The organism is Ktedonobacter sp. SOSP1-85 (assembly GCF_016587415.1).
In the GTDB taxonomy this organism is placed as follows: domain Bacteria; phylum Chloroflexota; class Ktedonobacteria; order Ktedonobacterales; family Ktedonobacteraceae; genus Ktedonobacter.
Genome location: NZ_BNJI01000001.1, coordinates 4194773 through 4252443, shown reverse-complemented (window position 1 = coordinate 4252443; position 57671 = coordinate 4194773). Strand labels below are relative to the sequence as shown.

Here is a 57671-nt window from a genome sequence, read left to right as displayed (position 1 = left end):
GCATCAATCTGCAAGCGCACCCTCGCCTTCCCAGCTTCATCGAGTTGCACATAGTTATCGGATTGATTGTGAGGGAGCGCTGGTGTCTGAAGCAGGCGCACCGCGACCTGTACATCACGCGTGATACGCACATGGGCGCGAGGCGTAAAGCTGCTCAGGCGCAACTCGATTACCTCTCCATGCGCGACCACGCTCTTCTCCAGAGCCAATGCAGGCTGGGCACTTCCTCCCTGGCCCAGCCGAAAATAGAAAAAGGCCAGTGCCCCATCAGCAAGTGCCAGCAGCAGCAAGACGACTGCAATGATTTTCCAATGTCTGCGCAACCATGTGCGCCGATATGCGGGACGAGGCGTTGTCGGAACCAGGCTAGAAGGGAACATATGCTCCGCGGAGATCGGCGACAGCTCTGGCAACACAGGTGTCACTGGTAGCCTCGGCAGTGCAGATACTGGCGGCTTCGCGGGCGAAAGAACATGCCCTTGTGTACCAGCCGAGAAGAATGTAGATGAACGCTCCTGCCCTGGAGAACTCTCCAGGAGAGCGGTCTGGCATTTTTGACAGAACGCGACATCATTCGCACATGGATTGTTACATCGGAGACATTGATGCATCAAAACACTCCTGAAAAGGCACTATAACCACCAACCCCAATCAAGGTCTCACCTGGAAGCGCTCCGTTTTCTTGAGAGCGCGAGCAGCTTATTTTTTAATATGCAAGATAATTGCTCTTCCCTATTCTACATTGGTTAAGTGTAATTCTCGAATTTTTACCCCATTGGTCATGTTCTTGCATATGCAGTTCTACAAGATCCCTATACGCAAATATACAACATTACCTGTTACACAATGTATACTTAGAACAGTCTATTTTGTCTGTATCGCCAGCGAAGGAGCTATATATGACAGAGAAGGTCTATCGCACAGAGTTGACACCTGTCAGTTTCCTGGAGCGTAGCGCGCTCATTTTCCCTGAAAAAGTAGCCGTTATTCATGGTCAGCGTCACTACTCCTACCTGCAATTTGCGCAGCGTGTTCACCGCCTGGCCGCGCAATTACGGGCGCATGGCCTCCATAAGCACGACCGCGTTGCCTTCTTATGTCCAAATATTCCACCCCTACTGGAAGCACATTATGCCGTACCAGCCGCAGGCGGTATTCTTGTCGCGATCAATACGCGCCTGAGTTCCAATGAGATCAATTTTATCCTGCAACATTCTGGCGCCAGCTTTCTCTTTGTGGATGATGAGCTCTATCATCTCGTGAAGCAGCTCAACCTCGACGCGCTCCAGGTGATACGTATCGCCGACGATGGCACTGACGACGATCCATACGAGCAATTTCTGGCCCAGGGCGATCCATACCCCCTGCATAGCTGGCTGGTTGATGAAGAGGAGACTATCTCCATCAACTATACCTCCGGGACAACCGGCAATCCCAAAGGGGTGATGTACACCTACCGGGGCGCCTATCTCAACGCGCTTGGCGAAGTCATCGAAACAGGCTTGAATAGTGAGAGCGTCTACCTCTGGACACTGCCTATGTTTCACTGCAATGGCTGGTGCTTTACCTGGGCGGTGACGGCTGTGGGGGCCACCCATGTCTGCCTACGCAAGGTAGAGCCAGAACAGGTGTGGGACCTCTTGGAGAGCCAGGGCATCACTCACTATAATGGCGCGCCTACCGTCCAGATCTTTCTGGCCAACCATCCCAAAGCCCATCCGCTCTCGCGCCCTGTAACGGCGACTATCGCGGGCGCACCTCCCTCGCCTACCTTACTGGGGCAGCTCAAAAGCCTGAATATTCGCCCACTTCATGTCTATGGCCTGACCGAAACCTATGGCCCCTACACCGTCTGTGAATGGCACGAAGAATGGAATACGCGCTCAGAAGAGGAACAGGCAGCCCTCCTGGCGCGACAGGGACAGGGCTATGTGACCGCGGAGCAAGCGCGTATCGTCAATCCAGATCTGGAGGACCTGCCCAAAGATGGGAGTACCATGGGTGAGGTCGTCATGCGTGGCAATAACGTTGCCAAGGGCTACTATGGCAACGAACTGGCCACAGAGAAGGCCTTTGCTGGTGGTTGGTTCCACTCGGGAGATATCGGAGTCTGGCATGAAGATAACTATATTGAATTGCGTGATCGCGCCAAGGATGTGATTATCTCAGGCGGCGAGAATATCTCCACCATCGAGGTCGAGCAACTCATCGCCCGTCATCCAGCGGTACTTGAATGTGCAGTGGTTGCGATCCCCGACGCCACCTGGGGCGAGCGTCCCAAGGCCTTTGTAACGCTTAAACCTGAAAGAGAGGCCACAGAGGAGGAGATCATTGCCTTTTGCCGGGAACGCCTGGCTCATTTCAAATGCCCTACAGCCGTAGAATTTGGCCTCCTCCCCAAAACCTCAACTGGCAAGGTGCAGAAATATGTGCTACGCGAGAAAGAATGGCAGGGGCATGAGAAGCGCATCAATTGATTAGCATATCCATGTTTTTTTGGCTTGCCCCCTCGCGCCTGCGGCGCTCACGTTGGGGAGTAGTGTGAAGAGTGCTGGTAGCCTGCGGCTACCAGCACTCTTCACACTACTCCCCAAAAATGATTTGCTCCACGCTATTCAACCTGGAGAGGATGATATTCCTCTTGCGTCATATTGAGATCTACCGCCAAATCCAAGAGTTCTTGCTCAAGTTGGCTCCAGACGAGTGCCTCCGCTTTCCGTATATCCAGGTTCTCACCGCTACGCATGCTGGTCAGCATCACCTCTGCGACCCGCTGGCGGAAATTGAAGAGCATCTTCTCCTGATAGCTTGAGTGCGGCATAATTTGCAGGCTAATCTGCTCTAGTGGATAAAACTCTTCATAGTCGAAGACCAGCGAGAGCAGTTCGGCATACTGCTCTATCAGCTTAAGTCGGGAAGGCAGAAAATAGTTGGGGACAGCGCTTGAGACCAGGAGGCATCCAGCCACCTTTGACTCGCGGTAGATGGGATAGGCAGCCGCGCTCTTCTCCAGTTGGTCCCAATGCACAGGGCGCACCCCCTGCTGCTCCTTCGAACGATTCTGCAACACACTGGATTGGCAGGTTCCTACTACATAGCCTGAAAGCGATTCCATACCCAGAAAAATAGCATGCGGCTCCAGATTTGCGGGCCAGGGCGAATTTCCAAACCCTATACGTTCACGCAGGCTACACACCTTGCCATTTTGAGACGGTGGCATACACTGAATAAGGATCACGGCCATGCCTTGCTTTTGTGAATCCAGTTGGTCAAGGGCGTGCCGTAGAATCAAGTTTGTGATACTCCAGGAGCGCTGTATGTGCGGCATAATAGTATATGTATTGAAAACCTGTGCATACAATGCTGAAGAAATAAGGTCCTGTTCCTCTCCTTGCTTACTCAATTCTAAGCCCAAAGAAAAATCGGGAAATTCGACTACAATGAGTTCTTGCAATTCGGCGCGATATTGCGGCAATACAGAAAGCAGGCGACGCAGGTGCTGGTAACGTGGATTCGAGGCATTGCCTGCCCAGCGCCCCAGGGTCACAACATTGACACCCAACAAACCCGCAATCCGCTGTCGCTCCTGCATATCTTGAATGATACTGCCAAGTAGTTCACGCCAAGAGGTATATTTCTCCACGTTCCTACCTTAATCAGAGCTTTTGTAGCTACATTTTTATCATTATATCTTTCAAAATAATAACAGTCTTCGCACTATTACGTCAATTGCTTGTGTTGCTTTTGCCGTTTTTTTAACAAAATTCTAATATGCGCTTGCTCGCATGAAGAAGAGAAAGATGTTGCATTTGCACTTTTGCATAAATGCAACATCTTTCGCTGAAAAAGTTGGCGTGTGTGTGCTTATGCAGTCTCGATAGAGGCGGCGCCCTGTAAACCTAGTTCAGCGATGGCCTGCTGGCGCATTAAGTACTTCTGAATTTTACCAGAGATGGTCATAGGGTAGGCATCGACAAACTTAATATAGCGCGGGATCTTGTAGTGCGCGATCTTTCCCAGGCAGAAGGCACGCAGATCTTCTTGACTGACGGACTCGCCCGGCTTTAGCTTAATCCAGGCCGCGATCTCTTCGCCATAGCGCTCATCGGGAACCCCAATGACCTGCACATCGCTGACCTGGGGATGGGTATACAAGAATTCCTCGATCTCACGGGGATAGATGTTCTCCCCTCCCCGAATGATCATATCTTTGATGCGCCCGACGATATTAATATAGCCCTCTTCATCCATCGTTGCCAGGTCACCTGTATGCATCCAGCGCGCCTGGTCAATGGCAGCCTGCGTCGCCTCGGGATTATCCCAGTAGCCCAGCATAACGCTATAGCCGCGCGTACACAATTCTCCTGGTATGCCCTGAGGCACGATCTGACCGCTTTCAGGATTGACAATCTTAATTTCGAGATGCGGATGAATCTGGCCCACTGTGGCGACGCGCTTCTCAAATGGCGAATCGAGCCTGCTCTGCACCGAAACGGGTGCCGTTTCTGTCATGCCGTAGCAGATCTCTACTTGTGACATATGCATGCGGTTAATCACGTTGCGCATGACTTCAATGGGGCAGGGAGAGCCAGCCATGACTCCGGTCCGCAGGCTAGCCAGGTCAAAGGTATGAAAATCTGGATGCTCCAATTCGGCGATAAACATGGTCGGCACACCATAAAGCGCAGTGCACTGCTCCTCTTGCACGGCCTGTAACACGGCCAGGGGATCAAAGCTTTCGGAGGGGTAGACCATAGTTGCGCCATGCGTCACGCAGCCCAGGTTGCCCATAACCATACCAAAGCAATGATAGAGCGGCACAGGAATACATAGTTTGTCTTCATGGGTAAAACTTTGCAGACGAGCTACAAAATAGCCATTATTGAGAATGTTGTGATGGCTCAGCGTCGCCCCCTTGGGGAATCCGGTCGTACCACTGGTATATTGCACATTGATCGGATCATCAAATTCAAGCGTGCGCTGACGAGCGTACAGCTGATCAATACCAACCTGCTCAGCTCGCTTGAGCAGCATCTCCCAACTGAACATTCCCTCAGTCGCGTCTTTTCCCATACAGATAACTACATGTAGCGCTGGTAACCGGGCTGATTGCAACGCTCCTGGCTCACAGCTCGCAAGCTCAGGGGCAAGCGCTGTAACCATTTCAGGATAGTTTGAACTCTTGAACGCGGGAGAAATAACCAGCGCGCTACAACCGGATTGCTTGAGCGCATACTCCAGTTCATGCAGGCGATAGGCTGGATTAATATTGACGAGGATAGCACCAATTTTGGCGGTTGCGAACTGGGTCACACACCATTCGGCACGGTTGAGCGACCAGATGCCGACGCGGTCTCCCTTTTCAATTCCCAGGCTCATCAGACCCTTGGCACAGCGCTCCACCTGCTCATGCAATTCGCGATATGTCCAGCGTATCTGCTGAGCACGCGCAATCAGCGCCAGGTGATCCGGATAGCTGGCAACTGTCTGGTCAAACATATCGCCAATGGTGAGCCCCAGGAGGGGAATATCACTGATGCCACTGGTATAACTCCACTTTTGCACTGCCTCCTCAGACGTTGCCTGGGGGGCTGCTGTCTTACTCTCCGTCATGGCTTGCTTGCTCCTCTTAATACAACCGTTACAGATCAGGATCTCACCTTCATGAGATAACTGCCAATGCTATATCTTCATCATATGTACAGAGAATTAGTAAAAAATCCTGAAAATTGCCATCTCTGTCCCTACAAGCCTTCTTGTCGCGATATTAGCTAAAGATTAACTCATGACGCATAAAAATACAACTCTACACAAAAGAGGGATGGGCAACGTTGCCCACCCCTCTTTTGTGTATCTCTTCCTAATGCGTGAGCGTCCAGGTGGCCAGGGTGTGTCGTGCTAAATTCTCTGAATTTTGACCGGTCGCTTCCTGATCAATAGAGATCGGCAGGATCACGGTAAAGGTGCTTCCCTGTCCGAGCGCGCTCTCTACATCCAGGCGCCCACTGTGTCGCTCTACAATTTTGCGCGCGATGTACAGGCCCAGACCCAGGCCAGTTTGCTCACCTGACTGCACCTCGATCCCTGGCGCGCGATAGAATTGCTCAAAGATATGCTGTTGCTCCTCCTGAGGAATGCCCACGCCCTGGTCCTCCACCTGGATCCACGCCTCATAGCCAACCTGCTGTAAACGTATTGTGATAGTGCTGGGGCTGACCGAATATTTGCGTGCGTTGGAGAGTAGGTTGATGAGGACCTGGCAGATACGCTCAGCATCAACCTCTGCTTCAACCGTTTCAGCAACGATCTCACTTGTGACGTCAGGTCCTGCGCCAGCTGTATATTCGCTCAGCACACGCTGGCAGAGTTGCACCAGGTTACAGTGTTTGCGATGAAGCACAAACATATTGGTATCCATCATGGAAGTATCCAGCAAGTCCTGTACCAGCACCTCGGTGCGGTCGATTGCGTGTGACATATCCTCCAACCCCTGCTTAAAGACCTGCTTGTTGACCTCTTCATCCAGTTGTTTGTAGAGGAACTGTGTCATCCCCTTCAAGCCTGAGAGAGGAGCCTTCAGCTCATGGGAGACGATACGGAGAAACTTATCTTTGAGTTCGTTGGCGTTCACCAGTTCACTGGTGCGTTTCTGCACCTGCCATTCAAGCGAGCGTGCATGGTGTGAGAGGGCAATATGCTGTTCAAGCACCTGGCGGCGCAATTGATAGGCTTGAATGGCACGTTGGAGTGCCGCGACAAAGGAGTCTCGATCAATTGGCTTGAGGATATAGTCATAGGCCCCACCACGCAGGGCGCGTATGGCCAGGTCATACTCGCCATGGCCTGTGATAAGCAGTGTGGGGGTCTCAGGGCGCAGCTCCTGAATACGCGCCAGGAGCTCCAGGCCATCCATCCCCGGCATCTTAATATCGCTTATAATAGCATCGTAATCATGCTCTCGAATCATAGCAAGGCCACGTTCGGCGGAATCGCATGTATCAACGTGAATATCGTCCATGCGCAGATACAGGGTTTGTGGCAAAGCGCGCAAGAGGGCGGTATCATCGTCAACGATGAGAATAGAAGGCGTTGTCATGTCTTTTGGCTCCTCCCAACCCCAGATTTTAAGGAAATTCGATAGAAGTTGCTTCTGGTACGACAGCACCAACCAGGATGGATTCAAGGCGAGAGTTTTCTCCCATACACCATAGTGAGTGATCTATTCTCATTCATCTGGCACTCCTCTTTCCCTTCCACACACAAAATACGACGAAAGTAGAGAGAAAAAGCAACTGCTAATAACTTTCTTAAAAACACTATTTAATCCGATTGGCACAATGGAAAGAGGGAGGAGAGAAACGCTACCACCAGGTGGGATCGCGAGCGTCCCATAGTACTTCCCTAGTACTCCTGGTATGTGCTGGTATCTCTGGAGAGAGCGGACAGAAGGGCAGAAGAAGCTCAACTGAGCGAGCGCTAGCTCATATTCCTTGCTCTTCAGGCAAAAACCTTAAATTCTACCCTCACGTATAGACATAACCATGCATATCTTTTGTATAATAATCCTTGGACTGTCATCGGATAGATACGTTACAACCAGTTAGCACGGAGGCGTACAATCAGTTGAACGTTGAGCATACTTTCTAGGAATTTTCCAGATAGCACACCGCCATGTTTTCCACATGTAGCCTTTTCTTGTGCTACCTATCTGGCTGTTTGAAACATAGCGCCTCCCACGTTACAATCATGTAAAAAAAAGAAACCAGGAGCCGTCATGAACACGGAACAGAAAAAGCGGTCGAAGGCCTCTGAGCTTGCTGACAGTAGCAGACCAGACGCCGCGATCATCGCGAACGAAGACAAGGACACCTTACTCAAGTATTACTATGAGATGGTGCTCATCCGCCGCTTCGAAGAGAAATCGGGCGAAATGTACAACAAAGCCCGTATTGGCGGTTATTGTCACCTGAATCTGGGCGAGGAAGCCACCGTCGTCGGCTTCTGCCACGGTCTTAGTCCAGAAGACTATATCTATGCCAACTATCGAGAGCATGGATATGCCCTCAGCCGTGGCATCTCCGCGAAGGCGGTTATGGCCGAGCTATTTGGAAAGTCTACAGGCATCACCAAGGGTCGTGGCGGTTCAATGCACCTTTTCGATATCAATAGTCGCTTTATGGGTGGCTATGGCATCGTGGGTGGGCAGGTGCCCCTGGCGGTGGGTGCCGCTTATGCCATCAAATATCGCGAGGGCAAGGAGGTCGTCGCGTGTCAGATGGGCGATGGCGCGACCAATGGTGGTCCCTTCTATGAGTCACTCAACCTGGCTAAGATTTACCAGTTGCCCGTTATCTTCTTCGTCGTCAATAACCAGTATGGCATGGGTACACGTGTGGAGGCTGGTTCAGCCGTCGCTGAACTGCATCGCAAAGGCAACGCCTTCGATATGAACAATATCCGCGTCGATGGCAACGATGTCCTCGCGGTACGCGACGCCATGCGTTCGGCCGTTAAGCTGGCGCGTGAGAAGAGCGAGCCTACCCTGATCGAGGCGGTCAGCTTCCGCTTCCGTGGGCACTCGGTTGTTGACCCTGACCGCTATCGCGACAGAGACGAGGTTCAGCGCTTGCGCGGTATCAATGATCCTATCGCCAAATATACTGCACGACTCAAGGATGCGGGTCTGCTAGATGACACCAGGATCAACGAGATTGCCGAGCAGGTTGAGCGGGAGGTTGAAGAGGCTGTTAACTTTGCGGAAGAGAGTCCCTTCCCCTCGCTGGATACGCTCTATGACTATATCTACGCTGATGACACAGCCGCTCACTAAGGTTCAGGGAAGGGATTGTATTCCATGGCAGAGATGACATTTAGACAGACTCTTCATGACACCTTGCGCGACGAAATGCTGCGCGACAAGGATGTCTTCTTACTTGGAGAAGAGATTGGAATCTTCGAAGGCTCCTACAAGATTACCGCGGGCCTGCTCAAAGAGTTTGGCTCCAAGCGCGTGCTCGATACACCTATCGCCGAGAATGGCTTCGTAGGTATGGCCGTTGGCGCCGCTATGCTTGGCCTGCGCCCGGTCGTCGAGATCATGACCATCAACTTTATCTTGCTCGCCATTGACGAGATCGTCAACCACGCAGCCAAGATTCACTATATGTTTGGCGGCCAGACGGCTGTGCCAATGGTCATTCGTACCCCCGGTGGTGGTGGTCAGCAGCTCTCGGCAACCCACTCCCAGAACCTGGAAGTCTGGTTCGCACATGTACCAGGCCTCAAAGTCGTCGCGCCTTCAACGCCTGAAGATGCGCGTGGCTTGCTACGCACCTCCATCCGCGACAACAACCCGGTCCTCTTCCTGGAGAACCTGGCGCTGTACAATACCAAAGGCAATGTTCCTGAGGGCGACTATACTGTCCCCTTCGGTAAGGCTCGCATCGCTAAAGAGGGGCATGATCTGACCGTCATCAGCTACTCACGCATGGCCTCCATCGCGCTTGAAGTCGCCACCCGCATGGAGCAGGAGAGCGGCCTGAGCATCGAGGTCATCGACCTGCGCTCACTGCGCCCCCTGGATACCGAAACCATTGTCAAATCGGTGCAGAAGACCAATCGCGCCGTTATCTTTGAGGAGGACTGGCGCACCTATGGCGTTGGAGCCGAAATCGCCGCCACGCTTCAGGAAGAGGCGTTCGACTACCTGGATGCTCCTGTCAAGCGTGTCGCCAGCATTGAGGTTCCCCTCCCCTATTCCAAACCACTCGAACTGGCCGCGCTCACAGGAGCGAAACAGTTGATCGAGGCCATCAACGAACTCGCACCTCGCCGCAAAAGGAGATAAGATACCATGCCCGACGTAAGCATGCCCCGACTCAGCGATACCATGCAGGAAGGTACCATTACCCGCTGGCTCAAAAAGCCCGGTGATGAGATCAAACGGGGCGATATCATCGCCGAAGTCGAGACCGACAAGGCCAATATGGAGATCGAGGCCTACGACAACGGCATTCTCGAACAAATTCTCACCAAGGAGGGCGAGGTTGCCCCCATCGGTCAAACTATCGCCGTCATCGGCACAGGCGCGGGTGCAAGCAAAGGCGCAACAACCAGCGTAGCCGCGAGTGCTGAGAGCAAAGTGGCTGCGAGCGCCAATGGGGCCAGCGCGCCTCAACAGGAAAGCAAACCTGAAGTCGTCGTGGCTTCAACTGTGTCTACCAGCGAGGTGTCTACTACGGCCGAGGGTCGCGTCAAAGCCTCTCCCCTGGCACGCCGCATCGCTGAAGAGCATGGTATTGACCTGGGTCAGATCAAGGGCACAGGTCCCAGCGGGCGCATCGTGCGTGATGACCTGGAGGATTACCTCTCCCAGCAGCGCGCGACGACCCCAGTGGCCTCGGCAGCGGCTCCTGCTCAGCCAACTCAGGCGGCTCCGCAATTCCAGGCGCCAGCCTTTGCCCAGGCAGCAATTCCTGAGGATTCTGAGGTCGTAACCATCTCGTCTGTACAGAAGAGGATCGCCAATCGCCTGCTTGAATCCAAGCAGTTTGTGCCCCACTTCTATGTCAGCAACGAGATTGATATGACCGATGCCCTGGCACTACGTCAGGTGCTCAATAGTGCGGCTGGCGAAGAGGGCACCAAGGTCAGCGTCAATGACCTGATCATTAAGGCCTGTGCCCTGGCGCTGGAGAAATTCCCTGATGTCAATGGCTCATATCGCGATGGACAGTTCATTCGCCATAAGCACATCAATATCGGCGTAGCTGTCGATGTGCCCAATGCCCTCGTCGTCCCCGTGATCAAGGATGCCAATATTAAGGGGGTACGCACAATCGCCCGCGAGGTGCGCGAGCTGATCCAGAAGGCACGCAACAATAAGCTCTCAGTCGCGGACCTGAGCGGTGGCACCTTCTCAATCTCGAACCTGGGTATGATGGATGTCAGCGGTTTCTCGGCGATTATCAATCCACCTGAAGCCGCGATCCTGGCTGTGGCCTCCACGCGCAAGACGTTTGTTCCCGTCGATGGGCAACCCGTCATTCGCGATATCATGCCACTCACACTCTCAGCCGATCATCGTATTCTCTACGGCGCAATGGTCGCACGCTTCCTCCAGGAAGTCAAACGGCTCTTGCAAAATCCCTATGCCCTGCTTGGCTAAGATCTTATTCCGAAACCCAACGTCACTTATGTGACTAGCGCTTCCCCCATTCGGGGACAAGCGCGCTCAGGGTGTTCGGAGAAAAAGTAATCTACAAAAAAAGAAGGTGCTGGCGCGTTGCCAGCGCCTTCTTTTTTTACTCTAACTCTATCACCAAAAATACTGCATAATGAGCGTTTCTATAGTGGAACGATGTTTTTAGTTGACAGGAGGTTTCACCTATGAAAGATGCAAATTTGTATCAACTTTTAATCGTCCTCTTGCCCATCGTTTTACCACCGCTCATCTCGGTGTCCAGCGTGCTCTACAAAAAGCTTATACAAAATCTGCCTGAGCAGCGTCGCTCGATGGTCGAGCAGGTCGTCAACTCCGTAGTTTCAGCTATCGAGCAGACCGCCAACGATGTGACGACCAGCGCGGATAAAAAGCAAGCGGCGGTGACCCTGGTGCAGCAAGTGCTTAAAGAGTTAGGTATACCGGCCTCGCCCACAACCATCTCGGTCATGATCGAGGCGGCAGTTTACACGTTAAACCAGGTGTCTACAACATCCACCCCGAGTAACAATGGCTCCGCACAGACATATAATGGACAGTTCTATGGTCAGAATACGTCCACCCCTCAATACGCGCAGGGGAGCTATGCTCCAGGATATCAACAGGTGCCCTAGCCCTCCATGATATTCATTGGCGCTCATGGTCAAGCGTGTAGGTTGGTTCTTGTCGGGCGAATGCCCGACAAGAACCAACCTACACGCTTGACCATGCATACAAAAGCGTCTAACCTTTTTTTGCCTGTAGCGTACTATATGGTATAAGCATCCTTGCATAATGAATAAAGAGGAAGACTTCATGGGCACACCATCAAATCAAGATCCTAATTCCTATGGGGGCTATAGTGGCTCTACGCCGCCTTCACAACCACCATATAACCCTGACGATCCCTATGGAGCAACATTACAATCATCGCCCTCTGGTGGCTATGAGCAAAGCTATGGAGGTCAGCAGCAGCAGCAACAACAACAGCAGCAGCAGCAGCAATATCAGAGTTCGACCTCCTACCAGCCACCCCGTAGCGCGGTTGAACGCCAGCAGGCTTATGGTCAAACATCGACAGGTATGAGCGCCCGCAAGGCCGCCATCTGGAGCTATGCATTGGGGCCCCTGAGCGGCATCTACTTTCTCTTTCGCGAGCGCCAGAATCGTTTTGTGCGCTTCTCAGCGGCTCAGTCCACGCTCTTCTCGCTGGCAGTCCTTGCATTCATTGTAATCCTCGGCCTGCTTAAGTCTCTCCCCGTTCTCGGCTTTATTATTGGACTTTTTGGGTGCGTGTTCAACATTGTCGTTGTGGCGCTGGTCCTCGTCTGGGTCTTTCTGATGCTTCAGGCATGGCGTGGAGTCAAATTCAAGATTCCCTATATTGGGGATTTTGCCGAGCGCCTCTCAGGCACACGCGGACAACCCTAACGCGCGACGACGCAACTAAAGTACGCGTCTACATATCATGGTTCGACATGATATGTAGACGCGTACTTTAGTTGCGTCGTGCCCGTCCTCTTGTCGCTCTCTACACTCAGACACAATAGTTGCGAAATGCCTCGGCGAAATGTAATACCGATGCAAAACGCTCTTCAGGCCGTTTGGCTAGCGCCTTGAGCAAGACCATATTTACTGATGTCGATAAAGCGGCGTTGTACGAGCTTGGGGGCTGAGGCGGCATGTTGAGATGCATATGCTTCATCGTCTGCTCAGCAGCTTTCTGGAAGGGGGGACGGCCCGTCAATAACTCATACATCATGGCGGCCAATCCATACTGATCCGAGGCAGGCAGGACCCGGCCCGACCAGCGCTCAGGAGCCACATAGAGATAGGCATCCTGAGAATGTGAGAAGAACGAGCCATCCTGTGTCACGGCAAAATCTCCGAGCAAGAGATGGAGGTCGCTCAGCGTCTTCCCTTTCTTTTGTATCAATAAATTGGAGAACTTAAAGTTCTGATAGATCACGTTATTCTCGTGTGCAAACTGTAAGGCCTCCGCCAGTTGCATAAGGACTGGGGCCACGTCGCGTGGTGTAAAGAGCTTATTCTTCCGCTCTCGTATCCACTCATTCAGCGGGCCTTCAGAACACAATGGCATGGTTTTGAAGATAAAAGGAACGCCACTGATATAAGACTTTCCCGTATTCAAAACCGGCAGGATGTGCGCGTGCTTCACCGATTCCAGCAAGCGAAATTCTAGTTGAAAGATATTATCCTCTTCCAATGTCCTGTCCATAAGCGCGTAGGGAATGGCATCGGTTGGATAGGCTTTCAGGGCAATATCGCTCTCACGCATACGATCATAAGTACGATACACATGTTTACTAAGCGGAATACTCACACGATAGCGCCCCAGTTCCTGACCTTCTAATGAGGGCAGTTGAAGTTCAGGAGCCCGTTTAGCAGGAGAGGGCGTTTGCTCACGTGGCCAGCCCGTATTCCCGGTTTTCAAGGCGGCATCGGTATTGGTTGGCAAGGCTGGATAGGATTGGGAAGGGAAATCACGCTGAGGAATCTGAGTTATTGGCGCTTCCCTGCCAGGTCCAGGTAGAGTAGAGGGTGACTGGTAGGGAGGCACTTGCCTCTCAGCGGGAGTCTGTGTCTTACGCTCATTGCCTTCCAACCAGGAGGTGCTAAAAGGCGAGAAAGGCCGAGAAATTGGTGCCTGCGGCGCAGGGGTCGTGGGTGTAGAGGCGGGAGCGTCTGGGTAGTTCAGAGGCGGTAATGTATAGGAAGGCGGGTTTGTTGTAGGCCGTGTATTCCTCTGCATACCCGTCTCCGGCCAGTTTAAAGAAGGCTTGTTAGTGGTAACATCACGTGCTTGAGAGAGCAAACGAATAATCACGACATGCTGCTGCTTCGTCTGGGTCAGAAGGCGTTGCAGAAAGAAGCGGTCATTTGTTTCTGCATGGCCAAGCACAACAGCAAATGGCAGGATGGTCCCCTGTAAAATAAGCGTAAAAGCATCTAAGGCACTGGTCGTCACCATTGACGGATACCCACTCGTTGCAAGAAGATGCTTGATGTAGCGTGAACGATTCTCATTCGGGTCAATAATGAGAACATGTTGTGGACGCATTGACATCCCGGTCGCGGTCTGTCCCTGCTTCTCAGCTTGCTGCAAAATATTCAAAAGCGGGACGCGAATGTACTCAGGTTGCTCAAACGAAAATGGTAGTTCATACCTGTCAACGTTCACCATAACACCAGCTCCTAAATCTGCGGTGACTCACAAAAAAACATGCTTTCCCCCATCCCTAGAGTACTACAAAATCCCCTCTATGAAAAGAGCTTTTATACGCTGTTTTAGCTATAAAATAACTAATTTTAATAATTTCTTTATACGCCAATGTAATAACCTATGCCCTCTGGTGTGGCTTCGCAAGAGCACTGAATATAGTTTCATTTACACTAATATCTAAAATTGCATCTTTTGTTAGCATATGTAATCACCAAAAACCGTTTTTGCTATACCATGCTATTCTTGTTTTTAACGAATCGGTACAGCCCAGCCATTTAAGGGATAGGAGGATACAAAATTTAAGAGGGATCAAAACTGTATCCGCTAAAAACGAACGCGGGCGCGTTCTATTTGTCAGGTAAACGATAGAGTAAGGGACCGGGGGATTGTTAAGAGGGCCTTACTCTATCGTAGCACCTTCTTAGCGCAGGCCCATCCAGACGGTTTTTGTTTGTGTATACGCGTCCAGGACCGCGTGCCCCATCTCTCGGCCATACCCACTTTGTTTATACCCTCCAAAGGGGGCTGCGGCATCGAACATGTTATAGGTATTAACCCAGACCACGCCCGCCTTCAGGGTCGATGCCATTTTGTGCGCGATCTTCACATCGCTTGTCCAGACACCTGCCGCCAGACCATATATGGAGGCGTTGGCACGCGCCGCCACCTCTTCAACGTTCTCAAAGGGGAGCGCCACCACTACGGGACCAAAAATCTCTTCGCGCGCGATACGCATCTCGTCCTGCACACCATCAAAAACGGTTGGACGCATAAAGTAGCCCGCCAGGTCCTGTGTGGCTACGCGCTCGCCACCGGTCACGACGCTGGCCCCCTCGTGCCTGCCGCTCTCGACATAGCCCAGCACGCGCTCCAACTGTTCCTGCGACACCAGCGGTCCCAGATCGCTTGCCGGATCGATACCCGCGCCTATCTTCATTTTCTGCGCATACTCGGCCAGGCCACTTACCACCTGCTCATAGACCGATTGATGCACAAAGAGACGGCTGCCAGCGGTGCAGACCTGGCCCTGGTTAAAGAAGATAGCGTTCATCGCTCCCCGCACGGCATATTTGAGATCGGCATCGGGGAAGATAATGTTCGGCGACTTGCCTCCCAACTCCAGCGTGACCTTCTTCAGGTTGCCCGCGCTCGCCTCGACAATCTTGCGGCCAACCTCGGTCGAACCTGTAAAGGCAATCTTATCGACATCGGGGTGCGCCGCCAGGGCCGCGCCAGCCGTTTCGCCAAAGCCGGGAACAATATTGACGGCACCATCGGGGAAGCCAGCCTCACAGATAAGCTCGCCCAGGCGCAGGGCCGTGAGTGGTGTCTGTTCCGCCGGTTTGAGCACAACCGTGTTGCCACAAGCCAGGGCAGGAGCAAGCTTCCAGGAGGCCATCTGGAGCGGGAAGTTCCAGGGGATAATCTGTCCCACCACGCCCAGGGGTTCGCGCAAGGTATAGGTAAACATATTGGGGATGGAGACTGGGATGGTCTCGCCCTCCAGTTTGGAGGCCCAGCCCGCGAAGTAGCGGAAGTGGTCGACTGTCAGGGGGACATCCCCACCCTTCGCGTATTTGATCGGCTTGCCGTTATCAAGCGTCTCCAACGCGGCGAACTCTTCGGCATGCGCCTCCAGCAGGTCGGCCAGCTTCCAGAGCAAGCGCCCCCGCTGCGAGGGCGTCATCTTCGGCCAGGGACCACTCTCGAAGGCTTTACGGGCCGCAACGACCGCGCGATTGATGTCTTCACTCTCCCCCTCGGCGACCTGCGCCAGTACCTCTGTCGTGGCTGGATTTATGGTGGCAAAGGTCTTGCCACTGGCGGACTCAACCCATTGTCCGCCAATGAGCATCTTCACTGGCTGCTGGCGCAGAAACGTACTCTGAACCGAAATTGCGGTGTTTGTCGTCATCAGTGTGAACCTCTCTGTTCCTCATGAATAATGATAAACATCCTATGTCAGACCATTAACAACATAACAATGAATCTCTAAGTTAGTTGCCCTTGTTGAGATACAGCGTAGGCGTGCTGAATAAGAGTATAAACACGCTTGCCAAATCCTGCAAAGCGCGCGTCCTGCGTCTGGCCTCGCTTCCAGCGAACATAGATTTGTTGCAAGATAACGGCCAGCTTAAAGTAGGCGAATGTCATATAGAAATGCATATCACTGAGATCACGACCACTCTTGCGCGCGTAGAGCTCAAGAAACTCATTTCGCTCATAGAAACCTGGCAGGACCGTCACTGTAGGAAGAATGCTGCGCAATTCGGGGGATCGCTCGGACGCACCCAGTAGCTGAGCGAGATGGCCAGGTCGAAGAGGGGATCGCCCAGCGTCGCCATCTCCCAGTCCAGAACCGCCACCGGGCGCGCCGGGTCATCCTCGGCGAAGAGCATGTTATTCAACTTGAAGTCGTTATGAATCAAGCTGGCAGTGGGACTGGTTGGGATGTGCGTACTGAGCCAGCGCAACAATGGCTCAACCTCGGGGATCTCGTCGGTCTGCGCGCGTTGATACCGCTCGACCCAGCTCTTGACCTGCCGTTCTAGAAAACCTAGCGGATAGCCAAAATGCTCCAGACCCGCCTGTTGCCAATCTATAGCGTGGATATCCACCAGCGTCTCCACAACCGCCCGCGAGAGACGTCGTCCCAGTTCCTCTGTGGCCTCGATACCAGAAGGCAGGGCGCTATCCAGGACGATCCCTTGCCTGCGCTCCATGACATAGAAAGGCGCACCCAGAATCGCCGGGTCGTCACAGAAGCAGTATGGTTTGGGAGCAAGAGGAAAGACAGGATGGATCTGGCGTAAGAGTCCAGACTCACGACCCATATCATGCGCTTTGGGTGGCACCGGTCCTAGAGGTGGGCGCCGCAAGACCCCCTCCCAGGTACCCATCTTCAGCAAGTACGTCAAATTGGAGGCCCCGGATGGAAACTGGCGTACCTCCAGTGATCCTTCAGGCTGAGCGCGCACCTCGGCTATCTGCGCGCGTAAATAGTCTTCTACTACGTGAGGATCAAAGGCCTCGCCGCTGCGTACAGCAATCGTATCCTTTTCTATATTCACACACAACCTCCCTGTAGCATTGCAATCTCCGCTTGCTTGTCCAAAGCCTCTTCGCTCCAGACAATCTATGCCATAGCATATCACACAAGCATGGCGGCCTGGCCTATACGCCGCCAATCGCCTCTTTTACATCGCCTTCATTCTGTTCAGCAAACGGACAGGCCAAATTTACACGTATAGGACCATTATCTTACATCTTCACCTGCCTCAGTAAAGATTTCTCAACCCTAAATGGTACTTTTCTATCTGTTTATTTAAAATGCATGGAATATCAGCATGTTTCACTATAAGCTTTGTCCTAAAGGCTGCTACACAAGTAGTACGCGGACAGCATTCAGCCACGACATGTTCTCGTGAACGCCTTTTTGCTTGCCATCTATTACTCCTTATGCGAAAACCAACGCCGCTCACGCGCTCAGGTTTTCGATGAGGCACTTGTAGAAAGCAAGGCATTGTATCAAAGGAGCTTACATGCAGGTTTCAAAACGTACATGGTCTCTCCCCCTGGCACTGCTCGCCCTGGTTCTCCTCATCGGGGCGATTGTAGTGGCCCAGGTGGTGGGGAACCATCTCGCGGCCTCGGCGAGTGGCCCCTACCAGGGGCGCCTGGCTGGTCAGCGCTACAAATTGCTGGGGCATATCGCACCAGCCATGAAGAGATATACTCCCATGCACGCCTCCAATGGGCAGCAAGAGATGCGCCTGGCAGTTTCGCTTAATTTGCGCAACCAGGCCCAGTTGGACGCCTTGCTCGCCGCGCAGAACAATCCCCAATCCGCGCTCTATCACCACTACCTGACCCCGCAGGATTTTATGCGTCGCTTCGCGCCAACGCAAGAGGACGTAGAGCGGGTCTCGGCATATTTGCGCAGCAATGGATTGCAAATTGTCGATGTATCAACAAACAGGCAGATCATCAATGTACGCGGATCGATGGACAACGTAGAGAAGGCATTCAGCGTCTCCATCTCGGATTACAATATCGATGGCCGCATCGCCTATGCACCTCTCAATGATCCCTCGGTGCCAGCAGACATGGCGGATATGATCTCCAATGTGGCAGGGCTGGAGAGCGTGGCACGCTATCACCACCATGCCCAGTTACAGCCCAATCCTAAGAAACCGCGCCAGGGTCCCCAGGGCGGCTTTACTCCGACTGACCTGCGCACTGCCTATGATGTGAACCCATTGCTCCAGGCAGGCAACAACGGGACCAATCAAACGGTCGCCCTCTTTGAGCTGGATGGGTACACTCCTACTGACGTTAATACATACCTACAGCAGTATAACCTCGGCGCACCTCGCTACTCCAATGTCCTGGTCGATGGCGCGACCAATACAGCGGGGCAGGGCGCAATCGAGGTTGAACTCGACATGGAGGTGGTCTCGGCCATCGCTCCTGGCGCCAACCAGAAAATCTACATCGGCCCTAATAGTAACGCTGGGGTCATCGATACTTATAATAAGATTGTTACCGATAATACCGCCAAAGTGGTCAGTATCAGTTGGGGCCTCTGTGAGACAAGCTCAGGCAATTCTATGCTTGACAGCTTGAGCAACATCTTTAAGCAGGGTGCGGCCCAGGGGCAGGCCTTTTTCGCGGCCTCGGGTGATTCGGGGGCCTATGATTGCAACGACAATCAACTGGCGGTGGACTCCCCGGCAAGCGATCCTAATGTCGTAGGCGTCGGTGGTACCGCCCTCCAGGTAGACGCGAATGGGGCCTACCAGAGCGAGTCAGTCTGGAGCAATCCCAACGCTCAGGGACGTGGCCCGAAGGGTGTTGGTGGTGGTGGCGGCATCAGCAACCACTTTACTCGTCCCGCCTATCAGAATGGCGTACAGAAGAACGCCAATCGCACAGTTCCAGATGTCTCTGCCGATGCCGATCCCAATACTGGCTACTCCGTGTTTGTCACCGGGCAATGGGGAGTCGTTGGAGGTACCAGCGCGGCAGCTCCGCTCTGGGCTGGCATCGCCACGGACGTCAACCAGTCTCTACAGGGGCAGAATAAACCCACCCTAGGCAGTGCCCACACCGCGCTCTATAGCCTCTTTACGGCGCAGCAGGCCCTGCCTCCCTACCATGACATCACAACTGGCAATAACCTGCATTATCAAGCTACCCAGGGCTATGACCTTGCCAGCGGCATGGGAACACCCGATGCCGGAAATATCGCCCAGGACCTGGCCAATGGCAACACTGGCGGCGGGGGGGTACCGGCGGTGGTGGTGGTACTGGCGGCACCACTACACCACTCCTGAATAACGGTGACTTTGAAAAGGGTCAGACCAGCTGGCAGGAGAGTTCCACGGGGGGCTTTCAGCTCATCGATAGTACACACGTGCATGGTGGAAGTGCCAGTGGCTACCTCTGTGGCTACAACAACTGTACCGACCAGCTTTCCCAGACCATCACGCTTCCAGGCAACGTCAAGAGTATGACGCTGAGCTTCTGGCTTAGTAGCGCCACGCGCGAGAGCGCGGGCTGCAATGATACACTGACCGCCCAGATCAGTGATGCCAGGGGACAGATCATTACCAAAGTCACCACCAGTTGTAGCGCCAACAGCGACTGGCAACAGATCAGCAAGGATGTCAGCAAGGCCCTGCTTCCCTTTAAGGGCCAGCAGGTGCAGGTCGTCTGGAAAAGCCAGGGCAACGCCAGCGCCCCGAGCGCCTTTTTCATCGACGATACGGCCTTCACTGTCTCATCCTAGCATACACCCTTCCACCACTTCCTCCGTGGACTGAATGTGCCTTCCTGTACTACACGGAAGCCTCTTCCCTGATAGGGGAGAGGCTTCTTTTCATAGGCAGGGAATAACCATTAGCAACTTCTCTGTTTGTATTCACGAGTAATTTACTCTAAACAAACCATACAAGCTTGTTTTCTCTACTCGCTTCACATAGATTCGTTGTCAAGGAGTTATTGTATCTATGCATATAGCTGAAGAAGCTACGCTAACGCCTGGTCAAGAGAGCAGCATTCCCCCCTTTTCCATCCCCTTCAGCTTCGTGGCATCACGCTGCGCAACCGTGTCATGGTCGCACCTATGTGCCAATACTCGGCTGAAGATGGCTTCGCCAATGACTGGCACCTCGTCAACCTGGGCAGCTTTGCTGTTGGTGGGGCCGCGCTGGTCATGACGGAGGCGGCCGCGGTCGAGGCGCGGGGACGTATCTCGCCCCAGGATCTGGGTATTTATCGCGACGAGCATATCGCGCCCCTGGCACGCATTACCAGCTTTATCAAAGAGCAGGGAGCCTCTCCAGCGATCCAGTTAGCTCACGCTGGGAGAAAAGCCTCGACGTATAGGCCCTGGAGCGGAAGCGGGGAGCTGGCCTCAGAAGATGGCCGCTGGCAAACCATCGGCCCCAGCGAGGTACGCTTCTCAGAGAACTATCCCCTCCCCCAGGAGCTGACACACGAAGAGATCCAGCAGGTCGTCACCAGCTTTAAGATCGCGGCCGAGCGGGCCTTAAAGGCGGGATTTGAGGTCGTCGAGATCCACGGTGCTCATGGCTATCTTGCCCACGAGTTCCTCTCGCCTCTCTCCAATAAACGCACAGATGAGTATGGTGGCTTGCTAGAGAACCGCATGCGCTTCCTGCTCGAGATTACTGATGCCATACGCCAGGTCTGGCCCGAGCATCTGCCCCTACTCGTGCGCCTCTCCGCCAGCGACTGGACCGAGGGTGGGCTCACCATTGAGGAAACGGTTGAGGTCTCCAGGGCGCTCAAAGCGCATGGTATCGACTTAGTCGACGTCTCCTCTGGCGGCAATGCTCTGGCAAAAATTCCGCTCAAGCCAGGCTACCAGGTCCCCTTCGCCGAGCAGGTACGGCGCGAAGCTGGCGTTCCCACCGCCGCCGTTGGCTTAATTACAGAGCCTACACATGCCAATGAGATTGTAGCCAGCGGAGAGGCGGATGTGATCGCCCTGGCGCGTGAGTTGCTACGCGATCCCCACTGGCCGTTGCGCGCCTCGCATGAACTGGGCCATGATATCGTCTGGCCTCGCCAGTACGAGCGCGCCAAGCTCCCCCTCAAATAGCCTGTGGGTCATAGAAATGGATGATGAAGGCGATTGCAGGCCATGGCCTGCAATCGCCTTCATCATCCATTTCTATGTATAATACCAAGCAGAGAGACACAACAATGCAAAGGATATTTTCTCGTGAGCGAACATACAATGGTTCAAGAAACACCCGAGCCACGCACGCGCCAAAGCCTGGCGCACGATCTGCGCCAGCTAGGTGTACAGCCAGGCATGACGCTTCTGGTCCATTCCTCCCTTAGCTCGCTTGGCTGGGTCTGTGGTGGGGCTGTGGCGGTCGTACAGGCCTTGATGGACGTCCTGACTAGCGAGGGCACACTGGTCATGCCTACCCAGAGTGGAGACCTCTCCGACCCGACCCACTGGCAACGCCCGCCCGTACCTCGCGAATGGTGGCCAATCATTCAGGAGACGATGCCTGCCTATGACCCACATCTTACCCCGACGCGCGGGATGGGCGCGATCGTAGAGGTATTTCGCGCCCATCCTGACACGCTGCGTAGCGCGCACCCCAATGTCTCCTTCGCGGCCTGGGGCAAGCACGCGGAACGTATCATCGCGCATCACAGCCTGAATTACAGCTTGGGCGAAGGCTCTCCGCTGGCTCGCATGTACGAGTTGGATGGCTCCATCCTACTCCTGGGTGTAGGCTATGATAGTTGCACAACGCTACACCTGGCCGAGTATCGCGCCCCCGGAGGGAGTGAGATCGAGCGGGCCGCACCCATTATTGAAAATGGCCAGCGGATCTGGAAAACCTATCGAGATATTGATATCGACTCCGACATCTTTCCCGAGCTGGGAGCGGATTTTGAGCGTTCAAGAGCTGCTATCATCGGTCAGGTTGGCTCGGCCACGTGCCGCCTCCTGCGCCAACGCCCTCTCGTAGATTTCGGCGTCGAATGGCTCACCCACCGACGCCAGGCAAACGTCTCTACCGCCGAATAGCTCTAAAACATATACGGTCACCGATAATTGGACACCCCGGATGTTGTAGGGTTCATGTTGGCATGGACTCAATGACTGCGGGAGAAGAAGCCCATGCCAGCATGGACCCTACAAATTAAGGATGGTATTATATGACAGCGTATCCCCCGATTGTTAGCCGCTTTGGCTTTAGTCAAGCCTCATTGGAGAAGTTGCGCGCTGCGGCGCAGACCGATATTCACGTCATAGAGGATAGAGAAGAGTTTAACCGTAGTGTTAAAGAGGCAGAAATTATCTGCGGCTTCCTGCCAAAAAACTGGCGCGAGTTGGCGCCAAAGCTTCGCTGGCTCCAGTCGCCTGCCGCGGGCATCGATAGCCTGCGCGAGAACAGCATTCTCGCCCCTGATAGTGGCATTATCGTCACCACTGGCTCGGGTATTCATGTCACGAATATCAGCGAGTATGTCTTTGGCAGCATGATCATGTTCAATCGAGCCTGGCCTCAACTGGTCGATATGCAGAGGCGGCATGCCTGGCCGCGCAATATAGAGCAGTATTTCCCTGAAACCTACCAGGTGCCCTTCCGTGAGCGTGAACTCCATGGACAGACGCTCGCCATCATCGGCATGGGCAATATTGGGCGTCGCATCGCCCAGGTGGCGCGCGCCTTTGGCATGCGTGTACTGGCAACCCGCCACTCGGCTAAAGATGGAGAGCAAGACCCCGATGTCGATCAGCTCTTCCCCCAGAGCCGCATGCTTGAGGTATTGCAGCAGAGTGACTATATCGTCATCGCCGTTCCCCTTACTCGGGACACAGAGAAACTGATCGGCGAGCGCGAGCTACGCGCCATGCAGGCTCATGCTTACCTGGTCAACATCGCCCGTGGCAAAGTCATTGATGAGGAGGTCTTGCTGCGCGCGCTCCAGGAGGGCTGGATCGCTGGCGCGGGCCTGGATGTCACCGCCACGGAACCCCTGCCCGCCGAAAGCCTACTCTACGATCTCCCCAACGTGATTCTGACCCCGCATATCTCTGGCGCCACCGAGCATTATGAGGCACGCCTGGCCGATCTCTTCGCCGATAATCTGCGTCGTTACCGCGCTGGTCAGCCACTGCGCAACGTCTACGAGCATCAGCGAGGCTATTAGCGGCATAATGGGTCCTGGCAGCCAGTGGCTGCCAGGACCCATTATGCTACCTGTCCGGTAGGCTTATTTCTTAGGTGACGTCGTTGATGTTGGGGTTAATACTGGCGTTGGGCTGGAAGTCGGAGTCGAGGCTGGCCCGCTCTGCCCCAGGTTAATGCTAGTATCGTCAAAGGTCTTGAAGTTTACTACCTGGTTATCTGTCTTCTCAAAAGTTCCAGTGACCGTGTCACCAGGCTGGACCAGCGGTAGCTTTGGCGAAAGCGAGAGGTTAGCGGTAAAGATATACGGCTGCCCCTCAAGCTGGATATAGTACACGGTATTACTTCCCTGCTGCACCGCTGAGGCGCGCAAGATCTTGCCCGTGACCGTCTGTGTTTGCCCTGTGGCAGGTACATTGCCTCCACCGCCAGACTGTGTCAGCCACTGCTGATAGTCCTGCAAAGCCTGCGAGAGCGAGGTATCAAACTGAACATTGCTCCCGTTCAGGTTCCTGGCATCGACGATACCTACTGCCTGAAAGATCGCGCCCGTGGTCTGTGATCCCACACTGCTATTACCACTATTCGAGGTATCACTGATGGAAGGGCCAGTATCCTGTACATAGATCGCGACCCAGGTGGGCCTGTCATAGATCTGGTATAACTGCACGCTTGCCACGCTATAGTTGCGAATGTTGGAGCGCGTCGACTGGAAGGTCTTAATGACGTTATCACCGATGCCAACGCCCTGTAAGGGATAGAAGGTCGCCTGATTCTTATGCGTGTCAAAGAGGAAGACGCCCGTGCTCGAATTATCGCTGCTCGAAGACGAGGTCATTGGCACAAGCCAGACGGGACTATCCACTCTATTGTAGAGTAACTCAGGATCGCCCGCGGTCACCTGCTGACCGGCGCCCGATGGGTTAAACCAGGGCGCGGCATGATAGCGTCCCCACCAGGAGAGATACTGTTGTACGGTATCGGAGGGCATGACCCGGTCCACCCAGGCTGGAACCTTGTTGGGGGCATACTTCGTAATCACCCCGGTATGCGCATCCACCAGGAGCACCTCGGAGAGGACATCACCCGCATAGCCACGAATAGGCTGCATCAACGAGACCGTCCAGTACGGGTGATAGTTATCGTCCAGCTCCAACGTCGGATCGACCAGCTTGCCATAAGTATAGCCATTCAAGTAAACATGGCGCAGGAGATCCTGGTTCAGCAACGCGCCAGGCAGGTAGGCCAGCGAGGTACCAGACTGGACCTGCTCGGTGTACAGCTTAGGTACGGCCTGGGGGTTCTCGGCATCCACGACGACAAAGCCGGGCGTCCGCGGATTCGAGAGATTTACAAAGATGTTATTGTAGCTCAACGGAGCCACGTAGTAGAGGTGGCCCTTGATGGACTGAAGCGTATAGCTATCTGCATCAATGCCGTAAGCGGACCCCAGGTTCTGCCCATTCGAGCCCAGCACCTGCTGCCCTTTATAGGCCGCGACACTCTTGCTCGCCAGCACGATATGATTCTGATCGGTTGGCGGCAACTTATCGCTGGCCTGCATCGTGACCTGGGGAATTGCCGCCAGGGCCTTCGTATTGACATCAAACCAGGTTGTAAAAATGGTGATGAGCGCGGGTGCGGCGATACCAATAACGCCAACCACCACCAGGCCTAGGATACCCGCCGCGATGGTGCCACGTGAGACACCACGAGTCGCGGCCCGCCCAATAGAGGACTGCTGAAAATTGATGCGCACACCACCCGCAGCACTCGACGCGGCCTCCATCACCGGGGCAGCAAAAGTAAAGAGGTTACCCAGGCTACTCAAAAACAGGGGCCAGAGCACCCATTGCCAGCCCCAGAAGGGACCCGTCAAGGCCGGAAGCGAGAAGTACAGGATCAAGAGGCTCAATAAGAAATTAAAGATAGTATACCCAAGGAACCAGCGCGTAAACTTGCCGCGCTCGAACCGCTCGCGCCGGCCAAACACCAGGCGCCCAAGCGTTAAAATCACCATCACGATGACCGTACCAATGAGCGCCAGCAGGAAGATGACCATAATTAGTTCTCCTAATAAAGACGATATCTGCTAACGTAGCAAAAATCTCTCTCAAATCTCTCTCTATATACGTGCTATGCTATGTGTAAGGTGCAAATAGCTTCCACTATTTCAAACGAATAATCAAGCCTTTGCCCCAACAGTTTTGCGGTTGCTCAATAAATCTTGATACAAGCCTCTCTTTATAAGGTACTCTCAACGTCTGCGATGCCTTTTAAGGGTAAGGTGATGTTGGTGGCCAGATCTAGAGGAAATAATTGCTGTTATAAAAACGTTAAAAAAGGTGACCTGAATTGACAATCTGAGTTCGTCATTCTTAGACGACATAGAGAGAAGGAAACTCCGCAGATATTTTGTCTACATAGATTGTACAAGCCAGTCATCTTTCACGATGAAAGAAGCACAGCACAGCAAGGAGTCGTTATCAATGAATCTCTTCGGTCGCAAAACAGTCACAGAGAAGCTCCCAGATGGCAAGGATCGCTTACCATCTGGTCAATATCTCACCAAAAAATGGCCCGTACTCAGCTACGAGCGTACGCCAGCGGGCTTGCCCCCGGACTGGCGCTTTAAGGTCACAGGCCTGGTCGAAGAGCCATTTGAGCTGATATGGGAGGAGTTTCTCCAGTTGCCGCGCACGACGCTGACCGCTGATTTTCACTGCGTGACCACCTGGAGTCGCTATGACAATACCTGGGAGGGCGTACATATCCGCGATATTCTGCAACGCGCGCGCCCACTCGCCAACGCGCACTATGTAATGGCCCACTCCTGGACTGGCTATACCACCAATATGCCGCTTGAAGCGCTCGATGATGACGATGTTCTTATCGCGCTCAAACATGATGGGAAAGATCTGGCTGGCGATCATGGTGGCCCTGTACGCCTGATTGTTCCCAAACTCTATGCCTACAAGAGCGCCAAGTGGCTGGATGGACTGGAGTTTATGGAGCAGGACCGCCCTGGCTTCTGGGAGGTTCGTGGCTATCACAATCACGCCGATCCCTGGAAAGAGGAGCGCTACTGGTAACCATTAGCAGATAAGAGAGAGCGCGGGAGGCGGCAAAATTATCCTCTCCAACCTCCACTTTCTCTCAAAAAGGGTCCCCTCCACGGCTGTTTTTGTGGAGGGGACCCTTTCATGCACTGCTAGAGAACGAGCTCTACTTCTCTAACGTACTCTTACTGCTGCGCTCACCATCGTAAGAGAGCAGGATACGCTTGCCATCAAAGATGGTCTCAAGATGGACCGGGCGTCCCCACAGGACATACACATGCTGCAGGGTCTTCTCCGCGTAGTTGAGGTCGAGATCCTGGCCCTCATGCATATGTTTGATGTAGAGTTCGCGATTACCGCGATAATCGCCGTTATCCACCACCAGGTAGGGATAGCCAAAGTTGGTCAGGCTGCCAACAATCGAGTCGCGCACCTTCTGCCAGTTTTTCTCGACAACGACCCACTCATCGCCCTCTTTCTTGTAGAGATAGAGGTCCAGATCCTTGATGAGATCCTCGGTCAGGTAGTTGCGCAAGAATGAGACATCGTTATCCAGCTCACGCACCTCGAAGATTTTCTCGCGGCCCGCCCCTGGCTTGCGCCCAAACTTGTCCTGCTCCTCCTTGTTAGGAGTGTTCCAGCGCTGCTCGATATCCTCAAAGACCTTGAATCCGATATAGTAGGGGTTGAGCGAGGTCTTCGAGGGCGAGAGCACGCCTGAGTGCAGCTGCGCGAACTCAATCGTCTCCGAATCGGTAATCACGCTTCTATCGCCCAGTTCGCGCATGATACGTGAGTGCCAGATGCTGTTGTGGTGCAGCATACCGTTAGCGATATAGCGATGCGTCTCCTCCACAGTGATATCGTAAACATCAGCAACCCCAGGCTCAATGCTGACGACTTCATCAGTTGGATCTTCGGTTAAGAACCAGCGATGGCACTCCAGGTACTGGCTCAATTTCTGCTGCTTACGCGGCAGGCTAAAGCCAATCTCCTGCGCGAAGAGACGGGCCGATTGGCCTTTAATCCGAATGTTGACATCATAACGTCGTGAGAGAATGCCATAGTTGAGCAAGACCACCTGGAGCGCCTGCGCGATCTCGTCACTGAAGGTGGAGAGAATCACACCATCGCTGCGCGAGGCACAACCATCGCAATCAAAGTAGGCCCGCAAAAAGGCACTGACCACGGATTTGGGTGAACGTAAGATGACGTCAGGAATGGTTTTTGTACGCGCCTTAGCCTGCAAATCGATCCCCAGCGTTTGCAGCAGATCCAGCACATTCGCTGAGTAGAAGACGACGCGCCAGCGCCCACCCTTGCCATTGACAGTGTTATCATCCCATACAGGACGTGCCTCAATGGCAAAGAGACGTGTCACTAGCTTCGCATAGCGCTCGGCCAGTTCGAGGTCGCCACTGGTATAGCCAATGGCCTGTTTCTGACTATGAATGTTGCCATCACCGACCAGGTAGCCCAGGAACTCGGCGAACTCCTCAGTGACATGTGTGGGAGACTGCAAGGGGAAGCGGCTGGCATAGAGCGCCTTACCAGCAGTTCCCGCTGTATAGCCAGTACGCATCACGGCCTCAGTAATACGCTCCTGGGCATATGTCGTCTGCCCACGTAGCGAGCGATAAATGGTATGCACGCCTACACCTGCTGTCTGCGCGACGTCTTCTACCGTGGCCCAGGTTTTCGGCGTAGGGTGAGTAATGGCGACGTACTCAGTAGGCCAGACATTGCTGCCTGCGCTGAGTGGGATGCGCTGCCCCACGCGTACATCCTTCAGCTCCATCCACTGCCCTGGTCCTACACTGAGCTTATGGCCCTCGGCCCCCTCCAGAATCAGCCCTCGACGGGTACGCAAGCGCACAGTTCTGGCGTTGCGCCGGATATGCCGATCACTGACAACATCGCACTGGTGTTCACCGCTGGCAACCTGGATGGTCTGCCCCTCGGCGAGTCGTTTGTGCAACTCATCATAGCGCAGCAGGCCATGTTCAGTCAGCACCAGGCTCTCGGCAACCAGGCAGGCCCAGCCTTCATTCATGACCTTGGTCTGCATCTGGGGGAAAAAGTAGAGCATCTCACTGCGCACGATTTCGATAATGTCGCGCTGCCAGGTCTCCAGGTGGGGCGAGTGCTGCATGAGGAAGAGGAGGATGTCCTTCTCCGGCTTCTCGGGAAACTTGACAGGCTTATTCGCACGCTCTTCATGTTCCTCCGTCGCCTGCTTCAGACGCGTGTCCAGTTCCCAGAGATCGTCGTAATCGGTCGACTGCTTGACAAACTTGCTTTCCTTGGACTCCTGATCGTGATGCAGCAGCAAATTGTAGTCGATATGTTCCTGAATGGAGAGGGCCGCATCCAGGAAACGCTCCACCTCTTGCTTACCATGATCGAATTCGTACTTGGCGATCCGCTCGGCATGAATACTGACCTTGTCGATCATGCGCCTGGACGTATGCTGAAAGTAGGCGTTATTTTTGAAAAAGTCTGTATGGCCAAAGACATGAGCTGCTACAAAGGTATTTTGCAGCATGTCATTCATCTCCATGAGAAAGGCATAGCTAGGATTGGTGTTGACCACCATCTCATAGATTTTGCTTAAGCCCAGGTCATACTGCATCTTCTGGCGATAATACGCCTTACCATGCGTCCAATGGCTAAAACGGCCCGGCAGGCCATAGGAGGCAAACTCGTACATAATGGCAGCTGGAACAAGTTCAAAGTGTGTCGGGAAGGGGTCCAGGCCAAACTCGTGGGCGATCTCCCAGGCCCCTTCAATAGAATCACGCAAGCGCTCAAGGTCGCGATTGGATTCGATACCTGTCATACGAGTCCTCCTAACTACCTGGATGGCACCGGCTCTCGTTGGGCGAAGAATTTGCGCAACGCGGGATAGACCTCTTTCTTATCTGAGATGGTCACGGCGGTAAACTTCTTGTCGTTGATCTTGCCATAGGCCGACATCAAGGTACTGGGCGAGCGATAGTGGCCCTCGCGTATCTCGCCATAGCCAAAGATGTTGCACTGCTCCATCAGCTTATTTACCAGTTGGACACAACGGTCGTTATCCCACGGCAGGTTATCGCCATCGGAGAAATGGAAGGGGTAGATGTTCCAGTCATTCGGGTTATAGCGCTCCTGGATGATCTGGAGGGCCAGTTCATACGCCGAGGATACCTGCGTGCCACCACTCTCGCCCTTGTGGAAGAACTCCTCCTCCGTCACCTCCTTGGCCTCTGTATGGTGGCTGATAAAGACAATGTGCACATTGTTGTACCTTGTCCGCAGGAAGCGCACCATCCAGAAGTAGAAGCTACGCGCGATATACTTCTCGAATTCACCCATGCTGCCCGAAACATCCATCATTGCCAGTACTACCGCGTTGGACTGGTATTTGATGGTCGGATCCCAGACTTTGAAGCGGAGGTCCTCGGATTTGATATCTTTGAAGCGAGCCTCGCCCTTGGAGGCGTTGCGCTTGATATTCTCCATGATCGTACGCTTCTTATCCAGGTTGGGCATGGGACCCTTCTTGCGCACATCGGTGAAGCGAACCGCCTCGGTCTCCATCTCCTGCTGGCGCTTCTCTTCCAGGTTGGGTAGGCTCAGGTCCTCGAAGATGAGCGCGGCCAGTTCCTCCATCGAGACTTCGGCCTCATAGTAGTCATAGCCCGCGTCCTTGCCGGCATCCCCCTTCTTCCCCTTGCCAGGGCGCGGCTCCTGGGCGACGACATCGCCAACCTTGCTCTTTCCATTGCCCTGGCCGGAGTGCGTCTGGCGGCCAGGATCAAAGCGGAAGCGATATTCATCCAGGGAGCGCACGGGCACGCGTACAACTTTTTTGCCATCCGAAAGAATAATATTCTCTTCTGAGACAATCTCACCAAGGTTTTTTTTAATGGCGTCGCGTATCTTCTCCTTGTGGCGCTCCTGGTCTATTTGTCCTTTCCGGTGCAACGACCAATCGTGCTGTGAGACAGACATGGTACGTTCTCCTTACTATCGAGCAACCAGGGGAACACACTGTAGGTGATGGGAAAGGCGGGGGTGACCCGGCCTCAGCAAGAAGAGGCGCGTGAAGGCATCTCTGCCCGGGTATGCCACTAGCTTGCGGCGCACGGCGCGAGCACAAGGCTCGCGCGTGCATCCATATTCCCTACTGCATCAGCCCGGTTCGTTACTATCGGTTCAAGAGACTGCCCGTATACCGGAGAATTTCGTTAGCGCAGACATGACAGTAGCCGTGCTCCGCCATCAAGCGGTTGACGACCTCGTTGATCTTGCGTAACTGTTCTTTATCGGGGGTACGAGTGGATGTGGTAATTTTGACGACGTCGCGCAGGTCCGCAAAAAGCTTTTTCTCAATCGCTTCTTTGAGGCGCTCATGACTGGTATAGTCAAAGGTCTGCCCCTTGCGTGCCAGTGACGAGATGCGAATGAGAATTTCTTCGCGGAAGGAGCGCTTCGCGTTCTCCGAGACGCCGATCTGTTCCTCGATAGAGCGCATCAGGTGCTCATCGGGCTCCATCTCCTCGTCGGTGATTGGATCGCGCAGGCGCGTCTTGTTGCAGTAGGCCTCGACGTTATCCAGGTAGTTGTTCAGCAGGGTGCGCGCCGACTCCTCATAGGAGTAGACGAAAGCCCGCTGGACCTCTTTCTTGGCCAGTTCATCGTACTCTTTGCGCGCCTCGCTGACGAAATTGAGGTAGCGCTCGCGCTCTTCACGCGTAATGCTGGTATGCTGATCCAGGCCATCACGGAGTGCGCGCAGAGCATCGATGGGATTAATACAGGTCACATTGTGCTTGACCAGCGCATTTGACAGGCGGTTAATAACATAGCGCGGCGAGATACCGTCCATGCCTTCGCGCACCGCCTCCTCCTGCAGTTCGCGCACATCCTTCTGCTTGAAGTCCTCCATATCCTCGCCATCATAGAGCTTCAGCTTCTTCATCAGGCTCATGCCAGCTTTCTTCGAAGGCTCCAGGCGGGTGAGTAGCGCGAAGACGCTTGCAATACGCAGCGTATAGGGAGCGATATGGACGTCTTTGAGGGCACTCTGTTTTAGCAGCTTCTCGTAGATCTTGACCTCGTCAGAGACACGCAGATTATAGGGGACCTTGACCAGGATAATGCGGTCCTGAAGCGCCTCCGACTTCTTATTGCCCACAAACGACTGATACTCATGCTCATTAGTATGACTGATTACAACTTCGTCGGCATAGATCATGCTGAAGCGCCCGGTCTTGATATTCTGCTCCTGACTCAGCGTCAACAGAACATAGAGAAATTTCTCATCCGTCTTCAACATTTCTACGAATTCCATTATTCCTCGATTTGAGATGTTTAACTCGCCATCGAAGCGGTAGGCGCGTGGATCGCTTTCGACGCCAACCTCGCCAATCGTTGACAGGTCGATACCACCAACCAACTCGCTGATATCCTGGCTTTTAGGATCTGATGGGGTGAAGGTACCCACGCCCATGCGATACTTCTCGCTAAAGGCCACACGTTTGACGGGTACTTCCTCGATACGTCCTTTAAATTGCGTATCGACCATGTAGCGGCAGTGGGGGCAGAGGTCGCCCTCGATGTAGATGCCAAACTCACGCTCCACATCTGAGCGTAGTTCGTGGGGGATCAGATGCAGGGGCTCCTCGTGCATGGGGCAGCCCTTAATTTCGTACAACGCGCCCACCGTGCTTTTGCTGTATTCTTCCAGGCCACGCTTAAGCAGGGTGACAATGGTGGACTTACCGCCACCTACAGGGCCCATCAGAAGCAGAATACGCTTACGCACTTCCAGGCGTTGAGCAGCCGAGTGGAAGTAGTCAACGATCTGCTGAAGAGGCTTTTCAATACCAAAGATTTCCTGACTGAAGAAATTGTAGTGCTGCTCATTGTTGCGGGTCGTCTCGACACCCGCGTCCATGATCATATGGTAAACGCGCTCATGCGATAGGCGGGCAACTTCAGGCTTCTTAGTCGCAATCTCAAAGTATTGCGCGAAGGTTCCCTCCCACATGAGCTCTCGCTCACGATCTCGATATTCTTCCAACCGCTTCACCAGATCCATGGCTTACCCTCTCTTTGCTGTACGACTGAATAGCGCTCGCGAGGATGAAACGTCTATTCCTCCTTGTAGGATTCGTTTCACCCCATGGTTGCTACTCTAGGAACTGATACTACGAATAAGACAGCCAGGGAAAGACTCCTTTTGGTTGGGCACAGACACTATACGAGGATGGCGCAGGAACTGTCATTGCAACCGGAACCACCTCGACCTCCCCTCTCCCCGCTTGACAGTGACCAGGAAACTGAAAGGGCCAGTTTCTTTCTCGACACACGTCGCAAGAGAACCAGCCCTTTCCAACTTTTTGGCGGATATTGTGGTTGGAGTCTACTATAATTTTAGTCCAACCCTTATACTGAATAGAACCAGGTAGCGTTGTCACACGCATCTACAGATGCTCCTGCAATGTTACACATTGTCCTTTCCTGCTCCAACACATTTCAAAGGCATGTACTCAGTTTGCAGTTATTGACCACCACCCTCATTATTTTTGAACCTTGTCTAGAACCAAAACCCTCCTCAGGGTTATAGGCAAATTATACCATATTTTTCTGTCTCATACAATTCTACGGAGAAGATAAAATCGTTAGTATAGCAGTTTTTAACACTTTGCTCCCGCGCGCATCAGAGACGCAGGCGCAATTGAATGCGTGCTCCACGCTTGACGCCAAGGGTCTGGGCTGCGTTCCCATTCTGGATGGCGACCAGGAGATAGCCGGAGCTGTCGGCCAGCATGAATGCGCCTTGCTGCACCTGGCTCTCGGCGCTCAGGGCAAAGGTGGTGCGTCGCTCACTTACACGAACACCCAGCTCAGGAAATTCTAAGACGGCCTCGGGAGCACTAAAGAACTCTGGAATTAGTTGCATCGGTAGCGAGGTAATCAGGTTGCCGAAATGGTCTACATGCACTACGCTGGCCTGCACCTCGTTCCCCTGGCGGGTAGCAAGCAGGCCGTCCAGGCGGCGTAAGCTTGAAGCCTCCAGGCGGGGCCCTAGCAGGTCCAGAGCCACTCCGCGCGCGAGGTGCGCGGCGGTCGGGGCAAAGATATCCCGACCGTGAAAAGTGCTACTCACGGTCGGGAGGCGATATGCAGGGGCTGTCAGGGCCACAGCCTGGTGCAATATCTGCTCGGCTAAAATAAAGGTAAACAGGCCGTTATCGGGTCCCACAAATAGCCATTCACCTGCATGTAGCGCGACCGCTCGCCGCTCGCTACCGACACCAGGATCGACAACACAGAGAAAAATCGTGCCTTTTGGGAAATAGCGATAGTGGGTCGAGAGCAGCCATGCGCCCTGAGCGACCTGCTGAGGTGCAATATGGTGCGTGAGATCCAGGAATTGTGCGCCATGGGCAATCCCCGACATCACCCCTTTCATGACACCCACATAACCATCCTCCACGCCAAAATCGGTCAATAGAGCAATTACGGGAGCTGCGTCGTTCGCTCGTGAAATATCCATAGATTGAAAACCTCCAAATGGTACTAGGACATATCCAGAAACAGTCTCTCCACCTGGGCACAAGGTATGATACAACCAGGGCATACACCTGTGTAAACAAAAAAGTTGGCCTTCCAATACACAGCAGCCGATAGAGAGGAAGAGGGCTCAATGCCCTGGTACTCAGGGTATGCAAAAAGCGCAACGTATGTGTATGTGATGCGTCATTAGTCACATTTGCTATACCACACTCGCAGCAATATGCTATACTAAGCGCCAATAATGGCTATATTTACTTTCTCTGCGCACCCGATGCCGTTGAGTTATGTAGCACGGCCACGCCTTCTCAACGTCTGATAATAGAGCAAAATTTTGCACCAGTAGAACCCAAACGTGCAGTGACCGGAGCGAATTTATGAATGCTAGTACCAGTGGACCACACATTCTCCTATTTGAACGAGATCAGCAGTTAGCGGGTTTACTTATTGGCGAACTACAACTCGCGGGCTACGATTGTCATACCGCACGTACCGCCGTTGAAGTCTTTGATGCCATCGCCCGCCTCCCAATCCGGCTTATTTTGGTCAACCTCGCCCAGGCGGCAGCCGCGCGTCGCGAATTTTGGGTCGCTTTAGATACGCAACGCCGTGGTCGTGGCATTCAAGTTCTGACATTCAATTGCACTAATATCGCAGGCTATGGGCCACGCGACTTCGATGATCATATCAATACAACACCAGCCGAGGTCGAGGTCGATGGCATGCTTGGGGTGATGGGCCTTGTTGACGCCGTACGCGCTCGCATTCCCTCAGAGCAAGCGAGCACGTCCTCAACGACCCAGCCGCGCCTGACGCGCACCTCTTCGCCCTCTGCTCCGAACAATTCAGGTGCCTCGCCAACGGCGACGCCACGTCCAACACAACCTGTTCAAACACCCGGACAGTCATATCGCACGCACTCATCGCCAGAGCAGCCGGTTACGCCTCTACGAAGTAGCGTCTCTGGCTTTCACCAGCCTGCTCCTGGAACCTTCAACAACACAGGTCAATATTCCTCGCCCACCTCCGCTGTGACGCCCCTCAGACGCCAAATGTGATGGAAGATCCTGCTCAGTCCTCCTACACGGACAAAATCCATGCCGTGCTCTATCCTAATCAGCGCACCTGGAGCGCGCCGAATACGCCCTCCCAATCAGGTACATCTGACAATAGATACGAGGCTCAGAGCGCTATTCTCTCTTCCTTTGCCAATCCTTCCTCCCAGCCATCCGCGGCTCCCATGGGGGGCTCGGGCCTGAATACTCTTCAGCGCCTGGCAAATGGCCAGGTAGATGCTCCCAATGAATCTGGCCTGGCTCAACTCTCGCGCCTCATTCAGGGACGACAGGCTCCGCCCGCTGAAAATCATCCCACGATGCAGCCAGCTCCTGAGCGACAGGCGTTTCGCCCCATCCAGTCTACTCAGCAGGCACCAGTATCCCCTCCACCAGCTCAGTATACACGGAGCGAGGCACCTGCCCAGGCACGCGTTGCGTATCAGGTAAGCGAGCAGCCTTCCTTCGCTCAGCCTATAGCCCAACCAGAACAGGATATACACGTCCGGGCACGCCCATTCTTAGGGGAACAGGGTCTGTTCGCCCGCACCCCTCAAACAGCGCACGAGCCTTCTCAGGTCGCCTCCCAGGCCCAACAAACAACGGCCTATGCCACTCATCCAGCTACCGATGTTCCACCACGACAGGTAAGCGAGCAGCTATTCTCACAACCGTTACGCCCCGCTCCTATCGAGGGGATGCCCGCTGAGCGGCCTACAAATATGCCCCCAGAGAACCCGGGCAGGCGTACAGAGGCGCCTTCACGCCCAAACAATTATGGGCAGGCCACAAATATTGCCTCGCCCCTGGCCTCTATTGTGACTGCTACGTCCTCTAGCCAGCAGCAACAGCACGCAGCGACTCCCCAGGCGACATTCACTGGTGCTCCTGGCCAGGAGTATATCAGCCGCGCATACACTGTAGAAGAGCTGAACTCCAGGCCCAAACGCCAGGAGCCAGAGACCGAGAAGTATCCTCCAACCGCGCCCATCACAGATGAGAAACGGGACGAGGAGTCAGATATCGATCACCAGACAATTGTTGAGCAAATTAAGGCTGAAATTAAGCGGGCAACCGAGGGGCAGGCCGAAAAGGTTGCGCAGAACTCAACCAGTAACGCGGTCCTGATCGATATTATGCAGAGCCTGCCTCCGATGCCCACACCACCACCCCAGCCACCTCAGCCTCAGGCACTCAATGGACGCGCAACACGTTCGCTCGGAAGCGTCTTATTAGAGGGGCACCTCGTTCCCGAGAGTCGCCTGGACGTGGCTCAAAATATCCAGCGTATGCTTAATGGCGTGGATCTTAACTACCAGCTTGGCGAGATCCTGCTGATGTTTAAGCTCCTCACGCCTGACCAATTGCTAGCCGCCAGCCTGGTAAGCTACGGCATGATTAACACTACACAGATCGGTTCCCTTGGTCGCATTCGCCAGGAATTGCATACCATGGGCCTCGAATATGACCTGGAGAACCTGCTCATTATGTTCCGCGTTCTCACACCAGAGCAATTGCGCGAAGTCAAAGCTGATTGGTAGTAACCAGATACATAGAAGAGAGCCTGGCGCTAACCGCGCCAGGCTCTCTTCTATGTATCTGGTTGTTAGTTGACGTTGGCAGTTGCCGTGGCTTCGATGCGCTGAATTTGCGCGCCGAGTGAACGTAGTTTGGCGTCCAGGTGCTCATATCCACGCTCGATATGATCGATGCCAAAGACCTGCGACTCGCCCTCCGCACACAAGGCCGCGAGGATATAGGAGCAACCCGCGCGGATATCGGGGATATAGAGTTGCGTTCCCTTCAGAGGCGTTGGCCCACTAACTACGCAGCTATGCTGGTGTTCTTTCTCGCGGAAACGACAGGGCACCTCGCCCAGGCATTTGCTATACAGCCCGATATGCGCGCCCATACCAATGAGGGCCGAGGTATAGCCGAAGCGATCCTCGTAGATCGTCTCATGTACTACCGACATACCACGCGCCTGCGTCAATAACACGGTAAAGGGCTGCTGCCAATCCGTCATAAAGCCAGGATGAACATCTGTTTCCAGGGCAATCGCGGGCGGTGGCTGGTCATCAGCCACAAAACGGATGCCCTCGTCATCAATATCGAAGCGCAGGCGCATCTTTGAAAGAGTATTCAAAAACGTCAATAGAATATCCTGCTGCGCGCCTCGCAGGTAGACATCGCCGCGCGTGAGATAGGCCGCGGTAGCCAGGGAGACAGCCTCGTTGCGGTCGCTGAGCAGGGTATGACTCGCGCCACGTAGTTTCTCGACGCCCTCGATCACAATACGCCGATCAACCTTAACCTCGATGATGGCACCCATCTTTTGCAGTAGCTTGATCAGGTCTACAATCTCTGGCTCCATGGCCGCGTTCTCAATGATGGTCACGCCCCTGGCCAGCGAGGCCGTAATCAAGAAGTTCTCAGTCGCCATGACGCTGGGGAAGGGCAGTTTGATTGTTGTGCCACGCAGGCGCTTTGTCGTCGTGCAATAATAGAATCCATCGCGCTCAACAATCGTCGCCCCCATCTGGCGCAGTCCCTCGATATGAAAATTAATGGGGCGCGGGCCAATACGATCTCCCCGGGGCAGGTATGCTTACCTCACCACAGCGATGCAGCAGGGGACCAATCGCCATGACGGCGATGCGGTTCAGTCCCCCGACCTCATCTGAGATCTCAGATCTGGCAATAGAGTCGGTACGAAGCGTCAACACATGGTCATCCAGGTGTAGACTGGTGCCAACGCTTTCGCACAGCTTCATGGTTAAATACATATCTCCCAGCAGTGGCACATTACGCAATGTGCACTCTTCAGAGGTCAGCAGCGAAGCGATAATCATTTTGGTGACGGCGTTTTTCGCGCCGCTCAATTTCACTTCGCCCTGGAGCGAGGCTCCTCCCTGTACCAGGTAATAGGGGGAGGCCACTGGCGTTTCACTTTGCTTCATTACTATCAGCCTTTATACAAGTCCTAATGGGCATCCTTCAATTTGTGGAACGTAGCCGAATTTCCCGGCGCCATCCACAACCAGCGCAAGGGGTTCAAGCGCGAATAGGCGACCGCCATATGTGATCGGCTCGCCCGCGCAGGTCGGCCTTTCCTGTCTGTTTCTTCACGATCCAGTGCATCTAACAGATCCAGGAAATGGTTCACACTCTGGGCCACCCCTTCCACCATCAGAAACCCCGATGGCTTGACGGCATCTCCCACGAGATACAGGCCCTCGACGGTTGTTGTTGGTGTGAGGTCCTCTCCCTGCGTCATCCTATTCACCGGCCACTCGCCCCGATAGGTCCCCATCGTAAGTACGCGACAATACGCATCAAAGGCGTCACCAAAGAGCATATGCAAGTCCGCCAGCGCGAGCGCGCGCTCTTCCTCCACATTGTTACTCTGAATGACCTGGTGGGTAATTAACAAATGCTTGCCAGCAGGGGCAAGACTGGGGTCACTATTTGTTGGCTGGACGATACCCGCAATGCGCTTCGTATCCAGGCAATACATAATGCCACGATGAGGGATAAACGAGACATCGCTTAAGATATGGACTTTCAGGCCCACGGCCTCGTGCAGACCCACCTCTGAGGGCGTCTCGCCCCCTACAGACTCCTCTCCCAGCTTCCGCTTGAGCACATCGGCCTGCCTTACTTTCCGATTGTGCAGTAGCCCGTCTGTGGCTCTGGGGCCGATATCGCTCACCACCAGGGGAGCCTCGATCACTTCCTCGGCGCCACGCTCTTTGTAGCGCACACGTACTCCACTCACCCGCCCATCACGCTGGATGATCTGCAATACTTCGCAGGAGAGTGAAAGCTCGCCGCCGAGCGCCTGGACGTGCTGTTCAAGCTGGCGTGTGATCTCACCACATCCACCCTCGACAATCGCGGGCGCGCCAAAGCGAAACATGTTGCGCGTCGTGCGAATCACCTCGCGTGTGCTTACCTGGCTCAGTTCCAGGCTCAGGGCAAAACGCGAGATCCGCTCGAAGAAGGCGACCAGTTGTGGATTGCGCTCGACATTGATGTGCTGCTCTAACCAGCGATGAAAGGGCATCTGGAGTTCGGCCTCAGACAACTGGCTAAAAAACATCAGGTAGCCCAGGCGGATGAACCACCAGGACTGGCGCGGACCCAGGAAACGCAAGACGCCCAGCAAGCCCTGCGCCCGGTACTGTTTGCCATGTACATAAAAAGAGCCGAAGACATCGGCATCAAAGAAACGGTGGGGAACCTGCAAACGATCAAGCATCTGAGCCAGCGCGCCACTGCTCCCGAAGGGAACCATATGCACCGCACCGGTACTTACCTGCACGCCCTGGAAATGTTTGGCGGTAAATCGCCCCCCCGCATGCGGAAGGCGCTCTAGAATGAGAACGCGTTTGCCACGCTGGAGCAAATGGGCTGCGCTTAGTAAGCCGCCCAGGCCAGCACCAATAATGATGGCATCTATCTGTCGTGAAGCAATTTCGTGCATGAAAGTATCCGCTCAGTTGATAAGTTTTTTTATAAACCAAAGGTGCAGTACGTGCTGGTGGACGCAAGCCACCAGCACGTACTGCACCTTCTATTACTCTTCGCCAACCATGCCGCGCAACAGGCTATTGCACTCGGCCATTGTGTTGAGTACATTCTGGTGAATCTGGAAGACCTTGTTGAGTTCGCGAGCCTTCCGCGCCAGTTTCGTGACATATTCGATATCGCGTGGATTGCTCATAACATCTTCCATGAGCTGCAAGAGCTCGGCCCAGGCCAAAGCCTCGCGGCTACGCGCGACATCGGCGATTGTGCTATCCATGCGCTCAGAGACGCGCCGGATGCCACCTCGCAGTTGATTGACGGTTTGGCCCAGCTCTCCCTCGCGCTTACGCATGGCATCCTGCGTTGAGTTGAACTGGTCCTGCAAAGCCGCGATCTGGCCATCCAGAGCGGAGACAGCGGCAATCAAGCTGCTCATGTCTGGCAGATTGGGCATGGGAATGGAGGTCAGACGCTTAAAGGTCAGAGGAGCGTCATCGTAGGCTTTCTGTACAGACTCTTCCTCGCGTGGCTGCGCAGGTTCCGCCGGTGTCTCGGAAACATAGTCAGACGCTTCAGGCGCTTTCTGTGTCTGCTCTTCCACAGCCGGGAAGTCAGCCTGATCGTCTTGCTCAACTGGCGTAGCCAGGGCTGGCACGCCAAAGGGAATCTCTGGCTCCTCCGAGAGAATGGACTGGGTCTCATACCCACTATCGCTCTCAGGAAGCGTGACATTGTCATCAGTCGAGGTACGATAGGTATTAGGCTCGTAGGGATTGGATTCATAGGGAACAGAGACCGTGGGCAGATCTTCGACCTCATTTGAGGCAGTGCCAAAGGCGCGGAAGATCAGCTCATGCTCGCCAATGCCAATATGATCGCCATCCTGCAATAAGCGTGTGCCATTCTCATCAAGCTGTTGCCCATTGACAAAGGTACCATTGGCGCTATGCTCATCCTGCAATACATACTGTCCATTATCAAAGTGGACGACGGCATGGCGGCGCGACGTCAATTTATCTTTCTGCAACAGGATGTCGCTGTTGGGGGCACGCCCAATCACGATCTCTTTTTTCTCCAGCGGATACTCAGTGATGACCTGGCCGCTTTCAGAGCGCAAGATAAAACGCCCTGGCTGCTCAATGCGATCCATCGTTGCCTGGGCGGTAGGAGCGGAATAGTTGGCCTGCTCAGCCCCATAGCCGCCCGCCACGGTTGGAGCCGCCTCGTTGCCATAGTCAGAAGAAGGAACAGTGCCTCCTTCATGCCCAGCCGCGTTCCATTCTCCACTTGGAGAGGCCCCCACGGTGGGGGCGGCATTCATTGGCTGCGCAGCAGCAGCAGGGGTCAGGCGATTCCCACAATTCAGGCAATACCGATCTTCCGGCCTTGTGTCGGCCCCACAATAGGGACACTTATCCATGATATGCAAATCCTCCCATTTAAAAGCACGCAAGGCTCTCATCACGCGCGCACAAAACTTCTGACATTATAGCAGAAGTGAAACTTGAGCGTCGAGCGAGCCTTGCTTGAACTCACCCTTTACGACTAGTCCAGGTTGCATGAAGCCCCTTTCTCTGGAGAGCCTTCGCGCCTGCGGTGCTCAGGGGTAAGGTGTGTCAGGTGGCGAACTGGCGGAGCCAGTTCGCCACCTGACACACCTTACCCGAAAGTGGGTAATAGCTCATCTTTACCTATCACGCTTGTATTGGGGAAGAGTCTGCTGTCGTGGTTGACTGGCTCCCCCAGCCAACCACGACAGCAGACTCTTCCCCAGGCGAGTCACGCAGTGGCGAGAGGTCTCCTCCTGAGGAGGTGCAAGTTGGCTTGAATGCCTGTAAAAAAACAAGAATTACGCGTCTACGTTAAAGATAGATAATAAAAAGAAGTTTGTCTATGAAGTAGTTCTCAAATTGGTACTAGGACGCGAGAACAAGGCCTTTACAGGGGTTTGATTTAATGCTACCATTACATTTCACCATTAAGAAGCAGACACTGGGAGTAGACTAATCGTCGTTTCGTCCAGGCAGGAGCTTTTTCCTACTTGTGACGCCACCATACCAAGCGCCACGTATCGTACATAAGAACTCAACATTTACTTGCGGGAGTAGTCGTGTGTGAATGCAAGACAAATCTGGCAAACTGCAATAGAACGCTTACAGGAGCGCGTACAGCCTAATACCTTTACCACCTGGTTCCAGGGCACCTCCGCTGACTCCTTTCAAGATGGGATCTTCGTCGTCAGTGTCTCCTCGACCTTTGTCAAAACCCATCTCGAGCGTCGCTTCACCAGCCTGATCCGCACCATTCTCACCGACATCACGGGAATGGAGGTCGAGGTCCAGTTTGTCGTTTCCCGCGATAAAACCACACCAGAGCAACCCGGCGAGGCTCTCTTCTCGCCCCCCAAGCGTCCTTCGCGCCTGGGACGAACACGTACATCGCCCGCGCAGCATGTACGTCGCTTGGCGGAGTCCGCGGCCGCCGTGGCGAAGAAGTCTAAGGCATCGCTCCCCTTTCAAACCCTTGGCTTAAATCGAGAAGGTGCGCTAAAAGCAGAAACCCCGCCCGGAGAGTATCCCGCGTTTCCACCACCTCCAGGCTCCGGATCTGAGGGCGAGTCAGAGCGTCCGGCGAGCTATAACAATCCAGCCAGGCCCATTGCCGTTCCACCGGTCATTACCTTTGGGACAGGTGGGCAACTCAACCCACGCTATACCTTTGATGCCTTTATCGTGGGCAAATCAAATCAGCTGGCGCATGCTGCCTCCCTGGCTGCTTCAGAGAATCCCGGGCGCATCTATAATCCGCTTTTCCTCTACGGCGGCGTGGGCCTGGGCAAAACCCACCTGCTACACGCGGTGGGACATGAGGGCGAGGTCAAAGGGCTGACTGTGCTTTATGTCACCTCGGAGAAATTTACCAACGAAATCATTAACGCTATTCGCTATCAGAAAACCGAGGAGTTCCGCGCTAAGTATCGTCAGATCGATATCTTGCTAGTCGACGACATTCAGTTTATCGCAGGCAAAGAGTCAACCGAAGAAGAGTTCTTTCATACCTTCAATTCGCTCCACAACGCCAATAAACAAATCGTGGTCACCAGCGACCGGCCGCCCAAAGCCATACATAGCCTGCAAGACCGCCTGCGCTCCCGCTTTGAATGGGGACTGCTGGCAGATGTACAACCACCAGAGTATGAGCATCGCCTGGCCATCTTACGCTCAAAAACCGATCTCCTGCACTTCTCGGTTCCCAGCACTGTTGTTGAATATGTGGCACGACCAGAGTGCAGCAGTGTACGTGAACTGGAGGGGGCACTCAACCGCGTTATCGCCTACGCGACCCTGCATAACGCGCCGATCACCGTGCAGCTAGCCGCCGACGCCCTGGAAAATATTTATAGCGATAAAAAACCATCTGCCGCCACCAAGTTAAGCGTCTCCGAAGTCATTGATGGCGTCTGCCGCTATTATAATGTGGAGGCCGAACGTATCCGGGGAAAGCAACGCGACCGCGATATTGCCTGGCCGCGCCAGGTTGCGATGTATCTTATGCGTGAAGAGACCACAGCCTCGCTACAACAGATCGGTGCGGAGTTGGGAGGGCGCGACCATACCACGATCATGCACGGCTGGGAAAAGGTACAGGGCGAGATGCGCCAGAGCGATCGCGTCCGCCATGAAATCGCGACTGTCCTGGAGTCACTCCACTCAAAACCCTACTAAGTTGCCCAGCCCTCTCTTGGCGGCACTCCTGGAATATTATACTATTTGATAGTGGATGCACAGCAACCAAAGACACTAACCAGATACACTAGCGCTTGACGTGCCAGCACCAGGCACATGGAGAGATCCAGGGAGAATACGAGACGTATGCAACAACAGCAACAGCAACCTGGCAGCTATGACCTGCTAGCAGTCTTTACCGATGAGGAGAAAGCAGATGCCGCGAGCGCAAAATTGCGCAAGGAGGGCTTTAGCCTTGACGAGGTCTTTCAGCTTGAAGAAGGAATGGTAGGGCAGGGGCAATTCCGTGAGCATGGACCCAACCAGGCCCGCAGCGACTATTTTCTGCGTACGCAGAAGACCGGCCCCAAACCAATCTACATTATCCTCTTCGCGGTGATCTTTGGCGTGATTCTGGGTGTGCTTGCACTCGTAGCGAGCTTTGCACTCCCCCGTATTCTGCCAGAGCCCGCCACGCTTATTGTAGGAGCGTTAATCGGTATTATCCTGGGAGCCAGCACTGGTACCTTTACCCGGCGTAGGGTACGCGGTGCTATTGGCCAGGATGTCACCAAACAGACCGCGAGCAAAGAGCAACCCGTGCGTAGCAGTAAAGGCGCGCTTAATGTAGTGGCCCTGCGTCTGCCCGATAGCGAGAATATCAGCCGCAAGTCGCGCGCACGAGCCATCCTCCTCAACAGTGGAGGCAAGATCGATCGTAGCGTCGGTCGCCGCTAACAGGCAGAGAAAGAAATGCGGGGTGATGTGTGCTGTGCGGCGCACATCACCCCGCATTTCTTTCTCTGCAAATCCGAAATTAGTCGGCAGGGCACTAGAAAAATGCGTAAGTCTTGGTTACAATAGAACTCAACGGCGCACATATTCAGAGTAACTGAAGTACTCACTCAGGAGTGAATAATAGCGCAATGGCACAGAGGCAATGCCAGCCTTCACGGCTAGAAATACGGCCCGAAGAGGTTGTACGTCAACGTAGCAGCTTGCTTCCTCTCTATAAAGTCATTCTTTTCAACGACGACTACAATGACATGCTGCATGTCGTTGCCGCGTTGCTTGAAACGGTCAACACCTTGACGATGCAGGAAGCAACTCACATTATGCTTACCGCTCACCTGAACGGGAACGCTATCGTTATTGTGTGCCCTCACGAGCTAGCGGAACACTACCAGGAACGCTTGCTTGGCTATGCATTAACCGTGACAATCGAGCCAGAATAGTACTATAGTAAGGCGGTCAAGCGACCGCCTTTTCTTGTGTGAGATAGACGTTACTCTATCAGCGTACATCAAACTATATCTATTTCAACCGCGAAAACAGCAAAACATCTTATAGCGTGCGTACGTATTACTAGTAAAGGAGTTGAATCGTTCGGCTAACCCGACTCAGAGTATTGGGCATGACACTCATGCCGTTTAGTGTCATTGACGAACCCGTATTCTGGTACTACAATCCTGTAGGATGGAAAACCAGGCTGCCATTCGTACGCAAAATTGGGTACTGTAACGAATGTTCGGTCAGGAATTTATGATGCTGTTTATCATGCTCCATCAGGAGGAGATCTATTATGGTTCACTTATGGGGCTCCAAAGCCAAAGAAGAGACAGCGATGAGCAAGTCAGCCCTGGGTGAAAGCGCCACAGGCGACGTTGCTGTTGTGCTCTGCGGTGACAAACTGGACTCAAACCTGGTATACCTGGGTTGCCAGATGGCAAAAGGAGCCAAACGTAAGGTCCATCTTGTACATGTCATTGAAGTTCCACGTGCTCTTCCCCTCAAAGCCGTGCTAACAGAAGAGTCTGAGCGTGCTGATCGCCTGCTTACTGGTGCCTTAAGTATTGCAGAAAAGGTCGGCTGCCTGGCTGTTGCAGAGGTAGTACAGGCCCGTGACGCGGGTCCCGCCATCGTCGATGAAGCTAGAGACCACAATTGCGCGCTCATTTTGATAGGATTAGTTCGCAACTGTCAGAAGGCTCAATACGATCTTGGTAAGACAGTTCCCTACGTGCTCTCCAATGCCCCTTGCCGCGTCTGGCTGGTGCAGGATCCTGCCAATCAATCGCAGGCCCAGCAGACCCAACAACAGACAGTAGGAGTACACTAAGATCTTATTCCGAAACCCAACCCCCATTCGGGGGCGCAGCGCCACTGCCGTGTCTAGCGCTTCCCCCATTCGGGGACAAGCGCGCTCAGGGTTTTCGGAGAAGAAGTAAGCCAAAGCGAGAGAGCCTCACGGCTCTCCCCTTTTGTGCTTTTGAGGGAAAACATGAGCGGTAAGCCACAGCTCTTGCTTGTGGTCTGGAAATGTATTGTCTTCCTGAATGACTTTCTATGTTACAATAAGCATGGGATACTCGTGTCTAACATACAGGCTGTAGTCCATGCTTAGTTACCACCTATCCGAAAACCTGAGCGCGCTTGTCCCCGAATGGGGGGAGCGCTAGCCATGGCAGTGGCGCCGCGCCCCGAATGGAGATTGGTTTTCGCATAAGAAGTCAGAAAGTCACCAGGAGAGAAGATAACCCATGACAACAGACGATAACGCTCATCAGTTGCCACGACGTTCACATAGAGATTACTATACAGCTCTCCATCAGGCCGCGCTGACATTTACCTCCAGTCTCGAACTGGACCAGGTGCTCCAGAGCATCGTTACCAGTACCACTGAGGCGATGCAGGTAGATGCCTGTGCTTTACGTCTGCTTGACCGCAAAAGCGGCCTGCTTCACCTAAGCTGCGTTCATGGACTCAGCGGCAACTATCTCGCGAAGGGTCCAGTAAGTCTCACCCAGAGCGCAATTGACAGCGATGCCATGCGTGGCACCCCAGTCTATGTACCCGATGTGCGCAGTGATACACGCTTTCAGTATCAGGATGCAGCCAGGCAAGAAGGCCTGGTCTCGGTCCTGTGTGTACCACTGGAAGTACGGGGAGAAGCCGTTGGGGTCATCCGTGTCTATACCAAGCAGCAAACTGTCTTTGATGAAGATGATATCCAGTTTTTAACGGTTCTTGCAAGCCTGGCCGCGCTCTCAATCGAGAACGCTCGTCTCTACGAGAATGTACGCACATCCTTTGATGGTATCATGGGTGCACTCTGGGGACAGGAGTATATCGACGAACAGCCAACCGAGGTAAGCACCATCAGGACACAAACGGTTATTCAGTTTCGCGAGTCATAAAGCAGCATAAATAGGACGACGCTGCTGAAGCACGCGTCGTCCCTCTTCCCCCTGCAAGCACCTCTAACCACGTTCAATCAACATTCCCACTTGGAGACTGCTGTTGTGTTGAGCGAGGATTTGTTCCATCTCTTCACGGGTGCACCCAAGCAAGATTTTTATCTCACTGTCGCGCTTTAAGGCGTCCACGCATACGATGAGCCCAGTCACCTGCCGCGCTTGCTGCGTCCCCACCCAGACATCAATTCCGTCGCCATCAGCGGCACGTGTCCCTTGTAGATAGCCATAGTCATAGGGGTAAATCATCTCCTCATAGCGTGGATGTCTCGATCCCCTGGGGCGATCTATCACAATTTCACTGTTTGCGACCAGGTCATCCAGCGCCTGCCAGAATCCTTCCTGCTGCGTCAACATAGCATCCTTTCTCTATACAAGCGTATTTGTCAGATACGGCGAGCTAAACGTTGTGCTCTCACCAGCCTGTCTTCCAGGAACCGGGAAGAGGCGCGCCGAGAGCGGTTTGCGCAGTCGCAGAGCAAGCGTCGCTACATCCAGGAGCAGCGCGGCAATCTCTTCGACGGAGCAGTCTCCTGGCAAGGGAACCGTGTCCAGTCCTGTCCCACACACGGTGGAATACAACAGGAGTTGATGGGCGTTGACTCGCCGCTCGGCCCAGCGCTGCCCTAACAGGCGATCCTCCAGGACAGGAAGCATCAGACCGTTATAGCCACAAGTTGGCAGATCCGTCCCCTTCAGGGCAGCGGTCAGTGCCGCGGCGACCGCGAGCGTTCCCGGCGATCCCAGGGGGCCATAGCCACAGAGTTCCATGGCCGCCGCGATACTCTCCTCGCCCATAGGCGCGGGCGAGAGATCTATACCGCCAAAGCGCACGCCATACGCTTCCGCCAGATGGCTGACTGCTTCCACCACCGGGCGCGCCTGTGCCTGCAAGGCAGCCTTGAGAGTCTCGCTTACGAGAGTCAGATCGAGCGGGCCTGCCTGCTGGGAACGTAACTGTTGCAGTGCCTCCGTCACAATACTTACCCCCTGCAAGCCAACACTCAGGCTACTGGTCCCCTCGTGATAGGCCGCAGGAAAGAAGGGGCTGCCGGGCTCAACACAGGCCAGCATAGCGAAACGGAAGTTGCCAAAACCCTCTTCACTTTCGCTCGCCAGGCGCTTAATAATGTGGGCTGTGGGCAGAGCAGCCTGCGCGCGCAAGCCATGCTGGAGCGTCGCCAATTGGATCGTGGCGCTCAAGGCTGGGGCTGGCAATAAAATATCTGCCAATATATCCAGCCGCGCCAGGGGAAAGTCCGGGCGCGTCACCTGGGCCGTTCCCAGCGAACAATAGGCCAGGTTTTGCTCGTCCAATATTCCCTGCAACTCCTGGATATACTGCTGGATCTCCATCGCGGACCAGGACACCAGGTCATCCCACAAGGAACGCGTTGAGAGGCGCAGTGTCTGTAGCTCGTAGCCAGCCTCTGTGAGCCGCGCCTCAACCTCGCGTAACAGGGCGCTCGCCTGTTGTATATGCTTCGCCGTCAGTGGGTGGGCGTCCGCCAGCCCCAGCGTGACGGTACGAATGATGGGATTTTTCGGGGATGCAACCATCTGTTTCCTCTTTTCCAATTGGTCGGTGTATGGTAATAAAAGAACCACAACACGTCTACCGTTCTGGCTTTATTCTCTATGTATCCTTGTTTGATCTAGAGATTGACGAAAGTTTGTTCGTGGCGTACACTGCCAGCAAGAGCAAAATACAGGAGACTTTTTCGCAACTATGACGCAGGGAACTGAACAACCTGAGATCCATACACACACGCCCGAATGCTTCCTCTGTGCCTTCGATCCAGGTCCTGATTGTACGGGGCTGCAACTCGAAGGGCGCATTCTCGCCACTCAGGAACGGCTGGTGGCGGGCGAGCAGGTCGCGGTCTTCGTGCTGGATACCGGGAGCGCGCACATTGAGTTGCACCTGAATGATCACTACTATCGCAGCCTGGTGCGTGAGCTTCGTGCCCGCTGGGATGTAGTCAAAATGCGTCCCTTGCGCCTGCATGTCTATCATCTCCCGTTCGCGCCCACCGAACTTACCTTTCGTGACCGCTCACGTTCCTGCTATCGCGGCAACTCCTATACCCTGGCCGTGCTTGAGCCAGATACCCTGCTTAACATCACTGACCTCAATCAGGCGGAATATTGCCAGCGCCAGCACCTCTTGCAGCGCTTGATCCCTTCGCCAGCAAACGCCGCGACCATTCGTGGTAACATTGTACATCATTGCTTTAAGGAGCTTCTCAAGGAGCATGATCGCGGGAAATTCTTGCTACGAAAGGCAGGTGAAGAGGAAAAGCAGGCACCAGAAACGGCGTATGCAAGCCTGCAACGTCACCTGGAGCAAGCGTTACAGCTCCATAATATTGAGATGGCCCTCGCGGGCATTAATCCTGAAGCGATGCGTCAGGAGGTTCAGCCACACCTGGAAAGCCTGGCGCGTTGGTTTGAACATGAACGCAATACACTCTGGGATATGCCGACCGCGCTTCAGGAGACTCACGAGACACAGGCAGATACTGATATCGCGCCCAACCAGGTGCGCGCCGAGACCTTTCTGCTGGCGCCTGAAATTGGACTACGTGGACGCCTCGACCTCTTCTGGCAGCAGGCGGGTCGTCAACGCCTGCTCGAACTTAAAACAGGGGGCGCCAAAGGCGAGCTTCCCCGCAAAGAGCATCGTTGGCAGGTCTATGGCTATCACTCTCTGCTCATGGTCCGCCGCGATTCTCAGATGAAGAAGGCCCTCGCGACCCTCCTCTATAGCGGTACGCCACAACACGCCCAGGCCTTTGGCATCCCCGCATCTATCCGCGAGATCCAGCGCGTCAATGAGCGGCGCAACACCCTGGTGCTCAGCCTGGCAACTGGCATTCCAACCACACCTCCAGGCCCCTCACGCTGCAATCGCTGTTCGCTCCAGAGCCAGTGCTATCAGCTCTCAAGCCTCCTCGACTGGCAGCTTCCAACCATCGACGCGGCCTTTCAGAATGGACAGGGTGAGGTAAGCGGGCCGGATACCCAGGACAGGCGTCCCTGGCATTTCAACACTCAGGAGGATAAGGCCTTCTTCGCTCACTACTATCACCTGCTTCAACTAGAGGGCCGCGCGGGCGAAGAACAGCAGGCCAGGCTCTGGAATACACCGATAGAGGAGCGCCTTAAACAGGGAACAGCCATTCAGGGTCTGCAAGCGCTTGGCCCTGCCAACATTGCGAATGATGGCTGGCAACAGAGCTTTAGCTGCGAGAATACCTCTGAACTACGCGAGGGCGACGAGATTCTCTTGAGCAGCGGCGATCCCATTCGTGGGGAGGTCGTCAGTGGCACTATTCTCCAGATTAGTTCGCAAGCAGTAACCGTCTGGACACGCGAGCTGATTGACCACCCGGCCCTGCTCGACCGCTATGATAATGACCTGGTGCATGTACGCACGTTGCAGAACCTGATGCGCTGGCTCCAGGTTGATCCTCACCTGCGTGACCTGGTCGCGGGGAAGGTCCGCCCGCGCTTTAAACAGCAACAGGTCCTCCCAAGGACAGGCTTTAACGCTGAGCAGAATCTAGCGGTTGAGCGCGCCCTCCAGATGCAGGATTACCTACTCGTCCATGGCCCCCCAGGAACAGGGAAGACCAGCGTTATTGCCGAGATTGTCAAGCGCCTGACGCAACAGGGGCAACGCGTCCTACTGGCGGCCTTTACCAACCAGGCCGTCGATAATATTCTTCTGCGCCTTGAGCGCGAGGGCTTCGACACCTACCTGCGCCTGGGTCATGAGCGTAGCGTGGCCGAAGGGGTACGCCCCCACCTGCTGAAAGGCCTGGTGGATGAGAGTCCGCACCCAGAGGCGGTACACGATCTGCTGCACTCTATGCCAGTGATTGCCTCAACGACTGCGACCTGGTCCTCTGATAAATATATGCCATCCCACATGCTCACCAGCGAGGATATTGCACGTAAGCAGAGCGGACTGGACTTTGACGTTGCCATTATCGATGAAGCAGGCCAGCTTACAGTACCCGCCATCCTGGGGGCCTTGCGTTTCGCGCACCGCTTTATCCTGGTAGGCGATGAAAAGCAGCTTCCCCCCCTCGTCCTAAACTCGGAGGCCGCGACCCAGGGCTTAAGCGATTCCCTCTTCAGCCACCTTAAGCGCTTCGACGATGACTATGTGCAAAATCAGACTGTGGCCATCAGCGCCTGTGTGCCACTACGCACGCAGTATCGTATGAATAAGTGGATCTCAAACTTCTCTTCCACCGTCTTTTATGAGCGCCTGCTTCTCGCGCACCCCTCGATTGCCGAGCGAAAGCTAGACTTTACCTCCTTCTCATCGGCTCGCCAGGAGACAACGGCTATCGCTGAGGTCCTCAAACCGGGGCGCCCCCTGGCCTTCCTCGATAGCTCACCTCTTCAGGCGGAAGCGAACACATATGAAACGGGACCGGGCGTGAGCGAGAGCAAAACGAGTAACGCCGAAGCGCGAGTTGTACGCGACATCGTCGCGGAACTCCTCAAGCGTGGCATCACACCGAAAGATATTGGTATTATCGCGCCTTTTCGTGCGCAAGTCGCCACCATTCGGCGGCATCTCTTTAGCAGCGATCCTACCAGCGGTTGGGAGGCGCTCCCAACCTCGTCCCTCCTGAGTGTGGATACCGTTGACCGTTTTCAGGGTGGCGAACGCATGGTTATCATCATGTCCTTTGCAACCAGCCAGGAGCCTCCGGCAGGCAGCCAACGGCGTGACTTCCTGACCAATCCACATCGCTTAAATGTGGCTCTGACCCGCGCTCAACGCAAACTGATCCTGGTTGGCTGTGTCCCGGCCCTTGAGCCACTCCCTCTTTTCAGCCGCCTCATTACTTACTGTCGCAGCATGAAGGCCATTTTTCCCGCAGCCACACCCACACTTACCCCCACCTCTTAAGCGTCAAGAAACTGTTTTAACGATAGGTGATGGCGAGCTGGCTATGCAGCTCGCCATCACCTATCGTTAAACGTCCTGCACGTCAATGAGTCCTTTTTTGATCGCGTAGATGACAATCTGAGAGCGATCATAAATGTTGAGCTTACGATAGATGTTGCTAATATGGTTGCGCACCGTCTTCTCGGTTACTGCTATGGCCTGCGCAATCTCTTTAGGCACCATCCCCCTGGCAATACGCAGCAATACCTCGATCTCTCGGCTCGTCAGCCCCTCGCCAATCGGCTCTTTCTCCACCAGCCCTTGCTCATAAAGCTGCATCATGCGCCTGGAGATACGTGATGTAATAACCTGTTCGCCCGCGTAGACTGCGCGAATGGCGGCTACGACCCCTTCAGCGGAGCTATCTTTCAAAAGGTAGCCACTCGCGCCCGCGCTCAATCCCTCCAGAACGCGCTCATCAACGGTGTAAGCGGATAAGAGGATGACCCGAATCTGCGGCCACTCTTCCTTGATACGCCGTAGCGCCTCAATCCCATCCATACGCGGCATCTGCACATCCATTAGGAGGACATCCGGCTTGTAAGTTTCAGCAAGTTCAAGCGCTTCGATGCCATCACCAGCCTGCCCAACCACGCTAAAAAACTGTTCCTGCGCCAGCATACCAGCGATACACTCGCGAAAGAGACGTTGATCATCGACCACCAGGATACGAATATACGTTCCCTTCTCCTCACTACTACGGCGTTTTCCCCCAGGCTTCTCTTCTATTTGCAGCACCATAACACCCTCCCATAACCACATTGCGATATATTTACGCTATTAGCTTTATCTATCAATATGCCCTACAACATGTAGAACGCGCAAGCTCCTTTTAGCTAGCAAAATGGTAAAGATTTTTGCTTTCGTGGCTAAATTCCTTAACCACACACATGCCTATGAATCAATATCCTAGATAATAATACCTCCTATTACGCTTTTTACCAACAATCATGCAGGTGCATTCTCGCAGCCTATTGCGAGAATGCACCTGCATGATGTATGCTCTCAGTGGATGTTCATTAGTACCAATAGCGTTTACTATACTTTTGGGACTATCCCCTCGCCACGCCCCACATAGCTTCTCGCGAGATGCACCTGAGCTATGATCTTATTCCGAAACCCAACGTCACTGGCGTGACTAGCGCTTCGCGCTCAGGGTGTTCGGAGAAGAAGATAACAAGAGAGTTCTGCTTTCCCGCAGGTCATACTGGCATGGCAGTAATGTACACAGGAGAACATTCGTTATGCAACCAAAAAACATCCTGGTAGTTGGTAGCCTGAATATGGATCAGGTTGTACGAGTTCCACATATCCCGCATATGGGTGAGACGCTTTTGGCGGAGAACTCGTTAAAATTTGTTCCCGGCGGCAAAGGAGCAAACCAGGCTGTAGCTATAGCTCGCATGGGAGCCTCGGTCACCATGGCTGGCCGCGTTGGCATCGACTCCTTCGGAGACCGCCTACTAGACGCGATGCGCACCGAAGGTATCGACACACAACTTATTGTTCGAGACAAGGAAGAGAACACCGGGACCGCGTTCATCTTCCTCTCGCATGAGGGGGATAATGCGATTGTCGTGGCCGGGGGAACGAATATGCTGGTCGGAAAAGATGAAGCGCACATGCAGCAGATTCATGCGGCCCTGGCTTCCGCGCAAGCCCTGGTACTTCAGCTTGAGATTCCCCTCGCAACCGTAACCAGCCTGGTTGAGAAAGCCGATACCCTTGGCGTCCCAGTGACACTCAATCTGGCACCCGCGCAGGCACTCTCGCGTGATCTCTTGCGCAAAGTCACTGTGCTCGTGCTCAACGAAACTGAAGCCACACAACTCAGTGGGCAGCAGGTACATAGTGTTGAGGATGCGCGCATCGTCGCGACCATCCTGCACGGCTATGGTATTCAAACTGTAGTGATCACGCTTGGTGCACGGGGAGCCATGCTCGTGACACGCGATGCCACTGGACAATCACGCTGTATCTACCAGGCATCTCCCAAAGTTCAGCCAGTGGATACCACGGCGGCGGGAGACTGCTTCGTGGGCGCGCTCACCGTTGCTCTCAGTGAGGGGCAGCGCGCCGAGGATGCCCTACGCTTCGCGGTCTATGCGGCATCCCTCAAAATCGCGCGCTTCGGTGCGCAAAGTGGAATACCCTATCGGGAGGAAGTTCTTGCATCGTATCATTCTGGACACTGATCCCGGCATCGATGATGCCCTCGCGCTCTTTTTAGCTCTGGCCTCGCCTGAAATACAGCTTGAGGCTTTGACCACTGTATGCGGAAACGTCAATCTTGACCATACGACGCGCAATGCCCTGGCGTTGCTCTCCCTGGCGGGACGAGAAGATATCCCTGTCGCGGCAGGCGCGTCACGCCCCCTCATCCTTCCACATGGGGATGCGGCGTCCGTGCATGGGCTGAACGGCCTGGGTCAGCTTCAGCTTCCCGAACCACGCATCACAGCCCACTCTCAACATGCGGCCGACCTTATCATCGAGAGGGTCATGCAGGCGCCAGGCGAGATTACGCTTGTGGCCATTGGCCCACTAACCAACCTGGCCCTGGCCCTGCACAAAGAGCCCCGTATCGCGCGTGCAGTGCGCGAGGTATATATCATGGGGGGCGCGTTGCGCGTCCCTGGCAACGTCACGCCTGCCGCTGAGTTTAACATCTATTGTGATCCGCATGCAGCCCATGTGGTCTTTCACGCGGGCTGGCCACTACGTATTGTCAGTCTGGATGTGACCCACCAGGTAAGCCTGACCCCCGCAGATTTTGCGCAATTGGCAACCTCCCTGGATGGCTCGGTGAAGCACGCGATCTTACAGATGACGGACTTCTACTTCAACGTCTTCCAGGCAGAGATAGCGACCAAAGCATTCCATATGCATGACCCGCTCTGCCTCGCCGCAACCTTCCTCCCTGATCTTATAACCTGGCAGCCAGCATACGTTGATGTGGAACTTCAGGGCACGCTGACCCTGGGTGAGACGGTCGCCGACTTTAAACGACACACGCAGGCCAATATGCAGACACCAGTCGCCGTCGACGCAGCAGGCTTTCGCGCCCTCTTCCTCGAGCGCATCGGACAAGCCTATCCCTAAGCGGGGTTGCAAAGGGCGAGGCTCTTTGCCGGAGCGGGAGGTGTCCCCACCAACCCTCTTTTTCTTTTGACAAATAGGCTCCGATACAGTATATTACAGAAGAATATATTCCGACCTATTTACTCGGATTAAGAGGAGCCTACCAGAGACAAAGGAGCCGATTATGGCACAAATTAATGAAGCAGAAGTGATGGACGCCCTGCGTGAATGTTATGATCCAGAAATCCCGGTGAACATTGTTGACCTGGGCCTGATCTATGGCATTGATATACAAGAAGCAGATGCCAGCGTAAACGTAACGATGACTCTGACCGCTATCGGCTGCCCCATGGCTGGCGAGGTAATAGAGGAGGTCGAGTCGCGCGTAAAGCAGGTCGAGAATGTACAGAACTGCAAGGTCGACCTGACCTTTGATCCCCCCTGGTCCCCTGAGCGTATGACAGAGGACGCAAAATGGGAACTGGGAATGATCTAAGAAACGTGCTAAAGGCAGGATGAGGCCAGGCGTCGCGCGACGCCTGGCCTCATCCTGCCTTTAGCACTACTAGGCTTGGCACAATACGGGAAGAATGGTATGCTAGTGCATGATCTCGCTCTGTCTGGATCATGCATATTTTATTTTATTGCCCACTGTTTTATTTGTTCTATACATCGGAGTTTTTACATATGCAGCATTGCCCCAACTGCGGAACACCGCTACAAACTGTAGCAAAGTTCTGCCCTGGCTGTGGCCAGCGGGTTGCACTGGCATCCAGTCCAGCACAGCAGCCTGCCAGTGATCTTCCTCCCACGCCCCCTGCGCCCTCCGAACCAGCTATGCTTGCCGGCGAAAACTACGGCTCCTACGGCCCCAACGTGGTAGCCTCCACAGCACAATCCTCAGCACCTACCTCGTCGCCCGCGCACAGCATTTCCTCGCCTTACCATACACCTGTCTCTTACACTGGGCAGGCACCGCTACCTGTTACGCCTTACAGTGTCAATCCTTACGATCCTCCCGTTGATCCAGCGGCAGGCCAGAGGACTCCAGGGATATATACACCTCCTCCTTACATGCCTTATACCCCACCTACGCCTCCCGTAGCTACCAGGAGGAAGCGTTCGCCCTTATTACTCGTTCTCCTGGCCATTTTGCTCATCGTTGTCGTTGGCAGTGGTGTAAGCCTGATTTACTATGCGGGGGTTGCCCTACCAGCTCAAGCTAACGCACAGGCCACCAGTACCGCACAGGCCGCGACCAACACGGCTAATACCCAGGCGACCGGCACCGCACAGGCAATCACTAATGCCACCGCCACAGCCAATGCCCAGGCGACCGCGAGTGTGCAGCAAACAGCAACCACGCGCCAGACAATCTATGCCCAGGCGACCAACGGCTCGCCCGTCTTTCAATCCTCTCTTGCCGGTCCAGATAGCGCAGGCTGGGAGACTTATGATGCCGTAGGGGGCGGAGGATGCTACTATAGCAATGGTGCCTTCCACGCTAGGGTACAAAACCAGCATTATTATGTCGCCTGCTTCGGCCTCAACACAAATTACTCAAATATGGCCTTTGAGGTCAGTATGACGATTCTGAACGGTAATCAAGGAGGACTGATCTTCCATGGGAACAAGAATTCATTAAAGTTTTACGCCTTCCGTGTTAGCAGCGATGGGAATGTGGCCCTCTATGCCTCACAGGATAACAGTCATAGTAATAACCTCTTCTATGATCACTCAGATGCCATCAAGACGGGGACCGGACAAACAAATATTGTGACCGTCATTACCCGTTCCAGCACGATGTATTTCTACATCAACAAACAATATGTCGGACAGGCCCAGGATACGGCCTATAGCTCGGGGCAGATTGGCCTCTTATCCGCGGACATCTCTGCCGCAACCGATGTGGCCTACAAAAACGCTCGTGTCTGGCAGCTTTAGCGCCACAAAGAGGAGTGAACAAACGAGACGCCGGGGTGGTCCCCAGCGTCTCACAAGGCGCGTAAACCGACGCCAACGAAGATAAGGAGGGATATTTATCACTCATGCCTCATCTATCACCAGGCGAAACTCCACATCAATCTGAGGATTCCAGAACCGTACTAGCAGAGAGCCAGCCGGGCAATACATCCCTAGACACAACGACGCCCGCTGAGTCCGAAACGCTCTCTCCCCAGGAGACGCTCTTTGCCGCGCGCCTGGTAGAATTAGATCTCAAGCGCCAGCGGCTCCTGAAAGCCCAGCAATTGCAGAATCGGATGCGCCTACTCGTCTTCACCCTGGCGACTGTCTTGATCGTTAGCGGCTTCGGCTTTATTATCTACAGTACCAGCGTCGACTATCGCCATTCCACGCATGCATTTGCCACTGCACAGGCACAGTGGACACAAAATGTCGTTAATACCGCCCAGGCACGCTCGCAGGGAACAGCCAACGCGATTAATACCGTCCAGGCCAATATTAACGCCACCGCCACCGCCCAGGATGAAAATCAGGCCCAGGCGACCACAACCATTGAAGATATGACCGCCACGGCGACCGCACTCGAAGGCATCCTCACCGACGCAACCAAGAAAGATCCCGACCTGAACGATTCTTTAAGTGATCGTACCGGTGATGGGAAATGGGATATTGGCGGCAACAGCACCACGGGCTGTGCCTTCACTAGCAGTGGTTATCACGCCTTCGTGGCCAAACGGGGCTATATCCAGCCCTGCCTCTCGCAGGCGAAAACCTATGCCGATGCCGTCTATTCAGCCCAGGTCACCATCAATACAGGCAATGCCGACCGCGC

The 57671-nt window shown here is 54.2% G+C and carries 43 protein-coding genes and 1 pseudogene (2 of these 44 running past the window's edge); 25 read left to right on the top strand and 19 right to left on the bottom strand.

Annotated elements, in window-relative coordinates; genetic code table 11:
* On the bottom strand, positions 1–611 hold the 5' end (the start) of the coding sequence (locus tag KTE_RS17810; protein ID WP_201383135.1) for a BACON domain-containing protein. It extends 1774 nt beyond the left edge of the window; 611 of the gene's 2385 nt are visible here — the first part of the coding sequence; it begins with the start codon at positions 609–611; the stop codon falls past the left edge of the window.
* A 288-nt stretch (positions 612–899) separates the two neighbouring features.
* Here KTE_RS17810 and KTE_RS17805 point away from each other — a divergent pair, with 288 nt between their 5' ends.
* On the top strand, positions 900–2477 hold the full coding sequence (locus KTE_RS17805; protein ID WP_201383133.1) for an acyl--CoA ligase family protein: 1578 nt from the start codon (positions 900–902) through the stop codon (positions 2475–2477).
* A 134-nt stretch (positions 2478–2611) separates the two neighbouring features.
* On the opposite strand, the gene KTE_RS17800 is transcribed toward KTE_RS17805, so the two are convergent.
* The 3 genes from KTE_RS17800 to KTE_RS17790 all read right to left on the bottom strand — a co-directional run bounded on the left by KTE_RS17800 (position 2612) and on the right by KTE_RS17790 (position 7096).
* Positions 2612–3643 (bottom strand): GAF domain-containing protein, encoded by a 1032-nt coding sequence (locus KTE_RS17800; RefSeq protein WP_201383131.1) that lies wholly within the window; start codon positions 3641–3643, stop codon positions 2612–2614.
* A gap of 221 nt (positions 3644–3864) precedes the next feature.
* Positions 3865–5613 carry an AMP-binding protein gene (locus tag KTE_RS17795; protein WP_236600477.1) on the bottom strand — a complete coding sequence of 583 codons (1749 nt, stop codon included), beginning with the start codon at positions 5611–5613 and terminating at the stop codon, positions 3865–3867.
* 247 nt (positions 5614–5860) lie between these two features.
* Positions 5861–7096, bottom strand: a complete 1236-nt coding sequence (locus tag KTE_RS17790; protein WP_201383129.1) for a hybrid sensor histidine kinase/response regulator — start codon at positions 7094–7096, stop codon at positions 5861–5863.
* 678 nt (positions 7097–7774) lie between these two features.
* Here KTE_RS17790 and pdhA point away from each other — a divergent pair.
* From pdhA to KTE_RS17765, 5 genes are all read left to right on the top strand, one after another.
* A complete protein-coding gene (gene pdhA / locus KTE_RS17785) occupies positions 7775–8830 on the top strand; it encodes a pyruvate dehydrogenase (acetyl-transferring) E1 component subunit alpha (RefSeq protein WP_201383127.1) in 1056 nt (351 codons plus the stop codon).
* Between the two features lie 24 nt (positions 8831–8854).
* Entirely contained in the window at positions 8855–9847 is a 993-nt protein-coding gene (locus KTE_RS17780) for an alpha-ketoacid dehydrogenase subunit beta (RefSeq protein ID WP_201383125.1), read from the top strand.
* A gap of 6 nt (positions 9848–9853) precedes the next feature.
* Positions 9854–11167 carry a dihydrolipoamide acetyltransferase family protein gene (locus tag KTE_RS17775; protein ID WP_201383123.1) on the top strand — a complete coding sequence of 438 codons (1314 nt, stop codon included), beginning with the start codon at positions 9854–9856 and terminating at the stop codon, positions 11165–11167.
* A gap of 221 nt (positions 11168–11388) precedes the next feature.
* Positions 11389–11835, top strand: a complete 447-nt coding sequence (locus KTE_RS17770) for a phage holin, LLH family (protein WP_201383121.1) — start codon at positions 11389–11391, stop codon at positions 11833–11835.
* 181 nt (positions 11836–12016) lie between these two features.
* Entirely contained in the window at positions 12017–12631 is a 615-nt protein-coding gene (locus KTE_RS17765) for a DUF4870 domain-containing protein (RefSeq protein ID WP_201383119.1), read from the top strand.
* 106 nt (positions 12632–12737) lie between these two features.
* Here the strand turns inward: KTE_RS17765 and KTE_RS17760 are convergent, their stop codons facing one another.
* The 3 genes and pseudogenes from KTE_RS17760 to KTE_RS17745 form a co-directional block, all read right to left on the bottom strand.
* A complete protein-coding gene (locus KTE_RS17760) occupies positions 12738–14405 on the bottom strand; it encodes a serine/threonine-protein kinase (RefSeq protein ID WP_201383117.1) in 1668 nt (555 codons plus the stop codon).
* 460 nt (positions 14406–14865) lie between these two features.
* Positions 14866–16359 carry an aldehyde dehydrogenase family protein gene (locus KTE_RS17755; protein ID WP_201383115.1) on the bottom strand — a complete coding sequence of 498 codons (1494 nt, stop codon included), beginning with the start codon at positions 16357–16359 and terminating at the stop codon, positions 14866–14868.
* Between the two features lie 77 nt (positions 16360–16436).
* Positions 16437–17515: pseudogene (locus tag KTE_RS17745) on the bottom strand (phosphotransferase family protein).
* A 471-nt stretch (positions 17516–17986) separates the two neighbouring features.
* On the opposite strand from KTE_RS17745, the gene KTE_RS17740 reads away from it, so the two are divergent.
* The 5 genes from KTE_RS17740 (at position 17987) to KTE_RS17725 (ending at position 23654) form a co-directional block, all read left to right on the top strand.
* Positions 17987–19780, top strand: a complete 1794-nt coding sequence (locus tag KTE_RS17740) for a protease pro-enzyme activation domain-containing protein (protein WP_236600475.1) — start codon at positions 17987–17989, stop codon at positions 19778–19780.
* 80 nt (positions 19781–19860) lie between these two features.
* Complete coding sequence (locus KTE_RS47550) at positions 19861–20235, top strand: hypothetical protein (RefSeq protein WP_236600474.1); 375 nt, start codon at positions 19861–19863, stop codon at positions 20233–20235.
* Positions 20236–20559: 324 nt separating this feature from the next.
* The gene (locus tag KTE_RS17735) at positions 20560–21573 is read left to right on the top strand and encodes an NADH:flavin oxidoreductase/NADH oxidase (protein WP_236600473.1); all 1014 of its coding nucleotides are present in this window, start codon (positions 20560–20562) and stop codon (positions 21571–21573) included.
* A 123-nt stretch (positions 21574–21696) separates the two neighbouring features.
* Entirely contained in the window at positions 21697–22524 is an 828-nt protein-coding gene (locus KTE_RS17730; RefSeq protein ID WP_305068546.1) for an aminoglycoside N(3)-acetyltransferase, read from the top strand.
* Positions 22525–22655: 131 nt separating this feature from the next.
* Entirely contained in the window at positions 22656–23654 is a 999-nt protein-coding gene (locus KTE_RS17725; RefSeq protein ID WP_201383110.1) for a D-2-hydroxyacid dehydrogenase, read from the top strand.
* A gap of 63 nt (positions 23655–23717) precedes the next feature.
* On the opposite strand, the gene KTE_RS17720 is transcribed toward KTE_RS17725, so the two are convergent.
* Positions 23718–25694 (bottom strand): hypothetical protein, encoded by a 1977-nt coding sequence (locus KTE_RS17720; RefSeq protein WP_201383108.1) that lies wholly within the window; start codon positions 25692–25694, stop codon positions 23718–23720.
* A gap of 427 nt (positions 25695–26121) precedes the next feature.
* On the opposite strand from KTE_RS17720, the gene KTE_RS17715 reads away from it, so the two are divergent.
* Positions 26122–26724, top strand: a complete 603-nt coding sequence (locus tag KTE_RS17715; protein ID WP_201383106.1) for a sulfite oxidase-like oxidoreductase — start codon at positions 26122–26124, stop codon at positions 26722–26724.
* Between the two features lie 133 nt (positions 26725–26857).
* Here the strand turns inward: KTE_RS17715 and KTE_RS17710 are convergent, their stop codons facing one another.
* The 4 genes from KTE_RS17710 to KTE_RS17695 form a co-directional block, all read right to left on the bottom strand.
* Positions 26858–29530 carry a SpoVR family protein gene (locus KTE_RS17710; RefSeq protein WP_201383104.1) on the bottom strand — a complete coding sequence of 891 codons (2673 nt, stop codon included), beginning with the start codon at positions 29528–29530 and terminating at the stop codon, positions 26858–26860.
* A gap of 14 nt (positions 29531–29544) precedes the next feature.
* Positions 29545–30687 carry a sporulation protein YhbH gene (yhbH, locus tag KTE_RS17705; RefSeq protein ID WP_201383102.1) on the bottom strand — a complete coding sequence of 381 codons (1143 nt, stop codon included), beginning with the start codon at positions 30685–30687 and terminating at the stop codon, positions 29545–29547.
* A gap of 196 nt (positions 30688–30883) precedes the next feature.
* Complete coding sequence (locus KTE_RS17700; protein ID WP_201369445.1) at positions 30884–32779, bottom strand: PrkA family serine protein kinase; 1896 nt, start codon at positions 32777–32779, stop codon at positions 30884–30886.
* Positions 32780–33400: 621 nt separating this feature from the next.
* Complete coding sequence (locus tag KTE_RS17695; protein ID WP_201383100.1) at positions 33401–34240, bottom strand: S-adenosyl-l-methionine hydroxide adenosyltransferase family protein; 840 nt, start codon at positions 34238–34240, stop codon at positions 33401–33403.
* A gap of 394 nt (positions 34241–34634) precedes the next feature.
* On the opposite strand from KTE_RS17695, the gene KTE_RS17690 reads away from it, so the two are divergent.
* On the top strand, positions 34635–35315 hold the full coding sequence (locus KTE_RS17690; protein ID WP_201383098.1) for a hypothetical protein: 681 nt from the start codon (positions 34635–34637) through the stop codon (positions 35313–35315).
* Positions 35315–36853, top strand: coding sequence for a hypothetical protein (locus KTE_RS17685; protein WP_201383096.1), 1539 nt, complete (start codon positions 35315–35317; stop codon positions 36851–36853). The genes KTE_RS17690 and KTE_RS17685 overlap by 1 nt, the downstream gene beginning before the upstream one ends.
* Before the next feature lie 65 nt (positions 36854–36918).
* Here the strand turns inward: KTE_RS17685 and KTE_RS17680 are convergent, their stop codons facing one another.
* The 4 genes from KTE_RS17680 to KTE_RS17670 all read right to left on the bottom strand — a co-directional run bounded on the left by KTE_RS17680 (position 36919) and on the right by KTE_RS17670 (position 41262).
* The gene (locus tag KTE_RS17680) at positions 36919–37860 is read right to left on the bottom strand and encodes a UDP-N-acetylglucosamine 1-carboxyvinyltransferase (protein ID WP_255552981.1); all 942 of its coding nucleotides are present in this window, start codon (positions 37858–37860) and stop codon (positions 36919–36921) included.
* Between the two features lie 16 nt (positions 37861–37876).
* Positions 37877–38272, bottom strand: a complete 396-nt coding sequence (locus KTE_RS48875; RefSeq protein WP_255552901.1) for a hypothetical protein — start codon at positions 38270–38272, stop codon at positions 37877–37879.
* Between the two features lie 23 nt (positions 38273–38295).
* Positions 38296–39798, bottom strand: a complete 1503-nt coding sequence (locus KTE_RS17675) for an NAD(P)/FAD-dependent oxidoreductase (RefSeq protein ID WP_201383094.1) — start codon at positions 39796–39798, stop codon at positions 38296–38298.
* A 93-nt stretch (positions 39799–39891) separates the two neighbouring features.
* Positions 39892–41262, bottom strand: coding sequence for an FHA domain-containing protein (locus KTE_RS17670; protein WP_201383092.1), 1371 nt, complete (start codon positions 41260–41262; stop codon positions 39892–39894).
* 694 nt (positions 41263–41956) lie between these two features.
* Between KTE_RS17670 and dnaA the strand changes: the two genes are divergently transcribed.
* The 5 genes from dnaA to KTE_RS17645 all read left to right on the top strand — a co-directional run bounded on the left by dnaA (position 41957) and on the right by KTE_RS17645 (position 46764).
* Positions 41957–43567: a chromosomal replication initiator protein DnaA gene (dnaA, locus tag KTE_RS17665; protein WP_201383090.1), complete on the top strand. Its 1611-nt coding sequence runs from the start codon at positions 41957–41959 to the stop codon at positions 43565–43567.
* 147 nt (positions 43568–43714) lie between these two features.
* Positions 43715–44305 carry a hypothetical protein gene (locus KTE_RS17660; protein WP_201383088.1) on the top strand — a complete coding sequence of 197 codons (591 nt, stop codon included), beginning with the start codon at positions 43715–43717 and terminating at the stop codon, positions 44303–44305.
* 188 nt (positions 44306–44493) lie between these two features.
* On the top strand, positions 44494–44802 hold the full coding sequence (locus tag KTE_RS17655; RefSeq protein WP_007911535.1) for an ATP-dependent Clp protease adaptor ClpS: 309 nt from the start codon (positions 44494–44496) through the stop codon (positions 44800–44802).
* A gap of 347 nt (positions 44803–45149) precedes the next feature.
* Positions 45150–45686 (top strand): universal stress protein, encoded by a 537-nt coding sequence (locus KTE_RS17650; RefSeq protein ID WP_201383086.1) that lies wholly within the window; start codon positions 45150–45152, stop codon positions 45684–45686.
* 421 nt (positions 45687–46107) lie between these two features.
* Positions 46108–46764, top strand: coding sequence for a GAF domain-containing protein (locus KTE_RS17645; RefSeq protein ID WP_201383084.1), 657 nt, complete (start codon positions 46108–46110; stop codon positions 46762–46764).
* Between the two features lie 63 nt (positions 46765–46827).
* Here KTE_RS17645 and KTE_RS17640 read toward each other — a convergent pair whose 3' ends face one another.
* Complete coding sequence (locus KTE_RS17640) at positions 46828–47178, bottom strand: inorganic diphosphatase (RefSeq protein ID WP_236600472.1); 351 nt, start codon at positions 47176–47178, stop codon at positions 46828–46830.
* 12 nt (positions 47179–47190) lie between these two features.
* The gene (locus KTE_RS17635) at positions 47191–48381 is read right to left on the bottom strand and encodes a DUF711 family protein (RefSeq protein WP_201383082.1); all 1191 of its coding nucleotides are present in this window, start codon (positions 48379–48381) and stop codon (positions 47191–47193) included.
* Positions 48382–48550: 169 nt separating this feature from the next.
* Between KTE_RS17635 and KTE_RS17630 the strand changes: the two genes are divergently transcribed.
* On the top strand, positions 48551–51754 hold the full coding sequence (locus tag KTE_RS17630; RefSeq protein ID WP_201383081.1) for an AAA domain-containing protein: 3204 nt from the start codon (positions 48551–48553) through the stop codon (positions 51752–51754).
* Positions 51755–51820: 66 nt separating this feature from the next.
* Here KTE_RS17630 and KTE_RS17625 read toward each other — a convergent pair whose 3' ends face one another.
* The gene (locus KTE_RS17625; RefSeq protein ID WP_201383078.1) at positions 51821–52534 is read right to left on the bottom strand and encodes a response regulator transcription factor; all 714 of its coding nucleotides are present in this window, start codon (positions 52532–52534) and stop codon (positions 51821–51823) included.
* A 503-nt stretch (positions 52535–53037) separates the two neighbouring features.
* On the opposite strand from KTE_RS17625, the gene rbsK reads away from it, so the two are divergent.
* The 5 genes from rbsK to KTE_RS17600 all read left to right on the top strand — a co-directional run.
* Complete coding sequence (rbsK, locus tag KTE_RS17620; protein WP_201383076.1) at positions 53038–53988, top strand: ribokinase; 951 nt, start codon at positions 53038–53040, stop codon at positions 53986–53988.
* Positions 53963–54895 (top strand): nucleoside hydrolase, encoded by a 933-nt coding sequence (locus KTE_RS17615; RefSeq protein WP_201383074.1) that lies wholly within the window; start codon positions 53963–53965, stop codon positions 54893–54895. Before rbsK ends, KTE_RS17615 begins: the two co-directional genes overlap by 26 nt.
* Before the next feature lie 163 nt (positions 54896–55058).
* Positions 55059–55370: a metal-sulfur cluster assembly factor gene (locus tag KTE_RS17610; protein WP_201383072.1), complete on the top strand. Its 312-nt coding sequence runs from the start codon at positions 55059–55061 to the stop codon at positions 55368–55370.
* Positions 55371–55561: 191 nt separating this feature from the next.
* The gene (locus KTE_RS17605) at positions 55562–56818 is read left to right on the top strand and encodes a zinc-ribbon domain-containing protein (protein ID WP_201383063.1); all 1257 of its coding nucleotides are present in this window, start codon (positions 55562–55564) and stop codon (positions 56816–56818) included.
* Between the two features lie 104 nt (positions 56819–56922).
* A protein-coding gene (locus KTE_RS17600) for a hypothetical protein (RefSeq protein WP_201383061.1) crosses the window boundary here: on the top strand, positions 56923–57671 show its 5' portion. The gene runs 334 nt beyond the window's last position; 749 of the gene's 1083 nt are visible here — the first part of the coding sequence; its start codon is at positions 56923–56925; its stop codon lies off the right edge, out of view.

Bases quoted from the DNA above. Each gene is read 5' to 3' on its own strand.
- KTE_RS17805 (WP_201383133.1), top strand. From the start codon at position 900: ATGACAGAGAAGGTCTATCGCACAGAGTTGACACCTGTCAGTTTCCTG.
- KTE_RS17795 (WP_236600477.1), bottom strand. From the start codon at position 5,613: ATGACGGAGAGTAAGACAGCAGCCCCCCAGGCAACGTCTGAGGAGGCA.
- KTE_RS17790 (WP_201383129.1), bottom strand. From the start codon at position 7,096: ATGACAACGCCTTCTATTCTCATCGTTGACGATGATACCGCCCTCTTG.
- pdhA (WP_201383127.1), top strand. From the start codon at position 7,775: ATGAACACGGAACAGAAAAAGCGGTCGAAGGCCTCTGAGCTTGCTGAC.
- KTE_RS17780 (WP_201383125.1), top strand. From the start codon at position 8,855: ATGGCAGAGATGACATTTAGACAGACTCTTCATGACACCTTGCGCGAC.
- KTE_RS17775 (WP_201383123.1), top strand. From the start codon at position 9,854: ATGCCCGACGTAAGCATGCCCCGACTCAGCGATACCATGCAGGAAGGT.
- KTE_RS17770 (WP_201383121.1), top strand. From the start codon at position 11,389: ATGAAAGATGCAAATTTGTATCAACTTTTAATCGTCCTCTTGCCCATC.
- KTE_RS17765 (WP_201383119.1), top strand. From the start codon at position 12,017: ATGGGCACACCATCAAATCAAGATCCTAATTCCTATGGGGGCTATAGT.
- KTE_RS17760 (WP_201383117.1), bottom strand. From the start codon at position 14,405: ATGGTGAACGTTGACAGGTATGAACTACCATTTTCGTTTGAGCAACCT.
- KTE_RS17755 (WP_201383115.1), bottom strand. From the start codon at position 16,359: ATGACGACAAACACCGCAATTTCGGTTCAGAGTACGTTTCTGCGCCAG.
- KTE_RS17740 (WP_236600475.1), top strand. From the start codon at position 17,987: ATGCAGGTTTCAAAACGTACATGGTCTCTCCCCCTGGCACTGCTCGCC.
- KTE_RS17735 (WP_236600473.1), top strand. From the start codon at position 20,560: ATGGTCGCACCTATGTGCCAATACTCGGCTGAAGATGGCTTCGCCAAT.
- KTE_RS17725 (WP_201383110.1), top strand. From the start codon at position 22,656: ATGACAGCGTATCCCCCGATTGTTAGCCGCTTTGGCTTTAGTCAAGCC.
- KTE_RS17720 (WP_201383108.1), bottom strand. From the start codon at position 25,694: ATGGTCATCTTCCTGCTGGCGCTCATTGGTACGGTCATCGTGATGGTG.
- KTE_RS17715 (WP_201383106.1), top strand. From the start codon at position 26,122: ATGAATCTCTTCGGTCGCAAAACAGTCACAGAGAAGCTCCCAGATGGC.
- KTE_RS17710 (WP_201383104.1), bottom strand. From the start codon at position 29,530: ATGACAGGTATCGAATCCAATCGCGACCTTGAGCGCTTGCGTGATTCT.
- yhbH (WP_201383102.1), bottom strand. From the start codon at position 30,687: ATGTCTGTCTCACAGCACGATTGGTCGTTGCACCGGAAAGGACAAATA.
- KTE_RS17700 (WP_201369445.1), bottom strand. From the start codon at position 32,779: ATGGATCTGGTGAAGCGGTTGGAAGAATATCGAGATCGTGAGCGAGAG.
- KTE_RS17695 (WP_201383100.1), bottom strand. From the start codon at position 34,240: ATGGATATTTCACGAGCGAACGACGCAGCTCCCGTAATTGCTCTATTG.
- KTE_RS17690 (WP_201383098.1), top strand. From the start codon at position 34,635: ATGAATGCTAGTACCAGTGGACCACACATTCTCCTATTTGAACGAGAT.
- KTE_RS17685 (WP_201383096.1), top strand. From the start codon at position 35,315: ATGGAAGATCCTGCTCAGTCCTCCTACACGGACAAAATCCATGCCGTG.
- KTE_RS48875 (WP_255552901.1), bottom strand. From the start codon at position 38,272: ATGAAGCAAAGTGAAACGCCAGTGGCCTCCCCCTATTACCTGGTACAG.
- KTE_RS17675 (WP_201383094.1), bottom strand. From the start codon at position 39,798: ATGCACGAAATTGCTTCACGACAGATAGATGCCATCATTATTGGTGCT.
- KTE_RS17670 (WP_201383092.1), bottom strand. From the start codon at position 41,262: ATGGATAAGTGTCCCTATTGTGGGGCCGACACAAGGCCGGAAGATCGG.
- KTE_RS17660 (WP_201383088.1), top strand. From the start codon at position 43,715: ATGCAACAACAGCAACAGCAACCTGGCAGCTATGACCTGCTAGCAGTC.
- KTE_RS17655 (WP_007911535.1), top strand. From the start codon at position 44,494: ATGGCACAGAGGCAATGCCAGCCTTCACGGCTAGAAATACGGCCCGAA.
- KTE_RS17650 (WP_201383086.1), top strand. From the start codon at position 45,150: ATGGTTCACTTATGGGGCTCCAAAGCCAAAGAAGAGACAGCGATGAGC.
- KTE_RS17645 (WP_201383084.1), top strand. From the start codon at position 46,108: ATGACAACAGACGATAACGCTCATCAGTTGCCACGACGTTCACATAGA.
- KTE_RS17640 (WP_236600472.1), bottom strand. From the start codon at position 47,178: ATGTTGACGCAGCAGGAAGGATTCTGGCAGGCGCTGGATGACCTGGTC.
- KTE_RS17635 (WP_201383082.1), bottom strand. From the start codon at position 48,381: ATGGTTGCATCCCCGAAAAATCCCATCATTCGTACCGTCACGCTGGGG.
- KTE_RS17630 (WP_201383081.1), top strand. From the start codon at position 48,551: ATGACGCAGGGAACTGAACAACCTGAGATCCATACACACACGCCCGAA.
- KTE_RS17625 (WP_201383078.1), bottom strand. From the start codon at position 52,534: ATGGTGCTGCAAATAGAAGAGAAGCCTGGGGGAAAACGCCGTAGTAGT.
- rbsK (WP_201383076.1), top strand. From the start codon at position 53,038: ATGCAACCAAAAAACATCCTGGTAGTTGGTAGCCTGAATATGGATCAG.
- KTE_RS17610 (WP_201383072.1), top strand. From the start codon at position 55,059: ATGGCACAAATTAATGAAGCAGAAGTGATGGACGCCCTGCGTGAATGT.
- KTE_RS17605 (WP_201383063.1), top strand. From the start codon at position 55,562: ATGCAGCATTGCCCCAACTGCGGAACACCGCTACAAACTGTAGCAAAG.